Origin of the sequence: Paenibacillus sp. lzh-N1, from assembly GCF_002872435.1 — a bacterium.
Taxonomy (GTDB): Bacteria; Bacillota; Bacilli; order Paenibacillales; family Paenibacillaceae; genus Paenibacillus; species Paenibacillus polymyxa_C.
The window spans coordinates 1,480,515-1,538,185 of sequence record NZ_CP025696.1; the positions used below are offsets into that span (position 1 = coordinate 1,480,515).

A 57,671-nucleotide genomic window follows, 5' to 3' on the forward strand; every position below is an offset into this window, starting at 1 on the left:
AAGAGGACGTCGATACTATCGAGAAGTACCTTGTGCATGAGAGAGTTCCATAAGGCTTCTTAGAAAATATGGGGTGTATCCGCATGTAAAAAAAGTGGATATTGTAGCGTGGAATCGCTTGATTAATGACTGATTTCAATAAATGATAATAAAAAGCCACCAACCAGAAACACTGGCTGATGGCTTTCTTGTCTTACTCAAATGGAAGCGAACCGTGGTCTTCAATCCACAATTCGCGGACGAGTCTTGTTGAGACTGTTCGGAATAGTTGCCCAGAGTGAGGGTGATTCTAAGGTCTCCGTATCATCATATAGAGCGAAATAAAAGAGAGGGGGTAAAGCGGCGAATCATTAGCTGTTCAAAACTGTATTTCTCCGACGGTTGATGCTGAGAAAGTTCTAGGAGGTAGCGTACAGCCTCCTAACTTCCCTAAGGAAATCCCTTCATATTTAAGCCGAACGTAGCAGCATCCTAAAAAAGCAATATTTTTGCTGACCAAGATACGAATGCGATTGGTATACGGACGCACCGAATGTATGTAGATTTTCCAAAGAGGGTATCTAACGTCTTTGCGATATGAGTAGTGCTCTTTGGGAATAATATATGCTTTTAAAAAGATTTAGTAAATTTTTTGCATATCGTAAATGCCAGGAGAGGAACAAATTATTGTACATCAAACAGTAATTGCTTTATAGCTTATTTGGATAATTCGTAAAAGTGACTCTCTTATGAGTTACAGTTCACAAAGTTGGCGCTACAATTCAGCACTGGTCGAATTTATTAACTATTCACTTCCCCATAAACCTCATTCATCATATCTTCCATAATGACAGTCTTAAACTCTTCGTTCTCCAGTATTTTCATAAAAAATTCCTGATTGCTGCCCATACGATCGATGACAAAATCCATAAATGATTTTTCGAAAGCAAATTTGAAATTTTCTTTTGTGTTGTTTAATGCTTTTTGACGAATGTCTTCACTATTTAACATATCCTCTTTCACTTGTTCACGTGACAAGTAGTCCGTTTCAGTGAATTCCGTACCAAATCTCTCATTTAACTTATCTAAAACACTCGACAGGCGTACTTTCTCATCTTCAGGTACACCACCTGCACCATGCTTCTGTGGCTCTAAGTCATATCCACCCGTTTTCTCAAGTACAATGCTGCCTTCGAATGCTTTTTGATTACGGTAGTATTCAAGTGCCACATCATCCGCTATGTAAACATCTTTATCACCAGCGCCACGTGGTAACTTGCGTAGCAAATAAGTTAAGTAAATATACAGCTTGTGTAAGTCTAAATCGATAAACGTTACAACTTGCAGCACAAAGCCGTATGTACGTGTAAATTTTGTTGCAACTTGTTTAAATACAAGCTGTTCTTCTACCGAAAGTTTTTTGTAGCGTTCTACACCTTTATCCAAAACAGCATTTAGTTGTGTTTGGGCCTTTGTCGACTTCGTCACACCGCCCGTAACTTCAAGCTCATTTACCTTTTGTATTTCTTCCTCAGTAAACACTTGATACGGCTCAATTTCAGACTGCATATCATACAGAATGTTCGGGTCAGTAATTTCAGATAGGCTTGTCAATTCATAATAAGGCTGGAACGATGCTTGGATTTCTTCCGGATCGTTAATGAAATCTAATACAAATGTATCTTCCTTACCAGGACATGTGCGATTTAAACGAGATAATGTTTGTACTGCTTTAATTCCACTTAATGGTTTATCTACGTACATCGTGTGCAACAGTGGCTCATCAAACCCTGTTTGATATTTCTCGGCTACAAGCAGCACTTTGTACTCATCTGAATTGAATTTTTCGGGTAACTCTCTTTCAGAAAAACCGTTCATGTCCGGTTCTGTGTAACTAATTTCACCGTCTTTAACAGTACCAGAAAATGCGACAACCGTTCTTAAATCATCATAACCCATTTCTTCAATATACTTGTCAAACGCCAGTTTATAACGGACTGCGTGTAAACGGCTTGCTGTGACAACCATCGCTTTTGCACGTCCGCCAATTTTACGCTTTACGAAATGGCGATAATGCTCAATAATAATCTCTGTTTTTTGAGCAATGCTATGAGGATGCAGCGACACATATTGTGCAAGCTTTTTCGTCGCTTGTTTTTTCGATACCTCTGGATCATCCTCAACCGTCTTTGCAATTTTCCAGAACGTTTTATAAGTTGTGTAGTTTTCTAACACATCCAAAATAAAACCTTCTTCAATAGCCTGTCGCATTGTGTATTGATGGAATGCACGTGGCTTGCCATCTGCCCCAACTGTACCGAACTTTTCTAATGTTTTTGGTTTAGGTGTTGCTGTAAACGCAAAGAACGAAACGTTATCCTGCTTACCACTTTTTACAATTGTCTCGACAATTTTCTCATCGACATCATCTAAGTTTTCCTCAGCAAGACGGTCCTCCTCATAAGCGGCTTCTAACGTTTTGTCCGATAATACGTTTGTTAACGCAGTCGAAGCTTTACCACCTTGAGATGAGTGCGCTTCATCGATGATTACCGCATACTTTTTACGTTCTAGGCCAGCAACTTTCTCTAAAATGTACGGGAACTTCTGCAGCGTTGTAATGACGATGCGTGTCTCATTATTAATAGCACGTGCTAATTGGTCTGAATCTTGACTAATTCGTTCTACCATCCCGGCCTTATGTTCTAACTGATACACAGCATCTTGCAACTGCTTATCTAACACTCGACGGTCCGTAATGACGATAACACTACTGAAAATCGGATTATTATCTTCATCATGCAACTTCGCTAAACGATGCGCTAACCACGAAATCGAGTTCGTTTTTCCAGAGCCTGCAGAATGCTGAATTAAATAGTTATGACCGATAAGCTTTTGTGTAACATCAGCTTCTAATTTACGTACAACATCCAACTGGTGGAAACGGGGGAAAATCAGCATTTGACGCTCCCCAATCGTGTCACCATTTGAATCTTTAATGCCATCTTTCTTAATAAAAATGAAACGATATAAAATATCGAGCAAGCTATCCGGTGCCAAAATCTCATCCCATAAATAATGCGTACGATAATCATCATATACTAAAGGATTTCCTTTTCCACCATTATTACCTTTATTAAATGGTAAGAAGTATGTTTTCCCTTTTTTAAGCTCCGTTGTCATAAATACTTCGTCTGGATCTACTGCAAAGTAAACAACTACACGTTCGTTAAATTTAAACAATTGCTCACGTGGGTCGCGATCAAACTTTAACTGTTTCATCGCATGCTCAACCGTTTGATTGGTAAGCGGGTTTTTTAACTCCATGACAATAAGCGGTAAACCATTTAGAAACAGCACCATGTCTAAGCTATTGTTATGCTTATCGCTATAATACACTTGGCGAGCAACGTTAAAACGATTTCTCGCATATTGCTCATTCAATGTCTTATTCATATCCGTAGGCGGCTTATTATAAGCAAGCTGTAACGTCACACCACGATCTTTAACTCCTTTGCGCAAACATTCAACTATACCTTGACGATGTAGCTGGTCTTTAATACGTTTTAATACTTCTTCTTTATAAGAAGGACCGTACGATTTCTCAAGTGTGCGCATACGTTTTTTCTGTGTATCTTCTAAAAATGCAAATAGCTCTTCTACGTCAATGGCATGCTGTTTGAAAGAAGTAGTTGCTTCTCCTTCTAGCACACGCTTGTTATAGCCATTCGCAATTAACGCCGCTTCAATATTTGTTTCAAAGCCTTTTTCCGAAGTATCCACTGCCATCGCAACTCACCTCACTTCATCAAGTTCCATATCACGCACATCAATTTTGCCCGTTACTGCTTCGTAGATTAGGGATTGGCGGTATTCTTTTAAAGCTTCACTTTGCTTTTTGACCTTATCCATCAATTTCTCTAACTTTAATGTTTCATCATCTATATATTTGGCAATAACTATTTGTTCCTCAATTGGCGGTAAAAGGACCTTAAATTTCTTTATATCAGCTTGGAATAGATGTGGCACACCCATACCATCTTTGATTTGATTAATTACATCTTGAATATATGTTGATTTTAAATAATAGTAAAAATAAACACTATCTATTTTTTCATTAGGTCTTAGAACAGCTATAGAGCTATTCACTGTAGCCTTTTTAGGAAGACTACGTATTACATTAACAATCCCCAATGTGCTCCCATCCTTTGCTAAAAGCACATCTCCTACTTCTAACATTATCTCTGGAGATTCTAAGTATCTTTCTTCCGTAATAAAATTAACATTTGTAAAATCAATTTCTCGTTCTTTTAAATTTGGCGTAGCTAAAAATACATAACCATCCTCTACATATTCTTCTGCCTTTAAACCCTTCCAACCTAATCTTGCTTTTACGCGAGAGATAAAATCTAATCGAGAAAATAACCAATGCTCAGGAATCTCACTAATCCACTCAACACCTGAATCTTTCATTTTCACATTCGAATTTAAACCCTTTGTAACAGCTTCTGTGATGATTGATTGGCGTTGTTGTTCTAATATAGTTATATAAAGTGTCTTTTTGCTGATAAGTTCATCTAAACTCGCAACTCGTTTTTCTAAATAGCTTATGATTGTTTTTTGTATATTTAATGCAGGTAAAGGGACTAATAAATTTGCATACTTTTCTGCACTAACATTTTGAATGGTAGCTTGGATCGTATTTTCTGTAATCCAGGATGAATACTTATTTGTCTGAGTATAATAAAATATAAACTTTGGTAGACACTTCTTTAAATCAACCTTCAATTTAATTAAGTAACCTGCATAACAGGCTGGTTCATCAGATTCATGAATATAAGCTTTTCCAACTGTCGCTCCACTACGAGCGAATAAAATATCACCCTTTTCTAATAAATAAGGTTTAGCTTTTTCCCATTCTAGTGACTTGAAAGTTTCTTCTTTTAACTTACCCGCAGCGTCTAAGTCTGTTATTCGAATATATCGTGGCAAATCTCTATCATCCAGCTCTGCTGATTCATTAGCACCATACATTAACTTTTCTTTTGCTATAAATTTTAGCCTTACTAATGGATATGTCATTTATCCATCACCTTCTTCCACTGCTCCGCAATCTCCACTTCCAATGCACGGATCTCGTCCATAATTTCTGCTGAGCTACGTAATGCTGTGTATTTGTAGAACTGACGAGTAAATGGGATTTCATATCCGATTTTAGTTTTCGTTTCATCAATCCATGCATCTGGTACATGTGGCAGTACTTCACGGGTGAAATAGTCATACATACTTTCTTTTAACGGTACATTTTCTGTATCACGTAAATCTGTATCTGGCTCAATGTCTGTTTTATTTTTCATACATACATCAGCAGTTTCGTCTTTTTCAGACAGCCCCACTAAAATCGCTTTTAATATAGGCGCACCAATTGTAATACCTGCTTGTTTCAATGCATCTTTTAGTACTTTATTGAACTCATCACGATTTTTATATACTTTATCGCTTGCTAACGTACGTAAAACATATAAAATTTGTGATTGAAGCTTTTTACCTTCCTCAATTTCAAAATGACCTGCATCGCCTTTTTTCTTCGATGTCGCTAAGTCGGCAAAACCTTTTTCTTCTACAACACATGCAAGGCGTTCTTCATTTACTTGGAAGTTTAAACGTAACGGGCGCTCAACCGTAATTTTTGCGAAGCCAAAGCCTTCATTATCAAAGATTTTTACGTATTCATTTGGTTGTGCATCACCATATAAACGAATGATTTCGTCAATTTGTTCTTCCGTAATTTCGTTACGCTTGCTGCCCATGCTCTTTTTCATCTTTTTCGAGAAATCTACTGCATTGACTAAACGGACTTTACCTTTATGAAGTGGTGCTTTATTGTTCGTTAAGATCCAAATATACGTTGCAATACCTGTGTTGTAGAATAAATCGTTTGGTAATGCGACGATACCTTCTACTAAGTCATTCTCAAGTACATATTTACGAATTTCACTTTCTCCAGAACCTGCATCCCCTGTAAACAAAGGTGAACCGTTCATGATAATTGCCAAACGAGAGCCTTGTGGATTTTCTGCTGTTAATGGTTTCATTTTTGACAATAAGTGCAACAAGAATAATAACTGACCGTCACTTGTACGAGGAGTACCTGGGCCGAAACGACCATCAAAACCTAACTTATCATGCTCATCTTTAATTGGCTTCTCATATGATTTCCAGTCAACTCCGTATGGTGGATTGGTGATTAAGTAATCAAATTTATCATGTGGAAATTGGTCGTTGGATAAAGTGTTTCCTAAACGAATATTGCGTGCATCCTCACCTTTGATCAGTAAGTCTGCTTTACAAATGGCATATGATTCAGGATTTATTTCTTGGCCAAAAAATTCTAAATGTGCTGTTGGGTTTTGGCTAAGTAAATATTCTTGTGCTACAGAACCCATGCCCCCAGTACCAGCTGCACAGTCATATAACGTTTGTGTTAAACCTGGCTTCGTTAAAATGCTCGCATCGTCATGTAGGAATAATAAATGCGTCATCAGGCGAATGACTTCACGTGGTGTGTAGTGATCCCCTGCTTCTGCATTCTCATTGAAACGACGAATTAACTCCTCAAATACATATCCCATTTCAATGTTCGAAACTGTTTCTGGGTGTAAATCAATTTCACTGAAACGTTTAATCGTCAAGTACAATAAGTTATTTTGATCTAACTTATCAATTTGACGGTCAAAGTCGAAGTGCTCCATAATATCACAAGCAATCTTTGAAAAACCGTTAATATAGTCACGTAAGTTATCAGCGATGTTATCTGAGTCCGTTAATAACTTATTAAAATCATATTTACTTGTGTTGTGGAAGTTTTGCCTCGATACACGATTTAAAATCGGCTCACGGGCTTCTTCAGACATGGTAGCAAATTGTTCTGCTTTCGCTAATACTTCCTCTTTTGTGCTTTCTAGTACGCAGTCAAAACGGCGTAATACTGCTAATGGTAAAACAATTTTACCGTAGTCCTCTGGTTTATACGGTCCACGCAAGATCTCTGCGATTGACCAAATGAAACTTACTTTATCTTGGAAGTTGATCATAAGTAATCTCCTTAATCGGGTAAAAATATTAAAGTTTTTTTGAATGATATATTTAAATGAAGTATACTAGCGAATTTAGAGGATTTTATATGTAAACAACTCAATAAAAAATAAATCGCTTTAATGAATTCTTTACATTTCGTTACTACATTCAATTATAAGTGTTATAGCAACAAACAATAAGAGCTAAAATCAATCCAAGACACCCACTTGCAGAGACTAAAAAAAGACGTAACTGCATATTAAAAAATCCACACCTTTTTCTGGTGTGGATTTGATCGATGGAGGCGAGGGGAGTCGAACCCCTGTCCGAAGATAACGACACATAAGCTTCTACGGGTGTAGTCACAGTTTTGATGTCACCCGAGTATCGCCCCGTAACCGGCTATACGTTGGGTCAGCCTGATTGTCTTCTTCAGCACACCCCAGGCGGAGATGTGGCAGCGTATCCCACTATAGGTTAGCCCCTACATCCGGCACATGGGCGATGCAGGAGAGGAGCACGCTCACAGGTTATTAAGCTGCGAAAGCGTAGTTGTTTTGTTGTTTGCCGTTTAATAGGCTTTAGCGTTGATGAAGTGGACGCGTCCCCACTACCCGCTACCCATGCTCGAACTATCCCCGTCGAATCCATAAACGCCCCCTTATTATAAAGGGCTCCACGGATAAATCAGGAAATACCGGAGCATAAGTGCATAATATCAAAAGCTGAATCCTAAGATCCAACACTCGAATCAAGTTTAAATCCAAGATCTTTGAAAACTTACTACTTCGTTAGTATAACATATTACATGTCATAACGAAACGGATTGAAGCCATTCTAGCTCGATAAAATAGCACCATTACAGGAACAAGTAACTTATCCACGTAATTTGTACCATACAGAGTAAGCAAACTGCTTATCTCGCTATTTTTTGCTTCTCGCGCAGAGCACGTTGGATATCACGCTGTGCATCACGTTTGGCAGCTGTTTCTCGCTTGTCATACTGCTTTTTACCTCTACCCAGTCCAAGCAGCAGTTTGGCATAACCGTTGCGAACATAAATTTTGAGCGGCACGATGGTGTAGCCTTCCTGTTTCGAGAGACCAATAAGCTTACGAATCTGCTCTTTATGCAGCAGCAACTTACGCGTACGCGTCGGATCAGTCGGATTGTTACGATTACCTTGTTCAAAAGGGCTGATATGCATATTGTGAATATGAATTTCGCCATTACGGATCGTAGCAAAAGCATCGCTTATATTAGAGCGACCATTCCGCAGAGACTTAATCTCTGTTCCCGTTAACACCATGCCCGCCTCGTAGGTGTCTTCAATAAAATAGTCATGGGAAGCTTTTTTGTTCTGGGCGAGCACTTTCCCGTCTGCCTTCTTACCCATGAATACCACTCCTTATGAATAACTTAGATTCAATCTAGAATTCCTGCTACAAAGAGCTACCTAGAAATATATTGTAACAAATTTCGGAGGGTAAAAGCAAGAAAGGTCAAGCCTTCTACATTTCTCATTACACTTATAGCACACTAAAACCAAGCGGCTTCTATCCATTACTACAGACAGAAACCGCTCATATACCTAAGCATCCGTAAGCTTCATTCACTGCTCTCGGAAGCCCCAATCTCCTAACAGTAAGTTATATCAACCTACTTTTTCTTTTTCCGCACAAACCCAGCGGTGCTATTCCCGCCGTTAGCGCCCTTTTTTTTCCGCTTGCGACGTGCTGCGCCTTCACCACCTGGTCTGGCATCACTACCTGGGGTAGCTGCATCACCAATGAATATCCCGCTGGCAGACGTCTTCTTCCGTCGCTTGCTTGCACCCGTTGCTGGCGAATTGTATCCGCCCTTGCCACTACCAAAGCCGAAGCTTCCTGGCGAGCCTGTACCGACACCGTTTCCACCACCACGACCTGCGCGACCTGTGGTGCTGATTCCTCCGTTGCCGCCCTCTTTAGGCTTTTCAGCCGCCTCACGACCACCTTTACGCTCTCTACCAGCCTTGTCCTTACCGCCCTTACGGTCACGTCCTTCTCGGCCTCTGCCTTTAGCACGGCCCTCGCCACGTGCAAAATCTCCACCCTGGCCCGAGCCTCCCGTCCGTTCACGACGTTGCCGTTGCTTCATATCGACGAGTTCAAAGTCAATTGTGTAATCTTCCATATTCACACGCGCGACGCGAACCTTAACCTCATCCCCAATGCGGAATACCTTAGAGGTGCGTTCTCCGATTAACGCCATATGCTGCTCGTCAAAATGATAATAGTCGTCCGTAAGTGCACTCAGACGCGTTAAGCCCTCGACTGTGTTGTCCAGCTCAATGAACATCCCAAAGCTGGTTACACTGCTGATGATCCCTTCGAACTCCTCGCCGACCTTATCCAGCATGTATTCAGCCTTTTTCATTTGCTCTGTGTCGCGCTCTGCATCCACAGCCACACGTTCACGCTCGGAGGATTGCTGAGCAATATCTGGCATGCGTGCAGTCAAATATTCCTGACGCTCATCTGTTAAAGCCCCGCCATTCTCCAATACCTCACGAATGACACGGTGAATTACCAAGTCAGGGTAACGACGAATCGGTGATGTAAAATGAGAGTAATACTCCGCAGCCAGTCCAAAATGTCCTGTAGACTCCGCATCATATTTTGCCTGCTTCATCGAACGCAGCATCATTGTGCTAAGCACCGTTTGCTCCTTCGTACCCTCAATGTCTTCTAACAATGTTTGCAGTGCACGCGGATGAATGGAATTTCCTCGACCTTTGATCTGATGACCAAAATTAGCTGCAAAAGCCATAAAGTTTTGCAGCTTCTCTGGGTCGGGGTCCTCATGAATCCGGTACAAGAACGGTACCTTGAGCCAGTGAAAATGTTCGGCTACCGTTTCATTGGCCGCCAGCATAAACTCTTCGATAATTTGTTCGGCTATCGTACGATCCCTCTTCACAATATCGACAGCTTTGCCCTCATCGTCTACAATCACTTTGGCCTCATCAAAATCAAAATCAACCGCACCGCGGCGCATCCGATTCGCACGCAGCTTCAATGCCAGATCCTTCATCGTATGGAATACATCAACCAGGTCCTTGTACCGTTCCATTAGTTCTGCATCTTCCTCTTCGAGGATTTTGCGAACGTTAGTATAGGTCATCCGTTCCTTCGTTTTAATCACGCTGGTGAAAATATCATGCTTTACGACCTTCATATGCTCATTGAATTCCATCTCACAGGATAAAGTCAGTCGATCCACCTGAGGATTCAATGAACAAATTCCGTTTGAAAGTCGATGTGGAAGCATCGGAATGACGCGGTCAACCAAATACACACTACAACCGCGGTTATATGCCTCCAGATCCAGCTTGGAGTTCTCACGCACATAATACCCTACGTCAGCAATATGAACGCCCAGACGGTAGTTTCCGTTCGGCAAACGCTCTACATTAACCGCATCATCGAGGTCTTTGGCATCCTCCCCGTCAATGGTGACAATGACCTTATCGCGCAAATCACGCCGTCCCTGACGTATAATCTCTTCTTCCGTAATCGCATCAGGAGCCTGATCCGCTTCCGCCATCACTTCATCCGGAAAAGCTTCTGGGAGCTGATGCTTGCGAATAACGGACAAGATGTCGACGCCCGGATCATCCTTATGACCCAGCACCTCCAGCACTTCGCCTTCTGCTGCTGCACGTCCTTCCGGATAGCTCACAATACGCACGACGACCTTTTGTCCGTTTACAGCTCCGTTAAAGCTGTCCTTAGGAATGAAAATGTCCCGGTTAATACGTTTATCATCCGGCAAAACAAAACCGTATGCTTCGTGGCTCTGAAACACACCGACTACCTGAAGCACTGCGCGCTTCACAATCCGCACAACTTCGCCTTCTAATCGGCCACCCGCAGGTCCCTTTGACGTCACTCTTACCAGCACTGTATCTCCATTCATCGCGCTCTTTAAGTCGTTAGCATGAATGTATACATCCGGGTGCTCCCGGTCCTCTGGAATCAAAAAAGCAAAGCCCTTGGCATGGGCCTGCAAACGCCCGCGCTGCAAATCCATCCGTTCTGGAACACCATAACGGTTCGTGCGGGTCAGCAGAATTTTCCCGTCTTCCTCCAATGCGTTCAAGAGCTTAAGAAATTCACGAAACTCTTCTGCATCCTTAATGTCAAAATGTTGCTCCAGCTCCTGGTATGTCATAGGCTTGTATGCGGTCTCGCGCATGAAATCAAGTAGTTGTTGCTCTGTTATCATAATTTTGTCCACCTCGGGTGACCTTTAATTTTCAGTAATAAATCCGCTGTTCCTTGTTCCTGATACAAGGCTCTTTATATACTCATACCCTAGTATACACGAATTTAATCGACGGCATCCCTGCCTGTCCAAAATCCAAAAAAGCCCCCGTTTCCCGTGAAACGAAGGCTTAAGGTGTATATTTATCTTATTTTGCGAAAAATGCAACCAAAACGGAAACGATCATAAAACATGCACCCAAAACAGCAGTTACGCGTTGTAAAATCAAATCCATACCGCGAGCTTTGGTCTTGCCGAACAGATGCTCAGCACCGCCAGAGATGGCACCGGACAAACCTGCGCTTTTCCCCTTTTGCAGTAACACAACCGCAATAACAGCAATCGAGAACACAACGAGCAGCACTTTCAAAAAGATTTCCATGAAAAATCCCACCTCCTGAGCTTATACATCTGTTTTGCAAAACAACACAGCCTCTTTTATGAAAACATGCACATATCATGCTTTAAATAGCCGGAAATTAACGCAAAACACTATTTTCATTCTACCACAGCTTCCAGTAGATAACAACAGCTACAGCAAGACACTTAGCCATTAAGCTTCTGTAGATCATTATTTATAAAAAAACAGACCTGCTTGCATATCACGAGCAGATCTGTTTTATTCATGCGCAAAAGCTTCGAGCGTCCTGACCCTATGATAAATCATAGACCCGAGGCGCCACCAGCATTTTTGGCAATATTATTTCTTCAGGTTGTAGAAAGATTTCAGGCCGTGGTATTGAGCCAGTTCACCCAGTTGATCCTCAATGCGGAGCAATTGGTTGTACTTCGCAATACGGTCAGTACGGGAAGGAGCACCAGTTTTGATTTGGCCTGCATTTGTTGCAACAGCGATATCAGCGATTGTGCTGTCTTCGGATTCACCGGAACGGTGAGAGATTACAGCTGTGTATCCTGCACGTTTAGCCAATTCGATAGCATCGAATGTTTCAGTCAGCGTACCGATTTGGTTTACTTTGATCAGGATAGAGTTACCGATGTTTTCATCGATACCTTTAGCCAGACGCTCTGTGTTAGTTACGAACAGGTCGTCACCAACCAATTGGATTTTGTTGCCCAGTTTTTCAGTGAGCAATTTCCAACCTTCCCAGTCATCTTCGGAGCAACCATCTTCAATAGTGATGATTGGGTATTTATCAACCCAAGAAGCAAGCAGATCAACGAACTCAGCAGAAGTGAAGGATTTGCCTTCGCCTTCCAAAGTGTATTTTCCATCTTTGAAGAACTCAGTGGAAGCAACGTCCATACCGAGGAATACGTCAACGCCTGGTTTGTAACCAGCTTTTTCGATCGCTTCGATAATAGTGGACAGAGCTTCTTCGTTGGATTTGAAGTTAGGAGCAAAACCACCTTCATCACCAACAGCTGTGTTCAAGCCTTTGGAATTCAGTACGGATTTCAGGTTGTGGAAGATTTCTGCGCCAACACGCAGAGCTTCTTTGAATGTAGGAGCGCCTACAGGCAGAACCATGAATTCTTGTACGTCAACGTTGTTGTCGGCATGAGCACCACCGTTAACGATGTTCATCATTGGTACTGGCAATTGTTTAGCGTTGAATCCGCCCAGGTAAGTGTACAGTGGCAAGCCCAGAGCTTCAGCAGCAGCGCGAGCTACAGCCATGGATACAGCCAGAATTGCATTCGCACCCAGTTTACCTTTGTTTGGAGTACCGTCCAATTTGATCATCAATGTATCGATTTCTACTTGGTTCACAGCATCCAAGCCGATTACTTCAGGAGCAATAATTTCGTTCACGTTTTTAACAGCTTGCAGAACGCCTTTACCCAGGTAACGGGATTTGTCGTTATCGCGAAGCTCTACAGCTTCGTGAGCGCCTGTGGATGCACCAGAAGGAACGATAGCGCGACCAATCGCACCGGATTCCAGATATACTTCAACTTCAACCGTAGGGTTACCACGGGAGTCGAGGACTTCGCGAGCGTACACGTCAGAAATAATAGTCATTTGTACTTAATCTCCTTTGTAATTCATAATTTATTGGTCAAGCCTATACTTATTAAATCAAGCTTACTTGCGGGATGCAATCATAGATTTTCCTGTCATTTCCGCAGGTTGCGGAAGTTGCATCAAATCCAGAAGCGTTGGAGCTACGTCAGCCAGAATTCCATGCTCACGCAGAACGATATTTTCGTCAGTCAAAATGAACGGAACCGGATTCGTTGTGTGAGCTGTGAACGGACGTCCCTGCTCATCAATTTCCATATCCGCGTTACCATGGTCAGCGATGATAATTACCACGCCACCTTTGGCTTTAACTGCATCTACAACACGTCCAACACATTCATCCGTCGTCTCTACTGCCTTAATTGTTGGTTCCAGCATACCGGAGTGTCCAACCATATCCGGATTGGCAAAGTTCAGGATAATCGCATCATGCTTGTCAGCTTCGATTTCCTTAACAGCAGCATCCGCTACTTCATACGCACTCATTTCAGGCTGCAGATCATATGTAGCCACTTTAGGCGAATTGATCAAAATACGAGTTTCGCCAGGAAGCTCCACATCGCGTCCGCCACTGAAAAAGAAAGTAACGTGCGGATACTTTTCTGTCTCAGCAATACGCAATTGCTTTTTGTTGTTTTGTACCAGCACCTCGCCAAACGTGTTGTCCAGGTTTTTCGGTTCATAGGCAACAAAGCCTCCAACCGTTTCACTGAACAAGGTCAGGCAAACAAAGTGCAGATCCTTAGGCCATTTTGGCCCACGGTCAAAACCACGGAAATCTTCATTGGTAAATACTTGAGACAATTGAATCGCACGGTCAGGACGGAAATTCAGGAATACGACAGAGTCATTGCTTTCGACCAGCCCTACAGGGCTTCCATCAGCCTTCACAATAACAGTTGGTTCCACGAATTCATCGAACACTGACTTTTCATACGATTCCTTCAATGCTTCGAGTGGATCGGTGTATTGAGGACCTTCACCGTATACGATTGCACGGTAAGACTTCTCAACACGTTCCCAACGTTTGTCGCGGTCCATTGCATAATAGCGCCCTTGTACGGTTGCAATTTGGCCAATGCCCACTTCCTGAATTTTAGCGACCAGTTGTTGCATAAAGCCTACGCCGCTATCAGGCATAACGTCACGTCCATCCATGAAAGCATGAATGTACACTTCAGTTAATCCTTCTTTTTTAGCCAGATCCAGCATAGCGAACAGATGGCTGATATGGCTATGCACACCACCGTCGGACAGAAGTCCGTACAGGTGAAGTTTAGTGTTGTTCTTCTTCGCATGTTGCACGGCTTTAACCAATGTTTCATTGTCGAAGAACTCGCCTTCACGGATGGACTTCGAAATACGAGTCAAATCTTGATATACAATTCGACCTGCGCCGATGTTCAAGTGACCTACTTCGGAGTTACCCATTTGTCCTTCCGGCAGACCCACCGCTTCACCAGAAGCCGTCAACGTGGTATGTGGATACTGTTTTAAATACCGGTCGTAATTCGGTTTGTTAGCCTGTGCAACCGCATTGCCTTCCACAGTGTCACGCAGTCCGAATCCGTCCATAATAATTAAAGCTACCGGTTTTGGTGCTGTCATCTTACTTCGCCCCCTCAACAAGCGCGATGTACGACGCCGGTTGAAGACTGGCACCGCCCACGAGCGCGCCGTCGATATCGCTTTGACCCAGGTACTCAGTAACATTTTCAGGTTTTACACTACCACCGTACTGAATACGTACAGCATTTGCTGTATTTTCATCATACAGCTCTTTAATCAGACTACGGATGTAGGAAATCACTTCATTCGCATCCTGCGAAGTAGAGGATTTGCCTGTTCCGATGGCCCAGATTGGCTCATAAGCAACTACGACTTGTGCTGCTTGATCTTTAGCCAGACCAGCAAAAGCTGCTACAGTTTGCACTTTTACAACTTCTTTGGTTTGACCTGCTTCACGGTCTTCCAGCTTTTCGCCTACACATACAATTGGTGTCAGGCCATGACGGAATGCTGCATGAACCTTTTTGTTCACCGTTTCGTCTGTTTCGTTGAAATACTCACGACGCTCGGAGTGTCCGATCACAACGTAGTCTACGCCCAGATCTTTAAGCATTCCGCCGCTGATTTCACCTGTAAATGCGCCATCTTCTGCAAAGTGCAGGTTTTGTGCGCCGATTTTAATAGATGTGCCTTTTACTGCTTCAACCAGAGCAGGAAGATTTGTAAATGGAGCACATATAACGCTCTCCACTCCTGCAACCTCTGCTTTACCTTTGATCTCTTCGATGAAGGTTTTAGCTTCTGGTACGGTTTTGAACATCTTCCAGTTACCCGCGATAATCGGTGTTCTCAATGGTTTCAACTCCTAACTATTAGGTGCCCTAAAGCCTTTATTAAGCGTAATGCGTTTGATTATTTATCGTTAAGTGCAACAACACCCGGAAGTGCTTTGCCTTCCATGAATTCCAGGGATGCGCCGCCACCAGTGGAAATGTGATCCATTTTGTCAGCCAAGTGGAATTTTTCAGCTGCTGCCGCAGAGTCACCGCCACCAATGATGGTGTATGCATCTGTTGTGGCGCATGCTTCTGCTACTTCACGAGTACCGCCAGCGAAAGGCTCGATTTCAAATACACCCATTGGTCCATTCCAAACAACCAATTTGGAGTTCTTGATAACATCTGCATAGATTTTACGAGTTTTCGGTCCGATATCCACGCCTTCCCAATCTGCAGGAATGCCGTCGATATCCACGATGTTTGTGTTCGCTGTAGCACTGAAATCGTCAGAGATAACGATATCCACAGGAAGGTAGAAGTTTTTGCCAAGCTTCTTCGCTTTTTCAATAAATCCAAGAGCTACGTCCAGTTTGGATTCATCCAGCAAAGATTGACCCACTTCATGACCTTGAGCTTTGAAGAATGTATAAGTCAAACCGCCGCCAATAATTACGTTATCTGCAATGTTCAGCAGGTTGTCGATTACGTCGATTTTGTCTTTTACTTTGGAACCACCAATAATGGCTGTAAAAGGACGATCTGGATTCGACAAAGCTTTACCAATAACAGACAACTCTTTTTCCATCAGCAAGCCGGAAACAGCCGGAAGGAAATGCGCGATACCTTCTGTAGAAGCATGAGCACGGTGTGCTGCACCAAAAGCATCATTCACGAAAATGTCAGCCAGTTCAGCAAATTGCTTAGCCAGTTCAGGATCATTTTTCTCTTCTCCTGGGTAGAAGCGTACATTTTCAAGCAATAGCACATCGCCGTTTTGCAGTTCAGCCACTTTCGCTTTAACAGCTTCACCAACTGCTTCGTCCACTTTAACAACTGGCTTTTTCAGCAGTTCGGACAAACGTACACCAGCAGCAGTCAGACGCATGGATTCAACGACTTGACCCTTTGGACGTCCAAAGTGACTCGCCAAAATAACTTTTGCACCTTTTTCAATCAGGTAGTTAATGGTTGGCAAGGTTTCGCGAATACGCTTGTCATCTGTAATTTTACCATCTTCAACCGGAACGTTAAAATCTACACGAACAAACACCCGTTTTCCATTCAGTTCTATATCACGTACGCTCTTTTTGTTCATCTCCATATTCCTCCGCACCCTTATAATTTTACGAAACAGGAATTTAAGGCACATTTTGATATATAAAGAGCGGAAACAATAACACCTGTTTCCGCTCTATGATGTTGCTCGATAAGGAAATTCTTATTTAGCCAATTTAGCGAAGTATTCCAAAGTACGGATCAATTGTGCAGTGTAGGACATTTCGTTGTCGTACCAAGCTACAGTTTTAACCAGTTGTTTGTCGCCAACAGTCAGAACTTTAGTTTGAGTTGCATCAAACAGGGATCCGAAAGTCAGACCTTTGATGTCAGAAGAAACGATTTGATCTTCAGTGTATCCGTAAGTTTCAGGATCGGAAGCTTCTTTCATCGCTGCGTTGATTTCTTCAGCAGTTACGTTTTTCTCCAGAACTGTTACCAGCTCAGTCAGGGAACCTGTTGGTACTGGAACACGTTGAGCTGCGCCATCCAATTTACCTTTCAGCTCAGGGATAACCAGACCGATTGCTTTAGCAGCACCAGTAGTGTTAGGGATGATGTTTTCAGCTGCTGCGCGAGCACGACGGAAGTCACCTTTAGCATGTGGAGCATCCAAAGTGTTTTGGTCGCCAGTGTAAGCGTGAATTGTAGTCATCAAGCCTTCAACGATACCAAATTTGTCTTGCAATGTTTTAGCCATAGGAGCCAGGCAGTTAGTTGTGCAAGAAGCACCGGAAATTACAGTTTCAGATCCGTCCAGAATTTCATGGTTTACGTTGTAAACGACAGTTTTCATGTCGCCAGTAGCTGGAGCGGAGATAACAACCTTTTTAGCGCCGCCTTTCAAATGTTTCTCAGCAGCTTCTTTAGTTGTGAAGAAACCTGTGCATTCCAGAACGATGTCTACACCCAGGTCTCCCCAAGGCAATTCTTCAGGGTTACGGTTAGCCAAAACTTTAACTTCTTTACCGTTTACTTTGAAGAAACCGTCATGTACTTCTACTTCCCCTTGGAAAGTACCTTGTGTTGTATCATATTTCAACAGATGTGCCAGCATTTTGGAATCTGTCAAGTCGTTAATTGCTACTACTTCAATACCTTCTACGTCTTGAATACGGCGGAAAGCAAGGCGTCCAATACGTCCGAAACCGTTAATACCAACTTTAACTGTCATGAGTGAGTTCCTCCCAAAGTTCGTTTAGTTTAGTTTTATATATTCAAGACAGACCCGAAAGCCCGTCAAGACAACACAATTAAAAAACCTTATCAATCTCTTAAATAACGGCTTACAATCTCGGCAGCAGCGCCTTCGTCGGTGACAAGAATGTCTTCCTGTCCGAAACGCAATACCGCATGAATAGCAGCCGCCTTGCTCTTGCCTCCAGCCACACCTAACACCGTCTCCGTGCGCCTGATGTCCTCCAAACGGAGTCCAAGCGTCAGCATTCTGTGAACAACGACGCCGTCTTCGTTAAAATAATAACCAAACGATTCGGCGACCGCGCCCTCATTGCTGATCTGGGCGAAGGTTTCAGGGTCAAGCTTGCGTCTGTGGGCCATTGCTATGGCGTTGCCTATCCCGTGAATGATAATACGACTTTCTCGAATCAGGCTCAATATATCCTGAATATTCGTATCCTCAAGCAAGGAGTTGTAAGCATGATTGCTGAGCAAATCCGGTACATGGAGCAGACGGTATTGAGCGCCGACCTTGCGAGCCATCGTGGAGGCAATTGTATTTGCCTGCATTTCCATGCTCTCTCCCAAACCCCCGCGTGCCGGTACAAACCATCCGCCTTTAAGCGGGCCGTTAGCAGGTAATGTCAGTTGTTCCGCCACATCTGCAATCGTCGTGCCACCTGTTACAGCGACCACGTCCTCGTCATCCATAACACTCAGCAGCGCCTTTGCGCCAGCACGGCCCAGTTCCTGCTTCGCTAACGGTGAAGCATCCGAATCCCCTGGAACGACAACCACCTTCCTCAAACCGTAGGCTTGACGAATCTGATCCTCCAATTGGGACAGGCCGAACAAGTTGTTCGCAATCGGCTCCAGCTGTTCCAGCAGATCCAGTCCTGCTTTGCTCACCTTCATGCCCACACTCTCAATCTCAATTAGCCCTTGCGCTTTAAGGAGATCAGTCTCAGCGCGCAGTACGCGCTCGGTCATATCCAGTGAAGCTGCCAGTGTTCTGCGTCCAATAACTTCGGACAGCATAATCTGATGCAGGATCGTGTACCTTTTTTTCAAAACATCCATGAGGTCGGGCAGAAGCTGCTTCTGTATTTCTAATATCTTTCGCATGCTTTCCACTCCCGCACACTTCTAAGTTCTGTCTCTATGCTATATCTCTAACTGGTCTTAAAATGTCCCGGGATAACTTTTTAAGTCCCACGTATATCTTACCCAATATTTGCTTCACATGCAAGTCTATCTGAACCTATATTTCTCAACTTTTTATGTGAATATGCGCACGTAATAAAAGCTTGCAATTCAATGCCGTATATCATATAATCATCTTTGTTTCCAATTAATTAGTTAGTTGCTTGTAATGTTCATCTGTGCGCCCGTGGTCCAACGGATATGACGTAGGCCTCCGGAGCCTGAGATCGAGGTTCGATTCCTCGCGGGCGCGTCGTTTTATATGATCGGCTAAATGTTCCATATAATGTTTTTAACCAAAAAGAGCGCTGAGCGCTCTTTTTTTAATCAATAGTTTGACTTTCTTTGACTTTTTGTTTGAAATTGTTTATCATGTGGTTAATACGGTAACAGTTTATAAATAGGGATGTGTAATCGGCATATCCACCAAATCCACTAACGATATTTAAGGGAGGTTTTTTGACGTGAGCTATGTTCCTATGGTAGTAGAACAAAGTAACCGCGGCGAACGCGCCTATGACATTTATTCCAGACTGTTGAAGGATCGCATTATTTTGTTGGGCTCGGACGTCAATGACGTTGTAGCCAACTCAATTATTGCACAAATGCTGTTTTTGGCTGCTGAAGATCCTGAAAAAGACATTCACTTGTATATTAACAGTCCTGGCGGTTCCATCACAGCTGGTATGGCCATTTTCGATACGATGCAATACATTAAACCTGACGTATCTACCATTTGTGTAGGTATGGCTGCTTCCATGGGTGCTTTCTTGCTGAATGCAGGTGCCAAAGGCAAACGTTTTGCCTTGCCAAACAGTGAAATTATGATTCACCAACCACTGGGTGGTGCACAAGGACAGGCAACGGATATCGAAATTCGCGCCCGTCGCATTCTGAAAATGCGTGACAAATTGAACCGCATTCTCGCAGATCGCACAGGTCAACCACTGGAACGCATCGAAAAAGACACAGACCGTGACTATTTCATGTCCGCTGATGATGCCAAAGAATACGGTATTATTGATAAAGTGTTAACTAGCTCCTCTCCAGAAGGTGTATAAGAAAACTTATTTACCTCGGATAGCTGGTAAATCAAAAAGGCTGCCTCGGATATTCGTATCCAGTAGGCAGCCTTTTTGATTTGCTATTTTTTTAAAATATAGGTCATCCAAATTATTGATTTTGTCCCGCAAAAGGCTTTCCGCCCTGAGGCAGCAGTTGAGCGAACGAGTAAGTAAACTCCGGAATTCCATACGCGTATGGAGCATAATCATACAAATCAAACACGATGGTTACTCCACTGTTGGTCACATAAAAATTCTGATCTGCGGCCAACTCTTTAAATTTTTCAAAACCTTCGCCAGCCTGGAGCGCATCAATTTTTTTCTTCAAATCAGCATTCAAAAACTTTTTATAGTTCGGATTTGCCTTCAATACGTCAGACAATTGCAGCAGCTTGCCATCAGCGAGCGAGAACGTGTATCCTTTACGCGCCGTCATACCGTGTGCGCCACCTGTATACGAGTAGTCCTGCATAATCACACTTAGAATACCGTCCTTGTTATAGGCAATTGCAAAATCATTCTCGAAATCATACGGTCTTTCTGCTGTAACCTCTCCCTCTGCCACCATCTTTTTGCCTGCTGCCAATACTGTCTCTGCATGCTTTTTTAGCACATTATTAATGGTCTGTTGAGCCTCAGGATTCAGCTGGCTGCCGCTGATTTGTGGATACTTAATCTTATAAGATACCTTTGCATTGCTCGAAGCTGGAAGCGTCTGAGATGCAATTGTGATTGGATTTAGCTGGCTTTTACTCAATGTTACGGTTTTCTGAGCTGCATTCCACTGAGCATCGATACCCAGATAGTCTTTCAGCAGACTCATAGGGATGTATAACTTCCCGGCGACCATTTTGGCATCCATGCTACGCGTGTTGATTCCGTTCACATTGACATAGGCATCCGAGGAGGAGACCACGATATAGAGCTTGTTGTACCCACTCCCCACTGTATATGTCCCTTCTTTGGTGTCATAGCTCACCGGAATTCCCAAGCTGTCACGCAGTGCTGCCACTGGAATCATGGTGTTCCCGTTCACTTGAATACCTTTAGCGGCCAACGTTTTACCATTCCATTGGATGGCGATCCCTGGTTGCTGTGTTGTCGCTTGCTGCTGTTTGGTCGATGCTGCCCCAATATAGGAAACGGGAATAACCGCAACCCCTGCTAAAATTCCCGCTGCCAGCAATGCTGAGCCCCATTTTTTTGTATGTTTGTTCATCGTAAGTATTCCTCCTATTGCAAATCTGTATAATCTATGTGTTTTGATCACTTTTCTTATTATATCTATACCCTATTGTATGTAGTTTACAATCTGTACACTCCCTGATTTCAATCTGTACACCTAACAGCCATTAGCTATGACAGACTCATTACAAAATGGTTTCAATAGACAAAAGAAGCCAACAAGTCATCCTGCAATGTTGCAGGCGCTTGCGGCTCCGCTTAATGGTCTATACTAGTTCATCTCATATTGGGCAGACACTTGGACTTTCACCGTTACTTGACCCGACTGTATCTCTGTTCCGCCACTCATATCCATGAGCGCTTTGGACATGGCATTCTCACGTTGTGTGTAAACCTGAGCTTCCCCGCCATCTACTGTAACATTCACCAGAGCTCCTAACCCGCGTTTAGCTGATTTTGCTACGGCACTGGCTTTGGATTGAGCATTATCCAACGCCTTTGCAATGGCTGCTTCCTCATAAGCGGAAGGATTCTCTACGGAAAACTGTATATTATCTACGTTGTTTGCCCCGGAATTTGTAGCCTCATCCAACAGTTGACCAATTTTGTCCAAATTGCGGTATTTCACTGAAAGTGTATGGTTGGCCATGTAGCCTTTGAGCTTTTGTCCTTCTTTCTCGTTATAGGTATAGTTAGGCTGTACAGAGAACTGGCTTGTCTGAATATCGTCTGCACTAATGCTCCATTTTTCTTTTAACAGCTGTGTGACCTTGTTTATTTTCGCAGCATTGGCTTTTTGAGCAGCAGCAGCGGTGTTTCCTTCCGATTGCACACCAATAGAGAGATAAGCGATATCTGGCTTAGCCATTATTTCACCACTTCCACTCACGTTAATTACACCATTCGCCGTCGTCGCCGTTGCTGCATAAGCGCGATCAGCTCCCGTCCACAGCCCTCCTGCTATTCCCCCAGCTAATAATGCTCCTGCAAGAATTGCTGTGCTTACTGTTTTTGTCCAAACTCTCATTGTAGTCAGCCTCTTTCTTGAAAATGTTTGTACCTTCCAGACGGAAAAAACGGGAAAAGGTTGCAGTCAAGCGGTATAAATTTCCGAAACAGAGCATTACCCAGGGGTTTTAACTATTTGTAGCTTGGACTTAACGCGGTCGCTATATTCAAATAAATATACATAAATAGCTTAATGGCGGGGCTGGTTGAATGCTTTTTTCTGGATACAAAAAAAAGCCCCCGAGGGGGCTTTCACTAAGAGCATACATCATATCACAAAGCAAATGTTCGTTTATTGATTTTCCAGCTCTACCTTACTAACCAGACTTACTAAAGCGTTTACAGCCTGTTCGGCGTCCGCACCTTCAGCACTAATATTGATTTCAGTACCTGTACTGATGGCGAGGCTCATAATACCCATGATGCTCTTGGCATTAACCTTTTTGTCTTCTTTTTCCACAAAAATTTCAGATGAATATTTATTCGCTTCCTGTACGAACAACGCAGCAGGTCTGGCGTGCAGTCCTGTTTTCAAGCGTACGACTACTGGATGTTTTGACATGTCAGCTTACCCCCTCATCAAATAAATCTGGACGCTATTTACTCCATTTTATTTATCACATTATAACATTAACCCGGGACAGACACTAGAAAAAAAACTAAAAAAACCGGTTCTAAAAGCCCCACAGACCCTCTTTTACGGAATTAGGCCGTTTTCCCCCCTGATTTTGTCAGCCATCTCATCAATTTTGCGAAGTCGATGATTTACACCCGATTTACTCACGACCCCTTTGAGCATTTCCCCGACTTCTTTTAAATTCAAATCGGGATGAGCGAGCCGAACTTCTGCCACTTCACGCAGTTTATCTGGCAAGGTCTCCAAACCAACTTCCCTCTCCAGCAACTTAATATTCTCAATTTGCCGGACAGCAGCTCCGATCGTCTTGTTCAAATTAGCTGTTTCGCAATTAACAATACGGTTTACGGAATTGCGCATATCGCGCATGATACGTACATCTTCAAATTTGAACAAGGCTTGGTGCGCCCCAATGATACTGAGCAGCTCAATGATCTTCTCGCCTTCCTTGATGTAAAGGATAAAGCCTTTTTTTCGCTCAATACAGCGGGCATTGAGATGAAACTCATTAGCGAGGTCAACTAGCGCCTGACAATGCTCCTCATACATCGAAGAAATTTCAAGGTGGTAAGACGATCCCTCTGGATTATTTACAGAGCCACCTGCCATAAAGGCACCCCGCAGATAAGCCCGCTTACAACAGTTTTTCCGAATGATATCCCGATTAATCCCGTCAGTGAACAAGAAACCTTCTGAGACAATATAAAGCTCCTTTAGCAGCTCTTGTACACCATTAGGAATACGGACAATATACACATTATTTTTTTTCAAGCGCATTTTTTTCCGTACAAGCAGTTCGATGTGAAGTTGAAAATGCTTTTTGATTAAGGAGTAAATCCGCCTTGCAATCGCGGCATTTTCTGTGGACACGTCCAATATCACCCTTTTATTCGACAGTTGTACGGATCCGAGCATACGTATGAGCGCAGACAGTTCCGCTTTTTCACAGCAGGGCTGGCTTTCAATCATCGTAAGCTCTTTTTTCGTTTGTGCCGCAAAGGACAAGGGACTCACCTCCTTCTTAACATCCAGTTTTGTACCAATTGGTAAATATGCTGGCTCAGTTTGTCGGCGTCATGCCGTAAATACGTGCGGAACAGAACTAACGTATCTGCCACTACTTTATATCCTCGATCAGCCAGCTCGCCCATGTCTACTTGAACAGGCTTAGCTCCCTGCTCGGCATACATTTCCTGTACTTGGGGTGGAATTTCTCCGTTATTTACAATGACATAGTCGAACAGATGATGCCCTACATGCTCATAGATCGCTTGCAGGTGATCTCCCACTGTATAGCCATCGGTTTCCCCCGGCTGGGTCATCACGTTGCAGACAAATATTTTGATAGCATCTGATTTCACCACAGCCTCAGCAAGTTTCGGTACAAGCAAATTCGGTAAAATGCTGGTATATAGACTGCCGGGACCAATTAGAATCGCATCGGCTTCATTAATGGCTTCCACAGCCTCAGGCAACGGCTCCACGTGAGTCGGTTCAAGAAAAACACGTTTGATTCGTCCGCCCGCTTCTGGGATTTTGGACTCCCCGGTGATCACCGTACCATCCTCCATCTCGGCGCCGAGCACAACGCCTTCTTCAGCCGCCGGCAGTACACGCCCTCGGACAGCAAATACACGGCTAAGCTCACGCACCGCCGTTACAAAATCCCCCGATATATCAGTCATCGCTGCTAAGATCAAATTCCCCAAGCTATGGCCTGACAACCCTGATCCAGCACCGAAACGGTATTTTAGCATATCTGACATTACTGGTTCCACGTCAGCCAAGGCAGTCAGCACATTGCGGATATCCCCTGGAGGGGGCATCTGCAGCTCACTGCGCAATATCCCGGAGCTTCCGCCATCGTCAGCGACTGTAACAATAGCCGTAATATCCAGCGGCTTTTGCTTCAAGCCCCGCAGCATGACGGACAAGCCGGTTCCGCCGCCCATAACAACAATACGTGGGCGCTCCCGTTGTGATCCGGTCTCTTTCATGATTTCACCTCATTAATGCCGGTCCCGATCAGCATCCCGATGCGAAACAGAAACGGATTCTGTCTCGCTGGCACCCAGCATTTTTCCTAAATACTCCGATATTGCAACTGAACGATGCTTACCTCCAGTACAGCCAATACCGATAATGACCTGGCTTTTACCTTCTTTGCGATACTGCGGAATCAAAAAGTGCAACATATCCAGCAACTTGGTCAGGAACGCCTGAGTCTCCGGCCACTTCATGACATAATCATATACATCGCTATCCTGTCCCGTGTGTGGACGTAGCTGGTCCACATAGTGGGGATTAGGCAGGAAGCGCACATCGAATACAAGATCGGCATCAATGGGAATACCATATTTGAAGCCAAAAGAAGTAATATTCACGGACAGCATACTGCTCTCCAGATGAGAAAATCTCGAAATAATCCTCGCCTTTAAGGTTGCGGGCTTCATCGTACTTGTATCAATAACCTGTGTAGCGGAGCTTTTGAGCTCCTCCAACATCTTACGCTCCAAACGAATCCCATCCAAAGGCATACCATCTGGAGCAAGCGGATGCCGTCGACGGCTTTCTTTGTACCGCTGTACGAGAACACCGTCATTCGCATTCAAGAATAAAATTTCACAATGAATCGTAAAATGATCTTTAATATAATTAAGCGATTCCGACAAGGCGGTGAAAAATTCTCGTCCGCGTAAATCAATGACAAGAGCCACTTTGCCTATTTTACCGTTAGACTGCTCAATCAACTCGGCAAATTTGGGAATCAGCACAGGGGGCAGATTATCAACACAGAAGAAGCCCAAGTCTTCAAGGCTCTGCACCGCAATGGTCTTCCCTGCGCCTGACATCCCCGTAATAATAATGAGCGTTGCCCACGGCGCAGCATTTTTTAGATTGTCTGTCATATGGACTTCCCTCTCCTTTTGCTTCTTCGCTCTATGCCAGTACCCCTATCATCAACCTGTGGATTAGGAGCGTAGCAGCAACCCTGCAGCCCCTACGATACCCGCGTCATTGCCTAACACTGCTGGTACGATATATACACCTTTTTGAAGCGGTTCAGGAGCCAGCTTGGCGTATACGCGACGCATCTCTTCAAACAAAAAGTCGCCTGCTTTAGAAACACCGCCGCCTATAATAAACAATTCTGGATTGAGCACAGCGGCAACAGCTGCCATCGATTTCCCCAAATAAAAGGCAGCCCGGTTCACGATACGCAGTGCGACTTCATCCCCGGCTTTAGCAGCATCGAATACTTCCTTAGCAGCAATGTGATCTTCCAGCGCCAGAGAGGTCCGGTCGCCACGTTCCACAGCATCCTTGGCCATACGAATGATGCCTGTTGCGGAAGATACAGTTTCCAAGCAACCCATTTTGCCGCATCCACACTGAATAGCCTCCAGATCAGGCACGACGCTGATATGGCCAATTTCCCCAGCCATGCCCGAAGAACCTTGATATATTTTACCGTTTATAATAATACCGCCACCTACGCCTGTTCCCAGGGTATAGCATACGCAGTTTTCAATGCCTTTGCCTGCACCAGCCCAAGCCTCACCCAGCGCAGCAACATTCGCATCATTGTCTATTTTCACAGGCTTGCCAATCCGGTTCTCTAGGAGCGCACGGATCGGTACGTCACGAAAGCCAATATTAGGAGCGAGGACAATAATACCATCACGAACATTCGTAAAACCTGCAACGCCTGCACCGACACCCTTTAGTTGATCCCACTCATAAGGAGATTCCTCAACAATGTGCCGCACATATTTTTCGATATTACCAATGACAACGTCTACACCTTTATCGGTTTCGGTTGGTCCCTCATATGTGTGCAAAAGCTGTCCGTTTTCATTACAAATGCCGACTTTAATCGCGGTACCGCCCAAATCGACACCTACATAGATACTTTCAGACATGTTCCAAGCCACCTTTTATGTTTACTTAAAAATCTGGTATGAAATATAGCTTAAAATTCCTGCCTCATAATAGTAATCCTACGTTCCAACTATAATTGAAGCCCCCGTTACGGTCAAGGACACTTGCCTGTTGAAAAATGTACGATTAGCTGAACTTTTAACCTCATGCCTCCATAAGAAAAACATTTATTGACGTACTTTCAAGAAAGCCAGACCACGCTTAACGGAATTTTTCCTTGCGATTAAAGAATTGTTCAGCTCCGCTGGAAATTTATAAATTCTATAATCATAAAAAGGAGAAAGCCTGTGCAAATGCACCAGGCTTTCTCTTCCTGAACAAACAACGGGGCTTAACAGAGGGCCCTTAGCCCCTCACATTAGCCACTTTGTGTATTATAGACACCCTTTATTGATCCAGTGTTTCGCTCCAGTCGTGGACAGCGCTGCCTTCAAGATACTTCTCGCAATCCATAGCCGCCATACAGCCCGTTCCCGCAGCCGTAATGGCTTGTCGATAACGGTTATCCTGCACGTCCCCACAGGCAAAAACACCCGGGATATTCGTTTCCGTCGTGCCTGGCTTCACTTCAATATAGCCGTGTTCATCGGTATGGATCTGTCCGTTCAGGAAGCCTGTGTTTGGTGTATGACCAATCGCTACAAACACGCCATCTGCCTCTATTAGCTCATCCTGGTTGGTCTCATTATTGTGAACTTTCAAGCCCTTCAAGCCAGTTTCTCCCGTCACAACTTCCAGAGGAGTCCGGTTTAATGCCCAATGTACTTTTTCATTTTCGCGTGCGCGATCTTGCATAATTTTAGATGCCCGCAATTCGTCACGACGATGGACCAAGGTTACACTGGAAGCAAAACGGGTCAAGAAGCTCGCTTCCTCCATGGCTGAATCGCCACCGCCGACCACGATAATCTTTTTCCCACGGAAAAAGAAGCCGTCGCAAGTTGCGCATGTGCTAACTCCGCGACCTACATTGTCCTGCTCACCTGGAATGCCGAGGTATTTGGCGGACGCACCTGTAGCAATAATAACCGACTCCGCCTCAATGATGCCTTTACCCTCTACCTTCACTTTAAAAGGGCGCTTGCTGAAATCGACTTCCTCTACCCAACCGGAAGTAAACTCAGCGCCAAAACGTTCGGCCTGCTTGCGCATGTTATCCATCAGCTCAGGTCCGAGGATACCTTGCTCAAAACCCGGGAAATTTTCAATTTCAGTCGTTGTGGTAAGCTGCCCACCGGGCTGCATTCCTTCAATGATCAGCGGATTCATGTTGGCGCGTGCCAAATAAATAGCGGCTGTGTAGCCTGCAGGACCTGTACCAATAATTATGGATTTATACATACGTTTGTTGCCTCCTTTAAGTGATGTTTGGAGCAGGTCTCAGACCTGCTTTTTAAACGTGGAGAGCGGCTGCTTCAGCTTCTGTTTGATACCACACACGCTGTCAATTTGACGTGCGTAGCGGCTTACGGTCGATACGGAAATACCATAGCGGTCAGCTACTTCCTGATAGGTGACTGAATGATGATGCATTTTGGCTGTCAAATATTCCAGCGCAGCTGCCCATCCCTCAGTATGCTGAACCATCGGGACTTCTGGAGCAAGCCGATCCAGATACTCCTGCCAAAGTGATCTCAAATCATGCTGCATGGCCGGATCAGATGATTTGCTCATGACGGTCAGTACCTTGTCCAGCACGGCCTGCCATTGTGGATCAACTGACGAAGCAGAGCTATCACCTTCGGTTGTATGCGGATCTTTCTCAGCCTCCAACCGCTCAGGATGCTCCGTAACCGCGTGTGTATTCTGTACTTCCTGCTCTGCCAGCTCTTGCAATACTTGCAGAGCACGGCGTTTGAGTTCACTCTCCTGATCCGGGTCTTCTACGAAGGACTCCAGCGCCTGACGCACCTCATCGTCACCGATCAGGCTTAACGCCTGAATGACCTGAAGCTGAGTCGCCCGGTCTCCGTGGCGCAAGGCCCAAAAGAAAGATGACCGGATTAGCGGGTCCTTCTTCATACTGTCAGGCACCTGCTCAGCACCAAACTTCTCCCACATGCGGAATTGCTCCTCAAACGGGAGATGATAGTGATAGCTGAGCACTTGCAGCGGTGTACCTTCCTGCTGAAGCTCTTCCAATCTGGACAGGAAAAATCTTGGAACCTCCGAGGAAGCATCCTGCTTTTGCAAATGACTCCATAACCGCCGAGCTTCCGCATATCTTCCTGTATTGCTGGCAGCTACCGCTGTGTAATGGTACAAAGAAGCGTCCGCATTGTTCTCTCCATTGCCATGAAGCAACCTGCGAAAATGTCTGTAGGCCTCCTCATGACGTCCGAGAATCCCCATAGTGGTCGCCAGCTTGAATACCTGCTCTTCCTGAAACGGTATCGTGACCGCCAAGGTTTGAACCAGACGATCCAATTCCGGGCCGCCGCCTTCGTGCTGATAAAAAATCGCCAAGTTGCACAATGCGTGTAAATTACCTGGCTCATCCTCCAACACTTGAATAATGGTAGCCTTAGCATTTTGGAACAATCCCATGTAGTAATACGCTAGCGCCAGATTATTCCGCGCAGCGAACATGTCTGGTTGCTCCTCCGAAATTTGCTTGAGCAGTTGGGCTGCCTGAGCAAATTTCCCTTCCTCCAGCAGAACACGGGCCTGATCATGCTCAACCACTCCCTGCCGGGCCTTAATGCGGTTCAGCTTCGTCGGACGGTCCAGCTCATAATAGAGCAGCTCCATCATTTCCTCGGCTTCATCAAGAAACTGGCCTTCTTCGTCCTCCTCCAGGTACGTGACCAATGCTTTTTCCGCTTCTTCAAACTGCTCCATATTAGCGTAATTATTCGCCATATAGAAATAACATTCTGTCATCGACGAGTCTACGTCACTCAGAACAGAGGACAGGATCTCATTCGAACCTGCATAATCCCCCATCTCTGATAATATACCCGCCATATTGCAATGATTCACCGGATTATCCGGTTCATATTCAACGGCTTTGCGAAAATATTTCAATGCCTTGTCATAATGATTGCGATCAAGCGAGCGCACAGCTTTCTCAAAAAAGAAAGATGCGTCGAAACGCAAAGCAATAATCTTAGGGCTAGGTTCCGAAACTCGCAGATGTTTCCCTTTCATAAATAACCAAGGCACCTCCTTTAAAAGTAACTGGCATGTTCATACCCTTCAGTATACCACAACTTCAAAACGACTTGACAGTCGATCCTGCCTTATTCCAAAAATCGGTTCCGTACTCATCCCCCGATAGATACATATACAAAAATACGCAAAATAGCCGAGCGCATTTTCCCTGTATGAAAGGCGCGTTCGGCTAGCAACTAGATATAACATTTAATATATTATTATAACGTCAGCGGAACCTGCGAACGTTCACGTTGCTCAAATACAGCAAGCTCGCGATAGCCAACCTCATGTAAAAGCGCACGCGCCTTCTCCAGATGCTCAGTCAGCTTCGCTGGATCATGGGCATCCGAGCCGATGGTCAACGGGATACCTAGCGTGAAAGCTTGCTCCAGCATGCGGCGACTCGGAAACATTTCGGCACAGGGCTTGGAAAGCCCTGATGCATTGAGTTCCATTGCCCGACCGCTGCGGGCTACGGCTGAGAGTGCGGAGCGCTCCAATTCACGCAGCTCCTCCTCTTCCGCTGGTTTCGGATGATAGCCGAAGCGCTTAATGACATCCAAATGACCCATGATGTCATACAACCCCGTAGCGGCCGCCTTGGAAACCGCATCATAATATGTGCGGTACACCTCTAGCACATTTTTACCTTCCCAATGGTGAACCTGACGGAAGTCGGTGACATCCCACTCACCGAGAAAGTGGACGGAACCAATCACATAATCCCATGGGTATGCATGGACGATATCTTCGATTTCGCGTTCCCAGCCCTCGATATAGTCGCCTTCCAAACCAACACGAATATCAATTTGCCCCTTATAACGCTCCTTCAGATCCAAGCATTCTTCCACGTATCGGGGCAGCTCATCCATAGGCATCGCCATTTCTGGATAATAGTTGGCTGGTTCTACATGCAGCAGCGGCATATGATCGGATAAGCCGAGCTGATCCAGCCCCAGCCGGATCCCCTGCTGCACATACTCCTCCAGACTTCCTATCGCATGCCCGCAGCGGGAATGATGCGTATGATAGTCAATTTTCATGCGGCTTCCCCCTTTCAAATCCTGCAACAGCCGTTCTAATCACGACGAGGACGTTCATGACGGCGATTCAGCTCAGCCAGCACGTCATCGAGTGGTAGCTTGCGCTCCTGCAACAGCACCAGCAGGTGATAAATCAGGTCGCTGACCTCCAGGCGTAGCTCCTCATTATCTTTATTTTTGGCTGCAATGATGGTCTCGGATGCTTCTTCGCCAACCTTCTTCAGGATTTTGTCTACACCTTTATCAAAAAGATAGGTCGTGTAGGCTCCTTCAGGACGCGTCTCCTCGCGTTCCTTAATAATTGCTTCCAATTGGGCAAGCACCTCAAAGCGGCCTTCTGAAGCAATGGGAATAGCATCGGTACGAGTTACCGACACTTGAGCTCCTGCTTTTCCTGCCACAGGTGTTACAGCTGTTCCTGGCACGGAAATATCACGAGAAAAGCAACTCGTTGCGCCTGTATGACAGGCCGGACCGCTCGGAATGACACGCACCAATAGAGCATCGCCGTCACAATCCAGCTGGATGGAGGAGATCTTTTGCGTATTCCCAGAAGTTGCTCCTTTGTGCCACAGCTCCTGTCTGGAACGTGACCAGAACCAGGTCTCTCCTGACTCCAAAGACCGTTTCAGCGACTCGCGGTTCATATAGGCCAGCGTCAACACCTGAAGTGTAGCATCATCCTGCACAATCGCCGAGACAAGCCCCGCCTCGTTCCAGCGGACATTATCCAGTAGCTGCTCCAGTGATAGCTGTTGGTTCAATTCGTTGCTCATCGTATCTCCACTCCTCTGCGCTTCAAATCCCGTTTCAGCTCAGGGATTCCGATTTCTTTATAGTGAAAAATCGTTGCTGCTAATCCAGCATCCGCCTTACCTGACGTAAACACGTCATAGAAATGTTCCTGTTTGCCTGCTCCGCCGGAAGCAATAACTGGAATCCCTACGGTATCCGAAACCGCGGAAGTCAGCGGCAGGTCAAAGCCATCCTTAGTTCCGTCTGCATTCATGCTGGTCAGCAGAATCTCACCGGCCCCCAGATGCTCTGCTTCCTGGGCCCAGGCCAAGGCGCGAATACCCGATGGCGTGCGGCCTCCGTGCGTGTATACTTCCCATTCGCCCCACACCTCATTGTACTTGGCATCGATGGCAACAACGATACATTGTGAACCAAAGCTGCGCGCACCTTCCGCGATCAGCTGAGGGTTGCGGACAGCCGCCGTATTTACGCCGATTTTATCAGCACCGGCACGCAAAATGCGTTTCATATCATCGACATGAGATATCCCGCCACCTACGGTGAAAGGAATAGCAATTTCTCCGGCTGTCTGTCGAACTACTTCTTCCATCGTGGCACGACCTTCAACCGAAGCGGAAATATCCAGAAATACGATTTCGTCCGCCCCTTCCCGGTCATAAAGCGCAGCCAGCTCCACCGGGTCACCTGCATCGCGCAAGTTCACAAAATTAACGCCCTTAACCACTCTGCCATCCTTTACATCCAGACAGGGAATAATACGTTTAGCCAGCATGCCTACTCCCCCTATGCCTTTGCTACAGCTTGTACGGCAACCTGTAAATCAATGCTCCCTGTATACAATGCTTTACCCACAATAGCTCCGCCCACGCCTTCTTTCGCATAGGTGCTCAGTGTGATTAGATCATCCATCTTGCTGACACCGCCGGATGCAATCACGGTTCGTCCACTGCTTTTGGCAAGCGCTGCAATAGCCTCTACATTCGGGCCCTGCATCATGCCGTCGCGAGAAATGTCTGTAAAAATAAATGTTTCAGCTCCCTTGGAGGCCAGTTCAGCAGCCAATTCATCTGCTCGAACCTCCGAGGTTTCGAGCCATCCACGCGTAGCCACATAGCCATTTCGCGCATCTAGACCGATGGCGATCCGATCACCGTAGGTACCCAATACCGCTTCCGTAAAAGCACGATTCTCAATAGCTGCCGTGCCCAAAATCACTCGGCTCACGCCCAGCGACAACAGCCGCTCCACATGCTCAAGCGTACGTAAGCCACCGCCCACTTGTACAGGTACTTGCACCGCAGAAGCAATCCGTCCAATGAGCGCATCATTCACCGGTTGACCTACTTTGGCACCGTCCAAATCAACCAAATGAATGTAGGAGCCGCCCAAGCGCTCCCATTCTCGTGCTATTTCCACCGGATTTTCGTTGTATATTGTCTCCTGGTTATAATCACCTTGTACCAGTCGTACACATTTGCCATCGCGAATATCAATCGCCGGGTATATCGTGAACAAAGTATGACCCCCTTATGAACTAATCAACAGCTATATACCTTCACACCATCAACGCCCAAATTTGAGCCTACTAACACAAACGCTCAAGTAGTTATGCTCGCTCTTCCGCTTCCGCCAACTCCAAAAACTGACGAAGCAGACGCATCCCCATTTCTCCGCTTTTCTCCGGATGGAACTGCATACCGTATACATAGCCTCTGCCAACAATAGCCGTTACAGGTCCACCATAGTCGGTTACTGCCAGCAGGTCACTTTCGATCTCCGGCTTTGCATGATAGGAATGCACAAAATACACATGCCCTTCCTCCAAGCCCTGCAATAACGGGTGCTCTGGCTGGGTGATATGCAGACGATTCCAGCCCATATGTGGCACTTTAACGCCCAGATCAGGAGCAAACCGAACGACCTCGCCTGGTAATATATTAAGTCCTTCGTGACTGCCGTATTCTTCACCACGAGTGAACAATAGCTGCATTCCCAAACAAACACCGAGCAGCGGTTGTCCAGCACTTGCAACCTCCTGAATAACCCGATCCAATCCGCTGGAACGCAGATGTTCCATCGCGTCCCCGAAAGCCCCTACACCCGGCAAAATTACACCGCTAGAGGTACGAATCACTTGAGCATCTCCTGTCACTACAGCCTCATAGCCAAGGCGCTCAACCGCTCTGCTCACACTATGCAGATTCCCTCTGCCGTAATCCACAATGGCAATGGACATGGACTACAGCACTCCCTTCGTTGAAGGCACTCCTGTCACGCGCGGATCAATGGAGGTCGCCTCATCCAAAGCACGCCCCAGCGCTTTGAACACCGCCTCAATCATATGGTGGGTATTTTGCCCGTAGTGAACAATGACGTGCAGCGTCATGCGAGCCTCCAATGCAAATTTCCATAGAAATTCATGCACCAGCTCTGTCGAGAAGCTGCCTACCTGCTGAGACGGGTACTCTGCACGATACTCAAAATGAGGTCGATTGCTCAGATCAATAATAACCTGCGCGAGTGCCTCATCCATCGGTACAAAGACGCTGGCATAGCGCTTGATACCTTTTTTATCACCCAATGCTTCCAGCAAGGTTTGCCCCAGACAGATACCAATGTCCTCGACGGTATGATGATCGTCAATGTCCACATCCCCTCTGGCCTGTACATTTAGATCAAATTGTCCGTGCTTGGTGAACAAATCCAGCATGTGATTCAGAAAAGGAACATCCGTTTCAATCTCGGCCTGCCCTGTCCCGTCTACTGCAAATGACAGCTGAATGTCTGTTTCGTTCGTTTTCCGGCTGACACTGCCTGTACGCTCTGCTTTGTTATTTTCGTTCCCCATCGCCATCCACCGCCTTCTTCTCATTGTCCAATCGAACTTGTATCGCCCGTGCGTGGCCTTCCAGCCCCTCATGCCGGGCAAGCTGCATAATGGTCTCTCCATTGCGGAGCAGTGCTTCCTTGCTGTAATAGATCATACTCGACTTCTTGATAAAATCATCAATATCCACTGGCGAAGAAAAGCGTGCTGTTCCATTCGTCGGAATGATGTGATTAGGTCCGGCAAAATAATCGCCTACCGGCTCTGAGCTGTACGCTCCCAGAAAAATAGCTCCCGCATTTTCAATCAGCCCCATATGCTCCATCGGCTGCTCTGTCATGATCTCCAAATGCTCTGGCGCAAGCCGGTTGACAATACCGATGCCCTCTTCCAAATTGTCAACGACAATGATGGCCCCGTATGCCTCCACCGATGCAGCAGCGATATCTCTGCGCGGCAACACCGCCAATTGGCACTGTACCTCGGCTGATACTTCTTCGGCCAAGCGTTGCGAAGGCGTAACCAGAATGGCTGAGGCCATTTCGTCATGTTCCGCCTGTGAAAGTAGGTCGGCCGCTACATAAGAGGGATTCGCCGTGTCGTCTGCCAATACGACAATTTCACTCGGTCCCGCAATACTGTCGATATCCACTGCACCGTATACCTCTCGCTTCGCCAGCGCTACATAAATGTTGCCGGGACCGCAAATTTTATCAACCGGTTCAATACTATGTGTCCCGTATGCAAGAGAGGCAATAGCCTGCGCTCCGCCAACCCTGTATATTTCCGTTACACCAGCCTCTGCCGCAGCTACCAGTGTATAGGGGTCGATCCCTGCCTTGCCGCCTGTCGCCGGGGGTGTCACCATGACGATCTCCGGTACTCCAGCCACTTGAGCTGGAATAACATTCATCAATACCGAGGAGGGATAGGCAGCTTTACCACCTGGAACATACACGCCTACACGTTTCAAGGGTCGGATGATTTGACCAAGCAAGCTACCATCTGATTGTAAATCTATCCATGAGTTACGCTTTTGCTTGGTATGAAAAGCGCGAATATGAGCGGCCGCTTCTCGAATCGCCTGTATAAATGAAGGCTCTACCTTATCATAGGCCAACTTTAATTCTCCATCTGTCACACGAAGCTGCTCCGCTGTCAGCGATACACCGTCAAACATTTCTGTATACCGCAGGACAGCCTCATCTCCCTCTTGGCGTACCGATTGAATAATCGTACGCACAGCCTCGTTTTGCTCAGGTGTTCCGTAATCTACCTCTCGTTGGAGATTGAAATCACGGGCTGCTACGATCTTCATTTGCTCATTCCCCCTTACCTGCTGCTTGCTTGCAGAATGCTCCTTAACCGTTGCTCCGTTCCTTTAACCCTTCGGTACTACTTCAGTTGGAATCACCTGATGCAATCGATCACACAATGCCTGAATCGGACCATTTTTCATCCGATAACTGACCCGGTTGGCAATCAAACGACTGGTAATATCCAGTATGCTAATCTGCTCAACCAATCCGTTCTCCCGCAAGGTCTGCCCCGTCTCCACCATATCTACAATGCGATCTGCCAGACCAATTAACGGCGCCAGCTCGATGGAACCATTCAGCTTAATGACCTCCACCTGCTGACCTTGCTCCCGAAAATACTGGGAAGCCACATTTGGATATTTGGTTGCGACCCGCTGACGAATACCTGGTTGCCAATCGGGTAAAGCAATCACCGACATCCGGCAACGGGCAATCCCCAGATCCAGCAGCTCATATACATCCTTGTTTTCTTCCAGCAAAACATCCTTACCTACAATGCCGATGTCAGCTGCACCGTACTCCACATACGTAGGAACATCCACGGGCTTCGCCATAATAAATTCCATCCCCAGTTCAGGCAATGGAATGACCAGCTTGCGGGTTTCGTCCACATCCAGTGGAATTGGAACCCCTGCCTGGCGAAACAACTTGGAAGCCTGCTTATAAATCCGTCCCTTCGGCATGGCTACCTTCAATGTTTCCGTCATGGCAATTCCCTCCTTTGTACTGGCTGTCTTCCTTCAGCTGTATAGCTGTATACCTCTGCGTACAGATCCTGCTGCTCACGACGTCGATCTTCCGGCCCCCCCGTGAGTCCTGTCACCACATTAAGCCCCTCTGCACGTAGCTGTGCCGCTGCAGATAACGCCTCTCGACGTTCCTGCTCGTCATAACGAATAAGTACAGGACGCTTCGTCTCAATTGCAATACCATCCACACCATCGACGATTCGGTTCGTCTTCAATGCGAATCCCGTTGCTGGTACAGATCGCCCAAACTGCTGAAGCAGATTGTCATAACGACCTCCGTTGCATACCGGGAACCCGATTTCCGCTGCATAGCCCTCAAAAGTCATTCCTGTATAATATGAAAAATCCCCGATCATGGTAAGGTCAATTAACACATGCTCAGATACGCCGTACGCCTCCAGGACTTCCCACACCTCGCACAAATGTGCAATGGTTTGAAGCGTCTGCTGCTCCACACTAAGGCGAGTAGCCTGTTCGCAAATTTCCTTCCCGCCACGCAGCCGAAGAATGGCCTCCAGCTTATCGCGATGCTCGGGCGCCAAACCTAAAGCTTCAATCGCCGTTCGGTAGCCCACTACATCACGATTGAGCAACAGTTCTTTTAGCGCCTGCTGTTCAGCCTGGCGACCTGGAATGATCTCCTCAAATAACCCGTTCAGGAATCCCACATGTCCCATGGCAATTTTAAAAGAGGTAACACCCGCTGCCTGCAATGATGCAATGGCCAATGCTACCACTTCTGCATCAGCCTCAGGCGAGTCATCCCCTACCAGCTCCACGCCTGTTTGAAAAAACTCTGCCTCTCTTCCTGCCTCTTCCTCAATCGCTCGAAATACATTGGCGTGATAGGAAAGGCGAAGCGGTACTTCCTCTTCCTTTAGCAACGAAGATACCACCCGTGCAATTGGAGCAGTCATATCAGAACGAAGTACCAACGTAGTCCCTCGGTTGTTGAGCAATTTAAACAGCTTCCGATCAGAAGTAGAGCTAGCTACTCCTACCGTATCGTAGTATTCCATCGTAGGCGTCATAATCTGACGGTAACCCCAACGTTCCATACAAGCGAGTACATTCAGTTCAATGGCCCGCAGCTTCGACACTGCACGTGGAAGGTAATCCCGAACCCCTATAGGAATCTCGAATCCTTTTGGCTTAGACATCTCTATCACCTCATGATTTCAATATCTTTATCATGGTAAAGTGCTAACAAACTAAAGTATATTCGATATATTATCATGCCCTACTTATGAACGTCAACCAAACGAAGCAGCCCATTTTTACAGCTTAGACAATCGCTGTCCCTCTCCATATTTTATCCAATGCAAAATGCATGAATCCTAAAAAAAGACTGTCAGCCTTAAGCCAACAGTCTAAGTCAAAATATTTAGCAGTTTGCCTGTTCATCTTTACTCTGGGATGGAAACTTCGGAACTGTGCCCAAACCGATCCATGAAAATGGTACATATCGAAAAAACAACGTCACAATCAGCCATGATCCAAACAGCGCCAACACCCATCCGCCAGCAACAGAGAAGACATATTCTATCGGTGTACCATGCAAATCCAGTTTGCGATACACTCGTAATAGCGCCGGATGAAGTAAATATATACCGAAAGAACATGCTCCCAGCCAACTGATGAACATTCGCAGTCTATCACTAGTATGACGATATAATAAAACCGATAACTGAAACAGCACCAATGCAGATACGAGAGCATATGCATTATGTAGCAGTTCATAGACCAGCGAGTCCGCATAAATGGCTTTGCGGTAGGCTATAAACCATATTTGTACATAAACGATCCCGAGTAATAACCAAGCCGCCCACAGGGCCCACCAGCTGATCAACTGGCCGCGACCCATTACCGTACCTGGGACTGGAAAAAGCCACTTTTTAAACCCTTCATATCCAATCGCTACAGCGGCACCCAAGGCAAAGTAACTGATATACGTAATCGCAAGGCTTCCTCTCTCCTCTTGCCAAACATATTTGTTCAGCAGTACAAACCCCCATTGAATGACCAACCCTACTGCCAAAATGACAAAAGCTGCTCTCCGTGGACTCGATATCCAATGACGTAAACGCTGCACTCCCCACAACAGTAGCGGAAAGACCAAATAAAATTGGATGATAATAATGACATAATACAAATGCGTATACGCCTTTCCCGTTAGCAGCACGAGCGGAAGATCACTAAGCGGCATCAACCCACGTGTCACCAAGGTCAAATAGTACATAAGAGAAAATAAAACGTAGGGTAACACAATAAACATCAGTCTTTTTCGAAAAAACAAAAGCATACTCTTTCCACGAAGTGGCCGATCGACATAATTGTAAAATAAAACAAAACCGCTCACAAAAATAAATACAGGCACTGCAAAGCTGCTAAACATATTTAAAAATAAAAAGGGATAAAACAATAGAGAATGACGCGCATCAATCAATGCCATTGAAGTCGCATGAATGGTAATGACGGCCGCAATTAATATTCCCCTGTAAATGTCAAGCTCTGGTATACGTTCTTTTTTGACCAAATCAACACGCTCCCATATCGCCTTGCAAAAATAACTATTATCAATTTTTAAACATAACCAATATGCATTACCCCACTTATTATACAGAAAAACAGCACAAGAAAGACCCCTTAATACATAAGGGGCCTTTCTTATCGTGCTATTTACTTTTCATCCACACCAGAGCGTCTTAAATCACGCAACGGATTACCGCCTACAAATGCACCTGCCGGTACATCTTTATGCACAACCGCTCCGGCCGCTACCACTGCTCCGTCACCGATGGTAACACCCGGCAAAATGGTTGTGTTTGCGCCGATCAGCACACGATCCCCGATCACCACTTTACCGATGCGATACTCCTGTATAAGGTATTCATGAGCCAGTATGGTTGTGTTATATCCAATGACCGAATTGTTCCCGATCGTAATATGCTCCGGAAAAAAAACATCCACCATCACCATCAGACCGAAGGCGGCATGTTGCCCAACCTTCATCCCCAGCATTCTGCGGTAAATAACATTTTTCAGAGAAAGCACAGGACAATACCGGGCAATCTGTATGAAAATGAAGTTCTTAACGCCTTTCCAAGGGCTCACCGTCCGATAAATTTGCCACAACGCATTGGGACCTTCTACAGGATAGCGGTTCACCTTTCTCACGATACATTGACACCTTGAAGCTCCAGCTTCAGCAAATCCCTCATATCATATAGCATGTAGTCTGGTCCATATCCGCGCAGAGTTTCCTCACCCTTGAGCGACCAGGCCACTCCCGCAGATTTCACACCTGCCGCCTGAGCTGACAAAATATCAAAGGAGCTATCTCCAACCATCAACGTATGTTCCGCTTCAGCATTCAGACCTGCCAAGGCCTTAAGCACTGGCTCCGCGTGAGGCTTCGGATGTTCCACATCGTCTACCGTCACAATGTAATCCATAGACGAAGTCAGATCAAACAGGTTAAGTACACGCATCGTGGATGGTCGTATTTTAGTTGTCACAACCCCTAGCTTAATTCCTCGTGCGCGCAGCTCCTGAATAACCTCAATAACATGTGGAAATGGCTTCACCATTTGATCATGATGAATTTGATTATAAGCACGGTAGTCTTTGATTAGCCCAGATACATCCGTTAATCCCGTAAAAGTACGGAGTTGATCGTCCAGTGTTCCCCCCATATGAGGAATAATATGCTCCCGCGTTAGCGGATCAGCATCTGGATGGTTCAAAATGTGTAAAAATGTGCTGATAATCAATTCATTCGTATCCATAATGGTACCGTCTAAATCAAACAAAATCGTATTTATCATAGATGCTCCTTCTTGTCCTCATCCGTGTCTTCCTTAGATAGCTTATCCACCGTGGCAGTTGGAGAAACCGCATCCTGCCCAGGACGGGACACCTGTTCTGGCGTCACATCAGGTACCTGATCAATCCCTGTCTTGCTGGAGACAATCGGGTCGCTATATCTCGCAACGGCTGAGCCCTTCCGACGACGAACCAAGATGAAAATCACGGCAGCTACAATGATGAAAATAGCAAGCAACTGTGAGATCCGTACGTTACCGTAATTCGGATCCAAGTACCCCGGTTCAAACCCTAGCCATACCATAGGGGACCACAGAGCATTCACAAAGGAAGCCAGCCAGTCCGGTCCCTGAAAGGCCAAGCTGTCCGTCCGCACCCGCTCGATGAAAAAACGACCAATAGAGTACCAAATGAAGTAAAATGCAAACATTTCACCTGCACGTACAAATTTCATCCGGCGAATCACAAGCAGCAAAATCACGCCTACAATACTCCATAGCGATTCGTACAGGAACGTAGGGTGATGAAACACTCCGTTAACGTTCATCTGATTCACAATGAAGTCCGGTAGATGTAGCTGATTGCGCAAAAAAGTCTCTTCCGTTGGTCCACCGTAAGCCTCTTGATTGACAAAATTACCCCAGCGTCCAATCGCTTGACCGATTAATAGACCCGGCGCACAAATATCAGCGATACGCCAGAAGTTATATCCTTTATAGCGGAAATAAATAACCGCACATATAATGGCACCAATCAAGGCACCATATATCGCGATACCGCCGTTCCAAATTTTAAAGACATCCCATAGATTATCTCGGTAGTCTTCCCATTTGAAGGCTACATAATAAATACGCGCTCCAATAATGGCCGATGGAACACCCAGAAGCAGCATATCCATAAAGAATTCCTGCGGAATACCGAATCTTTTTCCCTCACGGATGGCGAGATATAAACCCACAAGTGCCGCCAGCCCCAAAATAAGCCCATACCAATGGACCTTGATTGCCCCGATTGAAAAAGCAATCGGATTCAGCAGTAATGTTGCCGTTGACATATGTTTCTCTCACTCCTTGTTCTTCCTTGCAACCGAACGAACCTTAATCCATTTCTTCCATATCTTCAGAAATCGTAGCAGTCAGCTTGTTTGTAAATTGCAGGGCTGCATTAACGCCCATTTGTTTCAACCGATAGTTCATGGCCGCTACCTCGATAATAACAGCCAGATTTCGGCCCGGACGTACTGGAATCGTAACGAGTGGAACATCTGTATCAATAATGCGTGTGGTTTCTTCATCGAGACCGAGACGGTCATACTGCTTGTCCTGTTGCCATGCCTCCAGACGGACAACCAATGTAATCCGCTTATTATTACGAACTGCACCAGCACCAAACAGTGTCATCACATTAATAATGCCCACGCCACGAATTTCAAGCAGGTGACGAATTAGTTCAGGTGCTGTTCCATGCAACTGAAAGTCGGACGTTTGCCGGATTTCTACCGCATCATCTGCTACCAAGCGATGCCCACGTTTAACAAGTTCCAGTGCTGTTTCACTCTTACCAATTCCACTACTGCCAGTGATAAGCATTCCCACGCCATACACGTCACACAGTACACCATGAATAGTCGCCGTAGGTGCCAGCTTTCTTTCCAGAAAACCTGTGATCCGGCTTGATAAAATCGTCGTCGCCATATTGGTTCGCAGTACAGGAATATCTCGCTCTGCGCTTGCCTCCACTAACTCGGCCGGTACCTCCAGGCCACGTGTGATAATAATACATGGAGTCAGCTCTGTACACAAACGCTCCATCCGATCCCGTCGCTCCTCAGGAGGCAGCATACCCAGAAAAGCCAGCTCAGACCTTCCCAAAAGCTGTACCCGCTCCTGTGTATGATATTCAAAATACCCGGCCATCTCCAGGCCTGGGCGATTCAAATCGTCCACGGTGATCAGTCTGCGCAGACCTTTTTCACCGGAAATAACCTCCATTTGAAACTGCTGTACAAGCTCGGATACCTTTACCTGTTTAGCCATTGTATTCTCTCCTTCATCTGCAAAAACCGGATTCTATACGCCATTTGATTTATGTAGCATTATTCTATTAACCATACAAGCCCACACAGTCTATCCTGAATGAGTCCACACTTGACTTGATTTAACAATAGGATTCCAGGCTATCCCTATCCCGACAGTTGGACCTCCAAGCCCCACCAATCTAGGACTTATGCCAACGAACCTTGTCTGAATCTAAACCTGCACCATTGTACACCCATCGTATCGGAATTTTCCATTGAATGCAATGCCAAAGCTAGTATCGGATATCATATACAAAAGAGTCGCAGTTCTCCGCTTGGGGAAAACTGCGACTCTCTTCCAGAGGCTAATCTTATTCGCCAACCAGAATGCTCAATTCCGATTCCTTATCAAAAATATGAACTTTGTTCATATCAACAGCCAACTTCGCTTTGACACCATCACGAGTATTGGAACGTCCGTCTACACGGGCAATAATCGTATCGTTTCCGGCACCACTTAGGTACAACAGCATTTCATGACCGAGGTTTTCCGTTACATCCACAGTGGATGTAAAGATCGTGTTCGGAGAAGCCTCTAAGAATACAGGCTCTTCATGAATATCCTCAGGACGAATGCCCAAGATCACTTCTTTGCCAATGTAGCCTTTCGCTTTCAAAATCTGTCCCTTACCTTCAGGTACAAACAGATCCAGACCTGGTGCTGCGAAATGCAGCGCACCTTCTTTTTCAACCAGCTTACCCGAGATAAAGTTCATCGTAGGAGAGCCGATAAAACCAGCTACGAACAGATTCACTGGACGGTTGTACAGTTCATCCGGGGAAGCAGCTTGTTGAATGATACCATCCTTCATAACTACAATCCGATCACCCATCGTCATGGCTTCAACCTGGTCATGTGTTACATAGATAACGGTCGTTTCCAGACGCTTAGCCAACTTCGTGATTTCCGCACGCATCTGACCACGCAACTTGGCATCCAAGTTGGACAGCGGTTCATCCATCAAGAAGACTTGTGGGTCACGTACAATCGCACGACCTAAGGCAACACGCTGACGCTGACCGCCTGATAACGCTTTCGGCTTGCGATCCAGCAGATGCTCAATATCAAGGATTTTAGCCGCTTCACGTACACGTTTATCAATTTCTTCCTTTTTAACCTTGCGGAGCTTCAGACCAAAGGCCATATTTTGGTATACGTTCATATGCGGATACAAGGCATAGGATTGGAATACCATCGCGATATCGCGGTCTTTTGGAGCCACATCGTTCACAACACGATCACCAATGTACAATTTACCGTCTGAAATTTCCTCCAAACCAGCAATCATACGAAGTGTAGTAGACTTCCCACAACCGGAAGGACCAACCAATACGAGAAATTCTTTATCTTGAATGTCCAAATTGACATCAACAACCGTAGCTTTTTCTGCACCTGGATATTTCTTAAAAATATGCTCTAAACGTACGCCAGCCATAGCTTTTGCCTCCCCAAGATCAAGTTTTGAAATCGAATACATTTTCTACTTGTATCTTACCCTAGTACCCAAAGTATGACTATTCGCAAACTGCACAAAAATGCTATTTCCTTTTTGTCACTTTGTACAATAGCAGATATAGTTTGACCAAAACCGCATCATTAAACGTCCTCACGTCCAATCCGGTCTCCTGTTTAATCTTGTCCAAACGGTAAATCAACGTATTTCGGTGAACATACAGACGCTTGGCTGTCTCACTCACATTACAATCCAGTTGAAAAAAGATATCTAATGTAGCCATCGTTTCTGAGTCTTCCAGTATGACAGATGACTTCATTACTTGCTCCAAAAATAGCACACGTTGTTCCTTGGGAATGCGATTTAACAGTCTCTCCAAATGAAGCTCCCATGAAAGGTGGATGTGCTCTGTTACATGAAAAAGCTTGCCAAGATGGATCGTCTCCCATAATAAATTCAGCTCGTGGGGAAGACTTTGCAAAGGGATCGAGGGCTTGGAAATCGCCAAATGGAATACACCGACCCATTCATTCGCGATAAGTTCATATAACCCCAAGCTAAAAGCCGTAAGTACCTCCTCCAGCGGTTCCGCAAAATCTGCCTCTCTGGTCTCAGTATCTTTATCCCGTTCATCGTCGGCTCCTAATAAAAGCTCCTTTTTAGCGAGAATCAGCCAAGATTGTTCGTCTAATGGAGTAAGCAGGACATCCCCTCCAAAATAGCTCGCTAACAATCGATGAAGCTGCGTATAGGTAATAGCTCCATCCTGTGTTCCCTCACCATTTAGCAAAAACGGCACCATACACGCTGATAGCGGATCACGAAGTTCTAATTCAGCAGGAACCTCTTCTTTACTGTTTAGGTTGGCTGCCTGCTGCATGAGCCATTGTCCAAAACGACTCATCCGCTCTTCCTCGCTATAAGCCCGGTTGACCGACAAGCTTGGACCATTGTGCCAAACTTGTTCCATGTTCCCCAGTATCGCTTCTATCAACTTCCGTTCTCGATCCGACAAGTATCTGGCCTCTACCGCAAAAGCAGCAAGTTCACCTGCCGATGCACGAAACGGAAAATATAATTTATTCTCACTAACAAATGATCTATCCGGTATGACTGAATCCGTTGTTTCTCCTTCTGCCATCATTTCTGGGCACCAAGGCACTATGGTAAAAGGCGCTTGAATTATATTCTGAAGCTGTTGCTGAATCCACTCTGTATCCAAAGTCACGCGATCACCACTTCACTTTTTTTAGAATATAGATAAACACTAAGCGAACATAATGAACTTATTATAACCTGTCGATACCTTAAAACAAAAAGCTATATAAAAACATAACTTAAAACAACACAAAAAAAGCCATCAACTTATAGTTGATGACTTCTGATGAGCCATGAAGGACTCGAACCTTCGACACCCTGATTAAAAGTCAGGTGCTCTACCAACTGAGCTAATGGCTCATAAAACTGGTGGAGGATGATGGATTCGAACCACCGAACCCGTAAGGGAGCAGATTTACAGTCTGATGCGTTTGGCCACTTCGCTAATCCTCCATATAAAGGTGGCTCGGGACGGAATCGAACCGCCGACACGAGGATTTTCAGTCCTCTGCTCTACCGACTGAGCTACCGAGCCATATCCATTGACAAAAAAATAAAGTGCGGAGGGATACCCCTTCCCACTTTAGTACGGTGAAAATATTAAACTGAAAAATGGCGGAACTGACGGGATTCGAACCCGCGATCTCCTGCGTGACAGGCAGGCATGTTAGGCCTCTACACCACAGTTCCCTATATTTTTCAAAAAAAATGGTGCCGGCGAGAGGACTTGAACCCCCAACCTACTGATTACAAGTCAGTTGCTCTACCAGTTGAGCTACACCGGCACAATGGTGGAGGCTGAGGGGATCGAACCCCCGACCCTCTGCTTGTAAGGCAGATGCTCTCCCAGCTGAGCTAAGCCTCCTGGGTATGTATGGTAGCGGCGGAGGGGATCGAACCCCCGACCTCACGGGTATGAACCGTACGCTCTAGCCAGCTGAGCTACACCGCCATAACATAATTCACTAGCTTGTCCTAAATGGCGGAGAGAGAGGGATTCGAACCCTCGCACCACTTTCGCAGTCTAACCCCTTAGCAGAGGGTCCCCTTATAGCCACTTGGGTATCTCTCCATATGAATGGACTCGCTTAGTGAAATTCTACAAGATATTCAGATTATCAGCAAAGTGAATTTGAATATCAAGCGTAATTCCAAGGTGTTACACCCTGAAAACTGGATCCGAAACTTCATTGCGCCTTATCTTTAGGATAAGCCCTCGACCGATTAGTATTGGTCAGCTCCATGCATTACTGCACTTCCACCCCCAACCTATCTACCTCGTCGTCTTCAAGGGGTCTTACTAATTGGGAAATCTCATCTTGAGGGGGGCTTCACGCTTAGATGCTTTCAGCGCTTATCCCTTCCGTACATAGCTACCCAGCGGTGCTCCTGGCGGAACAACTGGTACACCAGCGGTACGTCCATCCCGGTCCTCTCGTACTAAGGACAGCTCCTCTCAAATTTCCTACGCCCACGACAGATAGGGACCGAACTGTCTCACGACGTTCTGAACCCAGCTCGCGTACCGCTTTAATGGGCGAACAGCCCAACCCTTGGGACCTACTTCAGCCCCAGGATGCGATGAGCCGACATCGAGGTGCCAAACCTCCCCGTCGATGTGGACTCTTGGGGGAGATAAGCCTGTTATCCCCAGGGTAGCTTTTATCCGTTGAGCGATGGCCCTTCCATGCGGTACCACCGGATCACTAAGCCCGACTTTCGTCCCTGCTCGACTTGTAGGTCTCGCAGTCAAGCTCCCTTCTGCCTTTGCACTCTTCGAATGATTTCCAACCATTCTGAGGGAACCTTGGGGCGCCTCCGTTACTCTTTAGGAGGCGACCGCCCCAGTCAAACTGCCCACCTGACACTGTCCTCGCACCGGATCACGGTACCAAGTTAGAACCTAGATACGATCAGGGTGGTATCCCAAGGATGCCTCCTCTCAAGCTGGCGCTCAAGATTCAACGGCTCCCACCTATCCTGTACAGATCGTACCCAAATTCAATATCAAGCTGCAGTAAAGCTCCATGGGGTCTTTCCGTCTTGTCGCGGGTAACCTGCATCTTCACAGGTATTAAAATTTCACCGGATCTCTCGTTGAGACAGCGCCCAAGTCGTTACGCCATTCGTGCGGGTCAGAATTTACCTGACAAGGAATTTCGCTACCTTAGGACCGTTATAGTTACGGCCGCCGTTTACTGGGGCTTCGGTTCATAGCTTCGCCCGAAGGCTTACCACTCCCCTTAACCTTCCAGCACCGGGCAGGCGTCAGCCCGTATACTTCGCCTTGCGGCTTCGCACAGACCTGTGTTTTTGCTAAACAGTCGCTTGGGCCTTTTCACTGCGGCCCCCTCGGGCTATTCACCCTACCGAGGCACCCCTTCTCCCGAAGTTACGGGGTCATTTTGCCGAGTTCCTTAACGAGAGTTCTTCCGCGCGCCTTAGAATTCTCTTCTCGCCTACCTGTGTCGGTTTGCGGTACGGGCACCTTCTCCTGGCTAGAGGCTTTTCTTGGCAGTCTGAGATCATGACCTTCGCTACTATAATTTTCGCTCCCCATCACAGCCCAGCCTTACGATGTGCGGATTTGCCTTCACATCAGCCTCACTGCTTAGACGGACATCCATCAGTCCGCGTCACTACCCTACTGCGTCACCCCATCGCTCATCACGGATTACGGTGGTACAGGAATTTCTACCTGTTGTCCTTCGACTACGCCTATCGGCCTCGCCTTAGGTCCCGACTTACCCTGAGCGGACGAACCTTCCTCAGGAACCCTTAGGCTTTCGGCGGATCTGATTCTCACAGATCTTTTCGTTACTCATACCGGCATTCTCACTTGAATGCAGTCCAGCGCTCCTTCCGGTACACCTTCAACCCGCATTCAACGCTCCCCTACCCCTGATGCAAAGCATCAAGCCATAGCTTCGGTGGTGTGTTTAGCCCCGTTACATTTTCGGCGCAGAGTCACTCGACCAGTGAGCTATTACGCACTCTTTCAATGGTGGCTGCTTCTAAGCCAACATCCTGGTTGTCTGTGCAACTCCACATCCTTTCCCACTTAACACACACTTGGGGACCTTAGCTGATGGTCTGGGCTGTTTCCCTTTCGACAATGGATCTTAGCACTCACTGTCTGACTCCCGGAACTAAATCCATGGCATTCGGAGTTTGACTGAGCTTGGTAACCCTTGCGGGCCCCGCACCCAATCAGTGCTCTACCTCCACGATTCTTCTTTCCGAGGCTAGCCCTAAAGCTATTTCGGGGAGAACCAGCTATCTCCGGGTTCGATTGGAATTTCTCCGCTACCCCCACCTCATCCCCGCATTTTTCAACATGCGTGGGTTCGGGCCTCCAGTGCGTGTTACCGCACCTTCACCCTGGACAGGGGTAGATCACCCGGTTTCGGGTCTACGTCCACGTACTCAGTCGCCCTATTCAGACTCGCTTTCGCTGCGGCTTCAGCTCTTCACCTTAACCTTGCACGGGAACGTAACTCGCCGGTTCATTCTACAAAAGGCACGCCATCACCCATAGATCGGGCTCTGACTTCTTGTAAGCACACGGTTTCAGGATCTATTTCACTCCCCTTCCGGGGTGCTTTTCACCTTTCCCTCACGGTACTGCTTCACTATCGGTCGCCAGGGAGTATTTAGCCTTGGCAGATGGTCCTGCCGGATTCATACGGGGTTTCACGTGCCCCGCACTACTCGGGATCCGTCTCGGAGGGAACGGGTTTTGAACTACAGGGCTTTTACCTTCTCTGGCGGGCCTTTCCAGACCTCTTCATCTAACCGGTTCCTTTGTAACTCCATGTGAGACGTCCCACAACCCCAAGGAGCAAGCTCCTTGGTTTGGGCTAATCCGCGTTCGCTCGCCGCTACTGACGGAATCACTATTGTTTTCTCTTCCTCAGGGTACTTAGATGTTTCAGTTCCCCTGGTCTGCCTCTCACTCACCTATGAATTCAGTGAGTAGTGACTGTCGATGAAGACAGCCGGGTTTCCCCATTCGGACATCCCCGGATCAAAGCTTGCTTACAGCTCCCCGAGGCCTTATCGTTGTTCGCCACGTCCTTCGTCGGCTCCTGGCGCCTAGGCATCCTCCGTGTGCTCTTTGTAGCTTAACCTAGTATCTACAATGTAAATACAATATGCTACCTTTATTTCACTTGTTTACACAAGATCAGCTTAAAGGAATATTCTAAAACGCAATTTCGTTTCGGTATCCAGTTTTCAAGGTGCAATAATAAATTTGGTGGAGCCAAGCGGGATCGAACCGCTGACCTCCTGCTTGCAAGGCAGGCGCTCTCCCAGCTGAGCTATGGCCCCAAAAGAAAATATAAAATTTATGGTGGGCCCTAGTGGACTCGAACCACCGACCTCACCCTTATCAGGGGTGCGCTCTAACCAGCTGAGCTAAGGGCCCATAATAAACCACCAAAAAAAGTTTTTCTTTAGTGGTTGCGCTTGGCGGCGTCCTACTCTCCCAGGACCCTGCGGTCCAAGTACCATCGGCGCTGGAGGGCTTAACGGTCGTGTTCGGGATGGGTACGTGTGGAACCCCTCCGCTATCGCCACCAAACGCTTGAGAGTTTGAGCTCTCAAAACTGAGCAACGAGTGAGTAACAGGCCTAAACCTGAGTTTGAAGCTTACGCTTCATATTTGAATGTTTCCATCGCAGGAAACGATTCTCCATAGAAAGGAGGTGATCCAGCCGCACCTTCCGATACGGCTACCTTGTTACGACTTCACCCCAATCATCTACCCCACCTTCGGCGGCTGGCTCCTTGCGGTTACCTCACCGACTTCGGGTGTTGTAAACTCTCGTGGTGTGACGGGCGGTGTGTACAAGACCCGGGAACGTATTCACCGCGGCATGCTGATCCGCGATTACTAGCAATTCCGACTTCATGTAGGCGAGTTGCAGCCTACAATCCGAACTGAGACCGGCTTTTCTAGGATTGGCTCCACCTCGCGGCTTCGCTTCCCGTTGTACCGGCCATTGTAGTACGTGTGTAGCCCAGGTCATAAGGGGCATGATGATTTGACGTCATCCCCACCTTCCTCCGGTTTGTCACCGGCAGTCTGCTTAGAGTGCCCAGCTTGACCTGCTGGCAACTAAGCATAAGGGTTGCGCTCGTTGCGGGACTTAACCCAACATCTCACGACACGAGCTGACGACAACCATGCACCACCTGTCTCCTCTGTCCCGAAGGAAAGGCCTATCTCTAGACCGGTCAGAGGGATGTCAAGACCTGGTAAGGTTCTTCGCGTTGCTTCGAATTAAACCACATACTCCACTGCTTGTGCGGGTCCCCGTCAATTCCTTTGAGTTTCAGTCTTGCGACCGTACTCCCCAGGCGGAATGCTTAATGTGTTAACTTCGGCACCAAGGGTATCGAAACCCCTAACACCTAGCATTCATCGTTTACGGCGTGGACTACCAGGGTATCTAATCCTGTTTGCTCCCCACGCTTTCGCGCCTCAGCGTCAGTTACAGCCCAGAGAGTCGCCTTCGCCACTGGTGTTCCTCCACATCTCTACGCATTTCACCGCTACACGTGGAATTCCACTCTCCTCTTCTGCACTCAAGCTCCCCAGTTTCCAGTGCGACCCGAAGTTGAGCCTCGGGATTAAACACCAGACTTAAAGAGCCGCCTGCGCGCGCTTTACGCCCAATAATTCCGGACAACGCTTGCCCCCTACGTATTACCGCGGCTGCTGGCACGTAGTTAGCCGGGGCTTTCTTCTCAGGTACCGTCACTCTTGTAGCAGTTACTCTACAAGACGTTCTTCCCTGGCAACAGAGCTTTACGATCCGAAAACCTTCATCACTCACGCGGCGTTGCTCCGTCAGGCTTTCGCCCATTGCGGAAGATTCCCTACTGCTGCCTCCCGTAGGAGTCTGGGCCGTGTCTCAGTCCCAGTGTGGCCGATCACCCTCTCAGGTCGGCTACGCATCGTCGCCTTGGTAGGCCTTTACCCCACCAACTAGCTAATGCGCCGCAGGCCCATCCACAAGTGACAGATTGCTCCGTCTTTCCTCCTTCTCCCATGCAGGAAAAGGATGTATCGGGTATTAGCTACCGTTTCCGGTAGTTATCCCTGTCTTGTGGGCAGGTTGCCTACGTGTTACTCACCCGTCCGCCGCTAGATTATATAGAAGCAAGCTTCTATATAATCCCGCTCGACTTGCATGTATTAGGCACGCCGCCAGCGTTCGTCCTGAGCCAGGATCAAACTCTCCATTAAAGACCAACCGAAGTTGGTTATAGAAAGAGCGATTAGCTCATGTTGAAACTGACGAGATAAAATATCTCATTGTTGATTTTGCGAACAAAATCAATTTACTCACTCGTTGTTCAGTTTTCAAAGATCAAACCTTCACTATGTCTTACTTTGCTTCATCACCGCATCTCAGCGGCGACTTAATTAATATAACACACACTCGGGATTTAAGTCAACACTTTTTTAAATTATTTTTCAATTTCATTTAAGCATTGCTCACACAAAAAAATTCCCGGGCTTTAAAGGCCGAGAATTAATGTATCACATTTTTGAATTCGTCGTCAACTATAATTAAAAAAAATAAAACAATACCGCATTGGACTCACCAATACCCACTTTTTTTGCATACTCTCCCTTTCCTACAATAACGTTTCACACAGCCTGTCCGAACAATATTATTTTCAATGCCAGTAAAAGCGCAATGCCTGGCAAGCCTAATATCGTTACTGCTCCCATCGTCACTGGGTTAATCGGAATGTACACCTGTGTAATCCATCCTGAATAATTGATAACATACAGTGCAATGGCTGCCAGAGCCATATGCGCGCCGAATACTACAAACCAACCGATCCCCAGATGTTTTTTGAGGATTAGATACATCAGTATTCCGGCACAAGCAATCAAGACAAGCCAGACTACCCCTCTCATTCCGCTCTCCGTTTGTGAACCTGGTCAGTATCATTGGCATACCCCGGTTCATCTGCTGGCAGGTGAAAACGATGTAACCCTTGTTGCTTTGCGCTTTTTAAATGTATTTGATATTTACGCTCCGCAGCTTCCAGAACAAAAATGGCGTAGTCGATTTCATCCTTACCCGTAGCTTCATGAAATAAACGATGCGCTCTTAACCATTCCGCATGCGAAGCTCGAATCTGAGCAAACAATTCCTGGCGATACTCTGCTTCTGATTTTCCATTCTCCTGACGACGGAAATTTTGTTTCATCCGTTCCCACATTCATTCATCCTCCTCACAAGCTGAATTATGTGTACAGTCTGCAAGACCACCTTATTCATACTTATTGAATAGAGGACAAACTTAGAACTAGGAACGTCTATAGAGCCATCTATTACTGCAAATAAAAAAGGAGCCGTAACGGCTCCCTAACAAGTCAAGGATGTCCCAAGGACATTTCAGACTCATAAATTATAACGTATAACTACACCTACTAATTAAGCTCTCTGCGGCCTTCTAGCGCTTTGGACAGGGTGACCTCGTCGGCATACTCCAAATCCCCGCCCACGGGCAAACCGTGAGCAATACGAGTAACCTTGATTTCAAAAGGACGCACTAGCCGCGAAATGTACATAGCCGTGGCCTCTCCCTCAATGTTCGGATTCGTAGCCAGGATCAGCTCCTTGACGCGTTCATCACTTAGCCTGGTTAGCAACTCCTTGAGTTTGATATCCTCAGGGCCAATTCCCTCCATCGGAGAGATTGCCCCGTGAAGTACATGGTACAAACCTTCAAACTCCTTGGTACGCTCCATAGCGACCAAATCCTTAGCATCCTGAACAACACAAATGACGGAAGCATCCCTCGTCTTATCCTGACAGATCCTACAAGGGTCCGTGTCTGTAATGTTACCGCAGACTGAACAAAAGTGAAGATTGCGTTTTACATTGACCAGCGCTTTGGCAAAATCAATCACATCATCTTCCTTCATTTTCAGTACGTGAAAAGCCAACCGGGCAGCTGTTTTGGGGCCTACTCCCGGCAGGCGCGTAAAAGCATCAATCAGCTTTGCAATCGGCTCGGGATAATGCAATAGCGTATTTCTCCTTTATGAGCAGACTAGAACAAGCCCGGAATTTTCATACCACCTGTAAATTTACCCATATCATCATTAGCCAGTTCATCCGCTTTGGACAAAGCATCATTGACTGCAGTGAGTACGAGATCTTGCAGCATTTCTACATCATCAGGATCTACAGCTTCCGGTTTGATTGTGATAGACAATACTTTTTTATGTCCACTTACCTCTACAGTTACCACACCGCCACCAGAAGAACCTTCGATTACTTTCCCACCAAGCTCCTCTTGGGCTTTCAGCATTTGTTCCTGCATTTTTTTCACTTGCTTCATCATTTGGTTCATATTGTTCATTTCAATCATCTCCTTTAATGAAGTATACATCTACATTTGATTATTCTTTAATGACTACCAGATCTTCCCCGAAAAGCTGAATCGCTTCATCAATCCAGGGCTCCTGGGACTTTCCCGGCGCATCATGCTCCGGCTCCAGTTGCAATTCTTCGGCAGGCTGGTCAGAAACTCCTTCAATCGCAGCATTCCAATCCTTTTGCATCATCGTTACCAAACGATAAGGATGCCCCAACTGCTCATGTAAAACCTTCTCGATGACCTGCTTATTGGCAGGTTTTTCGGTAGTTTCACGATGAATGTTGTTCTTAAACGCGACCAATACACTGTCCTCTAACACAGAAACCGGCTCACCATCCATAAACCAAGCATGAACCGTAACTTTCGCCTCTTTCACCCCTTGCAAAATCTGGCTCCACTTACGCCCCACCGCTGCGAATGCTTCGCTTGACTTCTCAGCAATATAGCGATCCAACTGAGAAGGGAGTTTAGCCGGCGCTGAAAGACGTGGAGCAGGGGCACGACCACCAGAAGCCTGACGGCCGCCTGACAGTGTCTCCTGACCCGCCCCAACAGCCAAGCCACCTTGCATTGCACGTTCCAGCTTCTTTTCCAACTCAGCAAGCTGGCGCTTTAACATAGCCACATCTTCCTGGCCAGCTACAGCACCAGAGCGCTGTGCAGTCGGCTGAGCAGCAGTTCCTGCTTCCCCTGGAATGCTGCATAACTTCAATAGAGCTACCTCAAATAAAGTTTGGGGCTGAACCGCATATTTCATCTCGCCCTGATAACGATTAAGGGTGTCAATCATTGCAAAGAGCTGCTCCTTGGTAAAAGCATCTGCCACTTCCTTAAACTGCTCCGGATTCAGCACTCGCTCCGTCATTTTGGTCGCCTGCGGCACCATTTTGATCATTAGCAGGTCTCGGAAATAGTACAGAAGATTCTCCATACACTTATCTGCACTTTTCCCTTCCTGCATAAAGTTCTCGATCAATTGGAGCACTGTGCCTACATCTTCTTTCAGTAATGCCAAGGCCAATTTACCGAATTGCTCGGATGCGATCCCACCCGTCATATCCAGCACCTGCTGATACGTAACCCGGCCATCAGTAAACGAGGATATCTGATCCAAAACGCTAACCGCATCTCGCATCCCGCCATCTGAAAGACGTGCAATATATTGCAGTGCATCCAAATCAGCTTGGATGTTCTCCTGTTGGCATATCAGGTCAAGCCGCTCTGTCTGCTCCTCCAGCGATACTCGCCGGAAGTCAAAACGCTGGCAACGCGAAATAATTGTCGCGGGAATCCGATGCGGCTCTGTCGTAGCCAATATAAACATTACGTGTGGCGGCGGCTCTTCCAGCGTCTTGAGCAGCGCATTGAACGCTTCCGTCGTCAGCATGTGCACTTCATCAATGATATAAACCTTGTGCCGCACTTCTGTGGGCGCATATTTGACTTTATCGCGCAAATCACGAATCTCTTCAACGCCCCGGTTGGAGGCTGCGTCAATCTCCTGTACATCCATGACCGCTCCGGCCGTGATCCGTTTACAGGCTTCGCATTCGTTGCAAGGTTCCGGTGCAGGTCCATGCTCACAGTTGATTGCCTTGGCCAAAATTTTGGCCGCACTGGTCTTACCCGTTCCTCGCGGACCACTGAACAGGTAGGCATGGGACGTGCGATTTTCGCGGATGGCATTCTGCAATGTCTGGATAATATGCTGTTGTCCTACCATGTCCTTGAAGGCCTGCGGCCGCCAAGCACGGTACAACGCTATATGTTCCAATGCGCGTTCCCTCTTTCCCATTCACTTTCATGACCATTTATGGTCACTTCATTATACTATACTCCCGTCCGAATCTAAACCAGACACATTTCAATTTATAAGCACAAAAAAACACCTTCGCATAATCGCCAAGATGTTCTAATTCCCAAGTATATACCGTGCACCTGTTATTGATCGTTGTGATCCGAGCGGCAACCCTGAGCAACAACTCGGGCTAGGCAACCCTCCGGCACAAGAGTGGGCTTGCTTATGGCTGCTTCCTTCCGGACCTGACCAGGTTCACAAGTACTCATTGCGGAGGACCCAACCGTCAACATTGTGCGCAGGGACCAGCCTCACATCAACAACACCTCTAACAGGAATTCAACCTCGCTATAGCGGATTGCGAGTTACAGGGCACCGCTACCTCCCCATCTAGCACGGTGAAAATAAGTATATCGCATGGTTGCACAAAATGCAAATAGCAAATAACGACAAAAAGAGCCTCCTGCAATTGCAGAAGGCTCTAATAACTTTATCTCTTGCGGCAACTTATTAAATACCGTATTTCTTCTTGAAACGATCCACACGTCCACCAGCATCAATAAACTTCTGCTTACCTGTGAAGAACGGATGGCAAGCGGAGCAAATCTCTACACGCAGAGATTCTTTTACAGAACCAGTTTCAAACGTATTCCCGCAAGCGCAAGTAACATTAGTTACGTTATACTTCGGTTGAATAGCCTGTTGCATTAACTTTCACCTCTTTCCGCCCTGAACGTCCTATCAGCCCAGAGTTGTATGAACACATGTTCAAATTATAGCACTTGAATATAAGTGTTTCAACATCTTTTTAGTACACAAAACAGTGTAAGATCAGTGTGTTTTAAATATCTTCCGACCGTTTAGGTTCTGGAAAATTTGGGACGTGCCAGCCCTTGCGGCGGCACATGAGTGTAAGAACCGATAACCACATCCGGCAGTTCCTCACGATAAATCTCAAGCATTTGCTTCATACCAAGTATCTCCCCTTGAGCCGGTGGAATCAATTCCAGATAGCTTTCAGGATCAATATTCAGATTACGCATTTGAATCAGCTTGAGCTTAGTGCGTTTGGCAAATTCAATCATTGCCTCAATTTCCTCCTCCCGGTCAGTTACACCCGGAAAAATCAAATAGTTGATGGACGTATACACTCCCTGATCGGACGCATAACGGAGCGACTTTTCCACATTAGCCAGCGTGTATCCGCGCGGCTTGTAATACGCATTGTAATGGTCGTCCAATGCACTAATTGTGCTTACTCGCATGAGATCAAGACCCGCATCCACAATCCCCCGGATATGATCATTCAATCCCGCATTGGTGTTGATATTAATATATCCCATATCTGTAACGGAACGTACTTCTTTGATCGCATCAATAATCAGTTTGGCTTGAGTGGAGGGCTCACCTTCACAACCTTGCCCAAAACTGATGATAGACTCAGGTGTCTTCAAATGTTCCAACATAACTTCTACAATCTCTTCCACACGGGGACGGAAGTTCATTCTTGTCTGCGGAGATACAAAACCACTGTCATCCGGCTGTTCAGATATACAGCCAAAGCAACCCGCATTACAAGAATAAGATACCGGAACTCCCCCTTCCCAGCGATTCAGGAACGTATTCGAAGAAGTAAGACATTCGTACCCCAGCGCACAGTTAGACAAATGCTGGTACAGCCTATTTTCGGGATACTGTTCTGTCATTCGCTGAACTCCCAATTTAACTTGATTGCGGTCGCAGTTTTCGGGATTCCATTTGGAAGGACTGTCACTCTGCTCTGCTGTTACATAAAATGCCCCATCTTTCCAGACAACGGCCGAATAACCGAACAAGGGGAGTTTATACTCCTTATCTGTCTTCACATATCCCGGCAGACACAGGCGTGTAAAACCTTGCGGTAACAAAGCCCCTACTGCCTGCATATCTCCCGGAAGAGAGACCATTTCCCCTGTTTCAGGGTTCATACCGACCGGGCGGGTGCTGGGCAGGCTTACCAGTGTGGCTCCTTCCGGCAAC

General features: G+C 46.3%; 45 protein-coding genes, 11 tRNA genes, 3 rRNA genes and 2 other RNA genes (1 of these 61 only partly in view). 2 read left to right on the top strand and 59 right to left on the bottom strand.

Annotated elements, in window-relative coordinates; genetic code table 11:
- Positions 1-780: 780 nt before the first annotated feature.
- The 13 genes from C0638_RS06720 to C0638_RS06780 form a co-directional block, all read right to left on the bottom strand.
- Positions 781-3,768 carry a type I restriction endonuclease subunit R gene (locus C0638_RS06720; protein ID WP_102163393.1) on the bottom strand — a complete coding sequence of 996 codons (2,988 nt, stop codon included), beginning with the start codon at positions 3,766-3,768 and terminating at the stop codon, positions 781-783.
- Between the two features lie 6 nt (positions 3,769-3,774).
- Entirely contained in the window at positions 3,775-5,061 is a 1,287-nt protein-coding gene (locus C0638_RS06725; protein ID WP_102163396.1) for a restriction endonuclease subunit S, read from the bottom strand.
- On the bottom strand, positions 5,058-7,073 hold the full coding sequence (locus C0638_RS06730; RefSeq protein WP_102163398.1) for a type I restriction-modification system subunit M: 2,016 nt from the start codon (positions 7,071-7,073) through the stop codon (positions 5,058-5,060). Before C0638_RS06730 ends, C0638_RS06725 begins: the two co-directional genes overlap by 4 nt.
- Positions 7,074-7,352: 279 nt before the next feature.
- Positions 7,353-7,717: a transfer-messenger RNA gene (ssrA, locus tag C0638_RS06735) on the bottom strand.
- Positions 7,718-7,972: 255 nt separating this feature from the next.
- Positions 7,973-8,452 carry an SsrA-binding protein SmpB gene (gene smpB / locus C0638_RS06740; protein WP_007428162.1) on the bottom strand — a complete coding sequence of 160 codons (480 nt, stop codon included), beginning with the start codon at positions 8,450-8,452 and terminating at the stop codon, positions 7,973-7,975.
- A 263-nt stretch (positions 8,453-8,715) separates the two neighbouring features.
- The gene (gene rnr, locus C0638_RS06745; RefSeq protein WP_102163400.1) at positions 8,716-11,325 is read right to left on the bottom strand and encodes a ribonuclease R; all 2,610 of its coding nucleotides are present in this window, start codon (positions 11,323-11,325) and stop codon (positions 8,716-8,718) included.
- 187 nt (positions 11,326-11,512) lie between these two features.
- A complete protein-coding gene (gene secG, locus C0638_RS06750; protein WP_013368823.1) occupies positions 11,513-11,746 on the bottom strand; it encodes a preprotein translocase subunit SecG in 234 nt (77 codons plus the stop codon).
- Between the two features lie 318 nt (positions 11,747-12,064).
- Positions 12,065-13,351: a phosphopyruvate hydratase gene (eno, locus tag C0638_RS06755; protein WP_013368821.1), complete on the bottom strand. Its 1,287-nt coding sequence runs from the start codon at positions 13,349-13,351 to the stop codon at positions 12,065-12,067.
- A gap of 63 nt (positions 13,352-13,414) precedes the next feature.
- Positions 13,415-14,959 (bottom strand): 2,3-bisphosphoglycerate-independent phosphoglycerate mutase, encoded by a 1,545-nt coding sequence (gene gpmI, locus C0638_RS06760; RefSeq protein ID WP_013368820.1) that lies wholly within the window; start codon positions 14,957-14,959, stop codon positions 13,415-13,417.
- Position 14,960: 1 nt separating this feature from the next.
- Complete coding sequence (gene tpiA / locus C0638_RS06765) at positions 14,961-15,713, bottom strand: triose-phosphate isomerase (protein WP_013308264.1); 753 nt, start codon at positions 15,711-15,713, stop codon at positions 14,961-14,963.
- Between the two features lie 59 nt (positions 15,714-15,772).
- Positions 15,773-16,954 (bottom strand): phosphoglycerate kinase, encoded by a 1,182-nt coding sequence (locus tag C0638_RS06770; RefSeq protein WP_014599369.1) that lies wholly within the window; start codon positions 16,952-16,954, stop codon positions 15,773-15,775.
- A gap of 123 nt (positions 16,955-17,077) precedes the next feature.
- Complete coding sequence (gene gap, locus C0638_RS06775; protein ID WP_013368817.1) at positions 17,078-18,088, bottom strand: type I glyceraldehyde-3-phosphate dehydrogenase; 1,011 nt, start codon at positions 18,086-18,088, stop codon at positions 17,078-17,080.
- A gap of 92 nt (positions 18,089-18,180) precedes the next feature.
- Complete coding sequence (locus C0638_RS06780; protein ID WP_013368816.1) at positions 18,181-19,218, bottom strand: sugar-binding transcriptional regulator; 1,038 nt, start codon at positions 19,216-19,218, stop codon at positions 18,181-18,183.
- A gap of 259 nt (positions 19,219-19,477) precedes the next feature.
- On the opposite strand from C0638_RS06780, the gene C0638_RS06785 reads away from it, so the two are divergent.
- A tRNA-Arg gene (locus C0638_RS06785) sits at positions 19,478-19,549 on the top strand.
- Between the two features lie 211 nt (positions 19,550-19,760).
- On the top strand, positions 19,761-20,357 hold the full coding sequence (clpP, locus tag C0638_RS06790) for an ATP-dependent Clp endopeptidase proteolytic subunit ClpP (protein ID WP_013368815.1): 597 nt from the start codon (positions 19,761-19,763) through the stop codon (positions 20,355-20,357).
- Positions 20,358-20,469: 112 nt separating this feature from the next.
- Here clpP and C0638_RS06795 read toward each other — a convergent pair whose 3' ends face one another.
- From C0638_RS06795 to C0638_RS07020, 46 genes are all read right to left on the bottom strand, one after another.
- On the bottom strand, positions 20,470-21,579 hold the full coding sequence (locus C0638_RS06795) for a PdaC/SigV domain-containing protein (protein ID WP_102163401.1): 1,110 nt from the start codon (positions 21,577-21,579) through the stop codon (positions 20,470-20,472).
- A 237-nt stretch (positions 21,580-21,816) separates the two neighbouring features.
- Positions 21,817-22,572 carry an SIMPL domain-containing protein gene (locus tag C0638_RS06800; protein WP_040102396.1) on the bottom strand — a complete coding sequence of 252 codons (756 nt, stop codon included), beginning with the start codon at positions 22,570-22,572 and terminating at the stop codon, positions 21,817-21,819.
- A 273-nt stretch (positions 22,573-22,845) separates the two neighbouring features.
- Positions 22,846-23,115 (bottom strand): HPr family phosphocarrier protein, encoded by a 270-nt coding sequence (locus C0638_RS06805; protein WP_013368811.1) that lies wholly within the window; start codon positions 23,113-23,115, stop codon positions 22,846-22,848.
- Positions 23,116-23,250: 135 nt separating this feature from the next.
- Positions 23,251-24,195: a DNA-binding protein WhiA gene (whiA, locus tag C0638_RS06810; RefSeq protein ID WP_102163403.1), complete on the bottom strand. Its 945-nt coding sequence runs from the start codon at positions 24,193-24,195 to the stop codon at positions 23,251-23,253.
- Positions 24,196-24,200: 5 nt separating this feature from the next.
- Positions 24,201-25,187: a gluconeogenesis factor YvcK family protein gene (locus tag C0638_RS06815; RefSeq protein ID WP_102163405.1), complete on the bottom strand. Its 987-nt coding sequence runs from the start codon at positions 25,185-25,187 to the stop codon at positions 24,201-24,203.
- A gap of 12 nt (positions 25,188-25,199) precedes the next feature.
- Entirely contained in the window at positions 25,200-26,099 is a 900-nt protein-coding gene (gene rapZ / locus C0638_RS06820) for an RNase adapter RapZ (RefSeq protein ID WP_013368808.1), read from the bottom strand.
- Positions 26,100-26,162: 63 nt separating this feature from the next.
- Positions 26,163-27,113 carry an ROK family glucokinase gene (locus tag C0638_RS06825; RefSeq protein WP_013368807.1) on the bottom strand — a complete coding sequence of 317 codons (951 nt, stop codon included), beginning with the start codon at positions 27,111-27,113 and terminating at the stop codon, positions 26,163-26,165.
- A 406-nt stretch (positions 27,114-27,519) separates the two neighbouring features.
- Positions 27,520-28,473, bottom strand: a complete 954-nt coding sequence (gene trxB, locus C0638_RS06830) for a thioredoxin-disulfide reductase (protein ID WP_013368806.1) — start codon at positions 28,471-28,473, stop codon at positions 27,520-27,522.
- 39 nt (positions 28,474-28,512) lie between these two features.
- Positions 28,513-30,282, bottom strand: a complete 1,770-nt coding sequence (locus C0638_RS06835; RefSeq protein ID WP_090737412.1) for a tetratricopeptide repeat protein — start codon at positions 30,280-30,282, stop codon at positions 28,513-28,515.
- A 224-nt stretch (positions 30,283-30,506) separates the two neighbouring features.
- The gene (hisJ, locus tag C0638_RS06840) at positions 30,507-31,331 is read right to left on the bottom strand and encodes a histidinol-phosphatase HisJ (protein WP_058711443.1); all 825 of its coding nucleotides are present in this window, start codon (positions 31,329-31,331) and stop codon (positions 30,507-30,509) included.
- A gap of 35 nt (positions 31,332-31,366) precedes the next feature.
- Entirely contained in the window at positions 31,367-32,107 is a 741-nt protein-coding gene (gene hisIE, locus C0638_RS06845) for a bifunctional phosphoribosyl-AMP cyclohydrolase/phosphoribosyl-ATP diphosphatase HisIE (RefSeq protein WP_058711444.1), read from the bottom strand.
- On the bottom strand, positions 32,104-32,862 hold the full coding sequence (gene hisF, locus C0638_RS06850) for an imidazole glycerol phosphate synthase subunit HisF (RefSeq protein WP_058711445.1): 759 nt from the start codon (positions 32,860-32,862) through the stop codon (positions 32,104-32,106). Before hisF ends, hisIE begins: the two co-directional genes overlap by 4 nt.
- Before the next feature lie 11 nt (positions 32,863-32,873).
- Positions 32,874-33,605: a 1-(5-phosphoribosyl)-5-[(5-phosphoribosylamino)methylideneamino]imidazole-4-carboxamide isomerase gene (gene hisA, locus C0638_RS06855; RefSeq protein WP_058711446.1), complete on the bottom strand. Its 732-nt coding sequence runs from the start codon at positions 33,603-33,605 to the stop codon at positions 32,874-32,876.
- Between the two features lie 91 nt (positions 33,606-33,696).
- Positions 33,697-34,326 (bottom strand): imidazole glycerol phosphate synthase subunit HisH, encoded by a 630-nt coding sequence (hisH, locus tag C0638_RS06860; protein WP_058711447.1) that lies wholly within the window; start codon positions 34,324-34,326, stop codon positions 33,697-33,699.
- 3 nt (positions 34,327-34,329) lie between these two features.
- On the bottom strand, positions 34,330-34,938 hold the full coding sequence (hisB, locus tag C0638_RS06865) for an imidazoleglycerol-phosphate dehydratase HisB (RefSeq protein ID WP_040103805.1): 609 nt from the start codon (positions 34,936-34,938) through the stop codon (positions 34,330-34,332).
- The gene (gene hisD / locus C0638_RS06870) at positions 34,922-36,235 is read right to left on the bottom strand and encodes a histidinol dehydrogenase (protein ID WP_040102404.1); all 1,314 of its coding nucleotides are present in this window, start codon (positions 36,233-36,235) and stop codon (positions 34,922-34,924) included. The genes hisB and hisD overlap by 17 nt, the downstream gene beginning before the upstream one ends.
- Positions 36,236-36,298: 63 nt before the next feature.
- Positions 36,299-36,943 carry an ATP phosphoribosyltransferase gene (gene hisG, locus C0638_RS06875; protein WP_013368797.1) on the bottom strand — a complete coding sequence of 215 codons (645 nt, stop codon included), beginning with the start codon at positions 36,941-36,943 and terminating at the stop codon, positions 36,299-36,301.
- A complete protein-coding gene (locus tag C0638_RS06880) occupies positions 36,940-38,145 on the bottom strand; it encodes an ATP phosphoribosyltransferase regulatory subunit (protein WP_013368796.1) in 1,206 nt (401 codons plus the stop codon). Before C0638_RS06880 ends, hisG begins: the two co-directional genes overlap by 4 nt.
- 224 nt (positions 38,146-38,369) lie before the next feature.
- On the bottom strand, positions 38,370-39,521 hold the full coding sequence (locus tag C0638_RS06885; protein ID WP_013368794.1) for an acyltransferase: 1,152 nt from the start codon (positions 39,519-39,521) through the stop codon (positions 38,370-38,372).
- Positions 39,522-39,664: 143 nt separating this feature from the next.
- Positions 39,665-40,162, bottom strand: coding sequence for an acyltransferase (locus C0638_RS06890; protein WP_013368793.1), 498 nt, complete (start codon positions 40,160-40,162; stop codon positions 39,665-39,667).
- The gene (ppaX, locus tag C0638_RS06895; protein ID WP_013368792.1) at positions 40,159-40,812 is read right to left on the bottom strand and encodes a pyrophosphatase PpaX; all 654 of its coding nucleotides are present in this window, start codon (positions 40,810-40,812) and stop codon (positions 40,159-40,161) included. Before ppaX ends, C0638_RS06890 begins: the two co-directional genes overlap by 4 nt.
- Positions 40,809-41,864 (bottom strand): prolipoprotein diacylglyceryl transferase, encoded by a 1,056-nt coding sequence (lgt, locus tag C0638_RS06900; RefSeq protein WP_013368791.1) that lies wholly within the window; start codon positions 41,862-41,864, stop codon positions 40,809-40,811. The genes ppaX and lgt overlap by 4 nt, the downstream gene beginning before the upstream one ends.
- A gap of 43 nt (positions 41,865-41,907) precedes the next feature.
- Positions 41,908-42,846 (bottom strand): HPr(Ser) kinase/phosphatase, encoded by a 939-nt coding sequence (gene hprK / locus C0638_RS06905; protein ID WP_013308232.1) that lies wholly within the window; start codon positions 42,844-42,846, stop codon positions 41,908-41,910.
- 352 nt (positions 42,847-43,198) lie between these two features.
- Positions 43,199-44,323, bottom strand: coding sequence for an ABC transporter ATP-binding protein (locus C0638_RS06910; RefSeq protein WP_013368790.1), 1,125 nt, complete (start codon positions 44,321-44,323; stop codon positions 43,199-43,201).
- 103 nt (positions 44,324-44,426) lie between these two features.
- Complete coding sequence (locus C0638_RS06915) at positions 44,427-45,569, bottom strand: PucR family transcriptional regulator (RefSeq protein ID WP_058711449.1); 1,143 nt, start codon at positions 45,567-45,569, stop codon at positions 44,427-44,429.
- Between the two features lie 157 nt (positions 45,570-45,726).
- Positions 45,727-45,799, bottom strand: a tRNA-Lys gene (locus C0638_RS06920).
- Positions 45,800-45,806: 7 nt separating this feature from the next.
- A tRNA-Tyr gene (locus C0638_RS06925) sits at positions 45,807-45,892 on the bottom strand.
- Positions 45,893-45,901: 9 nt separating this feature from the next.
- A tRNA-Phe gene (locus C0638_RS06930) sits at positions 45,902-45,974 on the bottom strand.
- 78 nt (positions 45,975-46,052) lie between these two features.
- A tRNA-Asp gene (locus C0638_RS06935) sits at positions 46,053-46,129 on the bottom strand.
- Between the two features lie 19 nt (positions 46,130-46,148).
- A tRNA-Thr gene (locus tag C0638_RS06940) sits at positions 46,149-46,224 on the bottom strand.
- Positions 46,225-46,228: 4 nt separating this feature from the next.
- Positions 46,229-46,304: transfer RNA gene (locus tag C0638_RS06945), tRNA-Val, on the bottom strand.
- Between the two features lie 10 nt (positions 46,305-46,314).
- Positions 46,315-46,391: transfer RNA gene (locus C0638_RS06950), tRNA-Met, on the bottom strand.
- Between the two features lie 28 nt (positions 46,392-46,419).
- Positions 46,420-46,511: transfer RNA gene (locus tag C0638_RS06955), tRNA-Ser, on the bottom strand.
- A 132-nt stretch (positions 46,512-46,643) separates the two neighbouring features.
- Positions 46,644-49,569 (bottom strand): 23S ribosomal RNA (locus C0638_RS06960).
- 126 nt (positions 49,570-49,695) lie between these two features.
- Positions 49,696-49,771 (bottom strand) — tRNA-Ala (locus C0638_RS06965).
- A gap of 20 nt (positions 49,772-49,791) precedes the next feature.
- Positions 49,792-49,868 (bottom strand) — tRNA-Ile (locus tag C0638_RS06970).
- 39 nt (positions 49,869-49,907) lie between these two features.
- Positions 49,908-50,024: ribosomal RNA gene (gene rrf, locus C0638_RS06975) — 5S ribosomal RNA — on the bottom strand.
- A gap of 117 nt (positions 50,025-50,141) precedes the next feature.
- A 16S ribosomal RNA gene (locus C0638_RS06980) occupies positions 50,142-51,695 on the bottom strand.
- Together the 16S, 23S and 5S rRNA genes with 10 tRNA genes alongside form the textbook arrangement of a ribosomal RNA operon.
- 408 nt (positions 51,696-52,103) lie before the next feature.
- A complete protein-coding gene (locus tag C0638_RS06985) occupies positions 52,104-52,379 on the bottom strand; it encodes a pro-sigmaK processing inhibitor BofA family protein (RefSeq protein ID WP_058712401.1) in 276 nt (91 codons plus the stop codon).
- Positions 52,376-52,687, bottom strand: coding sequence for a DUF2508 family protein (locus tag C0638_RS06990; RefSeq protein ID WP_058712402.1), 312 nt, complete (start codon positions 52,685-52,687; stop codon positions 52,376-52,378). The genes C0638_RS06985 and C0638_RS06990 overlap by 4 nt, the downstream gene beginning before the upstream one ends.
- 211 nt (positions 52,688-52,898) lie before the next feature.
- The gene (recR, locus tag C0638_RS06995; protein WP_013368785.1) at positions 52,899-53,498 is read right to left on the bottom strand and encodes a recombination mediator RecR; all 600 of its coding nucleotides are present in this window, start codon (positions 53,496-53,498) and stop codon (positions 52,899-52,901) included.
- Between the two features lie 26 nt (positions 53,499-53,524).
- Positions 53,525-53,836 (bottom strand): YbaB/EbfC family nucleoid-associated protein, encoded by a 312-nt coding sequence (locus C0638_RS07000; RefSeq protein WP_013368784.1) that lies wholly within the window; start codon positions 53,834-53,836, stop codon positions 53,525-53,527.
- Positions 53,837-53,876: 40 nt separating this feature from the next.
- The gene (gene dnaX, locus C0638_RS07005; RefSeq protein WP_058712403.1) at positions 53,877-55,628 is read right to left on the bottom strand and encodes a DNA polymerase III subunit gamma/tau; all 1,752 of its coding nucleotides are present in this window, start codon (positions 55,626-55,628) and stop codon (positions 53,877-53,879) included.
- A 156-nt stretch (positions 55,629-55,784) separates the two neighbouring features.
- An RNA gene (ffs, locus tag C0638_RS07010) (signal recognition particle sRNA large type) lies at positions 55,785-56,051 on the bottom strand.
- 111 nt (positions 56,052-56,162) lie between these two features.
- Positions 56,163-56,360 carry a 50S ribosomal protein L31 gene (gene rpmE, locus C0638_RS07015; RefSeq protein WP_013368781.1) on the bottom strand — a complete coding sequence of 66 codons (198 nt, stop codon included), beginning with the start codon at positions 56,358-56,360 and terminating at the stop codon, positions 56,163-56,165.
- 152 nt (positions 56,361-56,512) lie between these two features.
- Positions 56,513-57,671, bottom strand: the 3' portion of a protein-coding gene (locus tag C0638_RS07020; RefSeq protein ID WP_058712404.1) for a radical SAM family protein. The gene runs 113 nt beyond the window's last position; 1,159 of the gene's 1,272 nt are visible here — the last part of the coding sequence; its start codon lies off the right edge, out of view; the stop codon is at positions 56,513-56,515.

Coding starts and splice junctions, on each gene's coding strand:
- C0638_RS06835 (WP_090737412.1), bottom strand. CDS start 30,282: ATGAAAGGGAAACATCTGCGAGTTTCGGAACCTAGCCCTAAGATTATT.
- C0638_RS06780 (WP_013368816.1), bottom strand. CDS start 19,218: ATGCGAAAGATATTAGAAATACAGAAGCAGCTTCTGCCCGACCTCATG.
- C0638_RS06990 (WP_058712402.1), bottom strand. CDS start 52,687: ATGTGGGAACGGATGAAACAAAATTTCCGTCGTCAGGAGAATGGAAAA.
- trxB (WP_013368806.1), bottom strand. CDS start 28,473: ATGTATAAATCCATAATTATTGGTACAGGTCCTGCAGGCTACACAGCC.
- eno (WP_013368821.1), bottom strand. CDS start 13,351: ATGACTATTATTTCTGACGTGTACGCTCGCGAAGTCCTCGACTCCCGT.
- C0638_RS06985 (WP_058712401.1), bottom strand. CDS start 52,379: ATGAGAGGGGTAGTCTGGCTTGTCTTGATTGCTTGTGCCGGAATACTG.
- C0638_RS06910 (WP_013368790.1), bottom strand. CDS start 44,323: ATGGCTGGCGTACGTTTAGAGCATATTTTTAAGAAATATCCAGGTGCA.
- hisH (WP_058711447.1), bottom strand. CDS start 34,326: ATGTCCATTGCCATTGTGGATTACGGCAGAGGGAATCTGCATAGTGTG.
- secG (WP_013368823.1), bottom strand. CDS start 11,746: ATGGAAATCTTTTTGAAAGTGCTGCTCGTTGTGTTCTCGATTGCTGTT.
- C0638_RS06720 (WP_102163393.1), bottom strand. CDS start 3,768: ATGGCAGTGGATACTTCGGAAAAAGGCTTTGAAACAAATATTGAAGCG.
- hisF (WP_058711445.1), bottom strand. CDS start 32,862: ATGCTGGCTAAACGTATTATTCCCTGTCTGGATGTAAAGGATGGCAGA.
- rpmE (WP_013368781.1), bottom strand. CDS start 56,360: ATGCAACAGGCTATTCAACCGAAGTATAACGTAACTAATGTTACTTGC.
- lgt (WP_013368791.1), bottom strand. CDS start 41,864: ATGTCAACGGCAACATTACTGCTGAATCCGATTGCTTTTTCAATCGGG.
- rnr (WP_102163400.1), bottom strand. CDS start 11,325: ATGATAACAGAGCAACAACTACTTGATTTCATGCGCGAGACCGCATAC.
- hisJ (WP_058711443.1), bottom strand. CDS start 31,331: ATGAAAATTGACTATCATACGCATCATTCCCGCTGCGGGCATGCGATA.
- gpmI (WP_013368820.1), bottom strand. CDS start 14,959: ATGACAGCACCAAAACCGGTAGCTTTAATTATTATGGACGGATTCGGA.
- hisG (WP_013368797.1), bottom strand. CDS start 36,943: ATGACGGAAACATTGAAGGTAGCCATGCCGAAGGGACGGATTTATAAG.
- hisIE (WP_058711444.1), bottom strand. CDS start 32,107: ATGAGCAACGAATTGAACCAACAGCTATCACTGGAGCAGCTACTGGAT.
- ppaX (WP_013368792.1), bottom strand. CDS start 40,812: ATGATAAATACGATTTTGTTTGATTTAGACGGTACCATTATGGATACG.
- C0638_RS06800 (WP_040102396.1), bottom strand. CDS start 22,572: ATGAGAGTTTGGACAAAAACAGTAAGCACAGCAATTCTTGCAGGAGCA.
- C0638_RS06795 (WP_102163401.1), bottom strand. CDS start 21,579: ATGAACAAACATACAAAAAAATGGGGCTCAGCATTGCTGGCAGCGGGA.
- C0638_RS07000 (WP_013368784.1), bottom strand. CDS start 53,836: ATGAACAATATGAACCAAATGATGAAGCAAGTGAAAAAAATGCAGGAA.
- C0638_RS06730 (WP_102163398.1), bottom strand. CDS start 7,073: ATGATCAACTTCCAAGATAAAGTAAGTTTCATTTGGTCAATCGCAGAG.
- hisD (WP_040102404.1), bottom strand. CDS start 36,235: ATGAAGATCGTAGCAGCCCGTGATTTCAATCTCCAACGAGAGGTAGAT.
- C0638_RS06815 (WP_102163405.1), bottom strand. CDS start 25,187: ATGAAAGAGACCGGATCACAACGGGAGCGCCCACGTATTGTTGTTATG.
- smpB (WP_007428162.1), bottom strand. CDS start 8,452: ATGGGTAAGAAGGCAGACGGGAAAGTGCTCGCCCAGAACAAAAAAGCT.
- C0638_RS06725 (WP_102163396.1), bottom strand. CDS start 5,061: ATGACATATCCATTAGTAAGGCTAAAATTTATAGCAAAAGAAAAGTTA.
- hisB (WP_040103805.1), bottom strand. CDS start 34,938: ATGGGGAACGAAAATAACAAAGCAGAGCGTACAGGCAGTGTCAGCCGG.
- C0638_RS06825 (WP_013368807.1), bottom strand. CDS start 27,113: ATGTCTGAAAGTATCTATGTAGGTGTCGATTTGGGCGGTACCGCGATT.
- C0638_RS06880 (WP_013368796.1), bottom strand. CDS start 38,145: ATGTCTAAGCCAAAAGGATTCGAGATTCCTATAGGGGTTCGGGATTAC.
- hprK (WP_013308232.1), bottom strand. CDS start 42,846: ATGGCTAAACAGGTAAAGGTATCCGAGCTTGTACAGCAGTTTCAAATG.
- C0638_RS06770 (WP_014599369.1), bottom strand. CDS start 16,954: ATGAACAAAAAGAGCGTACGTGATATAGAACTGAATGGAAAACGGGTG.
- rapZ (WP_013368808.1), bottom strand. CDS start 26,099: ATGACAGACAATCTAAAAAATGCTGCGCCGTGGGCAACGCTCATTATT.
- C0638_RS06805 (WP_013368811.1), bottom strand. CDS start 23,115: ATGTCAAAACATCCAGTAGTCGTACGCTTGAAAACAGGACTGCACGCC.
- gap (WP_013368817.1), bottom strand. CDS start 18,088: ATGACAGTTAAAGTTGGTATTAACGGTTTCGGACGTATTGGACGCCTT.